At 68.2% G+C, this 56,508-nt stretch carries 53 protein-coding genes, 1 tRNA gene and 1 pseudogene (1 of these 55 only partly in view); 21 read left to right on the top strand and 34 right to left on the bottom strand.

Annotation, left to right across the window (positions count from 1 at the left end; genetic code table 11):
- The 3 genes in view from ACAG20_RS16365 to ACAG20_RS16355 are tightly spaced (at most 5 nt apart) and all read right to left on the bottom strand, a layout consistent with a single transcriptional unit that may run on beyond the window.
- A protein-coding gene (locus tag ACAG20_RS16365) for a LuxR C-terminal-related transcriptional regulator (RefSeq protein ID WP_370493409.1) crosses the window boundary here: on the bottom strand, nt 1-452 show its beginning. Its footprint begins 2,167 nt before the window's first position; 452 of the gene's 2,619 nt are visible here — the first part of the coding sequence; its start codon is at nt 450-452; its stop codon lies off the left edge, out of view.
- A 5-nt stretch (nt 453-457) separates the two neighbouring features.
- A complete protein-coding gene (locus ACAG20_RS16360) occupies nt 458-3,613 on the bottom strand; it encodes an adenylate/guanylate cyclase domain-containing protein (RefSeq protein ID WP_370493317.1) in 3,156 nt (1,051 codons plus the stop codon).
- The gene (locus ACAG20_RS16355) at nt 3,610-6,741 is read right to left on the bottom strand and encodes an adenylate/guanylate cyclase domain-containing protein (protein WP_370493316.1); all 3,132 of its coding nucleotides are present in this window, start codon (nt 6,739-6,741) and stop codon (nt 3,610-3,612) included. Before ACAG20_RS16355 ends, ACAG20_RS16360 begins: the two co-directional genes overlap by 4 nt.
- A gap of 224 nt (nt 6,742-6,965) precedes the next feature.
- On the opposite strand from ACAG20_RS16355, the gene ACAG20_RS16350 reads away from it, so the two are divergent.
- On the top strand, nt 6,966-8,051 hold the full coding sequence (locus tag ACAG20_RS16350; protein WP_370493315.1) for an NAD-dependent epimerase/dehydratase family protein: 1,086 nt from the start codon (nt 6,966-6,968) through the stop codon (nt 8,049-8,051).
- Entirely contained in the window at nt 8,048-9,190 is a 1,143-nt protein-coding gene (locus ACAG20_RS16345) for an AI-2E family transporter (protein WP_370493314.1), read from the top strand. The genes ACAG20_RS16350 and ACAG20_RS16345 overlap by 4 nt, the downstream gene beginning before the upstream one ends.
- On the opposite strand, the gene ACAG20_RS16340 is transcribed toward ACAG20_RS16345, so the two are convergent.
- Nucleotides 9,168-9,968, bottom strand: coding sequence for a dienelactone hydrolase family protein (locus ACAG20_RS16340; RefSeq protein WP_370493313.1), 801 nt, complete (start codon nt 9,966-9,968; stop codon nt 9,168-9,170). The genes ACAG20_RS16345 and ACAG20_RS16340 overlap by 23 nt on opposite strands.
- Entirely contained in the window at nt 9,965-10,630 is a 666-nt protein-coding gene (locus ACAG20_RS16335; protein WP_370493312.1) for a DUF4245 domain-containing protein, read from the bottom strand. The genes ACAG20_RS16340 and ACAG20_RS16335 overlap by 4 nt, the downstream gene beginning before the upstream one ends.
- A gap of 65 nt (nt 10,631-10,695) precedes the next feature.
- Between ACAG20_RS16335 and glpX the strand changes: the two genes are divergently transcribed.
- Genes glpX through ACAG20_RS16320 form a run of 3 tightly spaced genes read left to right on the top strand, consistent with a single transcriptional unit; the run spans nt 10,696 to nt 14,511 of the window.
- Complete coding sequence (gene glpX, locus ACAG20_RS16330; RefSeq protein WP_370493311.1) at nt 10,696-11,727, top strand: class II fructose-bisphosphatase; 1,032 nt, start codon at nt 10,696-10,698, stop codon at nt 11,725-11,727.
- Between the two features lie 25 nt (nt 11,728-11,752).
- Nucleotides 11,753-13,150: a class II fumarate hydratase gene (locus ACAG20_RS16325; RefSeq protein ID WP_370493310.1), complete on the top strand. Its 1,398-nt coding sequence runs from the start codon at nt 11,753-11,755 to the stop codon at nt 13,148-13,150.
- 8 nt (nt 13,151-13,158) lie between these two features.
- On the top strand, nt 13,159-14,511 hold the full coding sequence (locus ACAG20_RS16320) for an MFS transporter (protein ID WP_370493309.1): 1,353 nt from the start codon (nt 13,159-13,161) through the stop codon (nt 14,509-14,511).
- On the opposite strand, the gene ACAG20_RS16315 is transcribed toward ACAG20_RS16320, so the two are convergent.
- Together ACAG20_RS16315 and ACAG20_RS16310 are read right to left on the bottom strand one after the other, a co-directional pair.
- On the bottom strand, nt 14,468-15,055 hold the full coding sequence (locus tag ACAG20_RS16315) for a TetR/AcrR family transcriptional regulator (protein WP_112684970.1): 588 nt from the start codon (nt 15,053-15,055) through the stop codon (nt 14,468-14,470). The two genes, ACAG20_RS16320 and ACAG20_RS16315, sit on opposite strands and share 44 nt — an antisense overlap.
- Nucleotides 15,056-15,068: 13 nt before the next feature.
- Complete coding sequence (locus ACAG20_RS16310) at nt 15,069-16,022, bottom strand: oxygenase MpaB family protein (RefSeq protein WP_112684968.1); 954 nt, start codon at nt 16,020-16,022, stop codon at nt 15,069-15,071.
- Between the two features lie 168 nt (nt 16,023-16,190).
- On the opposite strand from ACAG20_RS16310, the gene ACAG20_RS16305 reads away from it, so the two are divergent.
- Nucleotides 16,191-16,862 carry a hypothetical protein gene (locus ACAG20_RS16305; RefSeq protein WP_370493308.1) on the top strand — a complete coding sequence of 224 codons (672 nt, stop codon included), beginning with the start codon at nt 16,191-16,193 and terminating at the stop codon, nt 16,860-16,862.
- 16 nt (nt 16,863-16,878) lie between these two features.
- Here ACAG20_RS16305 and ACAG20_RS16300 read toward each other — a convergent pair whose 3' ends face one another.
- From ACAG20_RS16300 to ACAG20_RS16280, 5 genes are all read right to left on the bottom strand, one after another.
- Complete coding sequence (locus ACAG20_RS16300) at nt 16,879-17,688, bottom strand: polysaccharide deacetylase family protein (RefSeq protein ID WP_370493408.1); 810 nt, start codon at nt 17,686-17,688, stop codon at nt 16,879-16,881.
- 57 nt (nt 17,689-17,745) lie between these two features.
- A complete protein-coding gene (locus ACAG20_RS16295; protein WP_112684962.1) occupies nt 17,746-19,053 on the bottom strand; it encodes a PhoH family protein in 1,308 nt (435 codons plus the stop codon).
- A 194-nt stretch (nt 19,054-19,247) separates the two neighbouring features.
- Nucleotides 19,248-20,075: an acyl-ACP desaturase gene (locus ACAG20_RS16290; protein WP_370493307.1), complete on the bottom strand. Its 828-nt coding sequence runs from the start codon at nt 20,073-20,075 to the stop codon at nt 19,248-19,250.
- A 75-nt stretch (nt 20,076-20,150) separates the two neighbouring features.
- Nucleotides 20,151-21,425, bottom strand: coding sequence for a serine hydroxymethyltransferase (gene glyA, locus ACAG20_RS16285; RefSeq protein WP_112684958.1), 1,275 nt, complete (start codon nt 21,423-21,425; stop codon nt 20,151-20,153).
- A gap of 46 nt (nt 21,426-21,471) precedes the next feature.
- Nucleotides 21,472-22,680 carry a DUF885 domain-containing protein gene (locus ACAG20_RS16280; RefSeq protein ID WP_370493306.1) on the bottom strand — a complete coding sequence of 403 codons (1,209 nt, stop codon included), beginning with the start codon at nt 22,678-22,680 and terminating at the stop codon, nt 21,472-21,474.
- A 45-nt stretch (nt 22,681-22,725) separates the two neighbouring features.
- Here ACAG20_RS16280 and coaA point away from each other — a divergent pair, with 45 nt between their 5' ends.
- Nucleotides 22,726-23,664 (top strand): type I pantothenate kinase, encoded by a 939-nt coding sequence (coaA, locus tag ACAG20_RS16275; protein ID WP_112684998.1) that lies wholly within the window; start codon nt 22,726-22,728, stop codon nt 23,662-23,664.
- 62 nt (nt 23,665-23,726) lie between these two features.
- Here coaA and ACAG20_RS16270 read toward each other — a convergent pair whose 3' ends face one another.
- From ACAG20_RS16270 to ACAG20_RS16255, 4 genes are all read right to left on the bottom strand, one after another.
- Entirely contained in the window at nt 23,727-24,293 is a 567-nt protein-coding gene (locus tag ACAG20_RS16270; protein WP_370493305.1) for a DUF732 domain-containing protein, read from the bottom strand.
- A 54-nt stretch (nt 24,294-24,347) separates the two neighbouring features.
- Nucleotides 24,348-24,755, bottom strand: coding sequence for a hypothetical protein (locus ACAG20_RS16265; protein WP_112689264.1), 408 nt, complete (start codon nt 24,753-24,755; stop codon nt 24,348-24,350).
- Between the two features lie 119 nt (nt 24,756-24,874).
- A complete protein-coding gene (locus ACAG20_RS16260) occupies nt 24,875-26,242 on the bottom strand; it encodes a hypothetical protein (RefSeq protein ID WP_112689266.1) in 1,368 nt (455 codons plus the stop codon).
- A gap of 5 nt (nt 26,243-26,247) precedes the next feature.
- Nucleotides 26,248-27,066 carry a (2Z,6E)-farnesyl diphosphate synthase gene (locus ACAG20_RS16255; protein ID WP_112689268.1) on the bottom strand — a complete coding sequence of 273 codons (819 nt, stop codon included), beginning with the start codon at nt 27,064-27,066 and terminating at the stop codon, nt 26,248-26,250.
- 72 nt (nt 27,067-27,138) lie between these two features.
- On the opposite strand from ACAG20_RS16255, the gene ACAG20_RS16250 reads away from it, so the two are divergent.
- Nucleotides 27,139-27,852 (top strand): hemolysin III family protein, encoded by a 714-nt coding sequence (locus tag ACAG20_RS16250; protein WP_112689270.1) that lies wholly within the window; start codon nt 27,139-27,141, stop codon nt 27,850-27,852.
- Between the two features lie 8 nt (nt 27,853-27,860).
- Here ACAG20_RS16250 and ACAG20_RS16245 read toward each other — a convergent pair whose 3' ends face one another.
- The 4 genes from ACAG20_RS16245 to mca are packed head-to-tail and all read right to left on the bottom strand — an operon-like array spanning nt 27,861 to nt 31,411.
- Nucleotides 27,861-28,244: a nuclear transport factor 2 family protein gene (locus tag ACAG20_RS16245; protein ID WP_112689272.1), complete on the bottom strand. Its 384-nt coding sequence runs from the start codon at nt 28,242-28,244 to the stop codon at nt 27,861-27,863.
- On the bottom strand, nt 28,241-30,262 hold the full coding sequence (locus ACAG20_RS16240; RefSeq protein WP_370493304.1) for a thioredoxin domain-containing protein: 2,022 nt from the start codon (nt 30,260-30,262) through the stop codon (nt 28,241-28,243). Before ACAG20_RS16240 ends, ACAG20_RS16245 begins: the two co-directional genes overlap by 4 nt.
- A gap of 25 nt (nt 30,263-30,287) precedes the next feature.
- Entirely contained in the window at nt 30,288-30,542 is a 255-nt protein-coding gene (locus ACAG20_RS16235; RefSeq protein WP_013827971.1) for a hypothetical protein, read from the bottom strand.
- Nucleotides 30,542-31,411 (bottom strand): mycothiol conjugate amidase Mca, encoded by an 870-nt coding sequence (gene mca / locus ACAG20_RS16230; protein ID WP_112685993.1) that lies wholly within the window; start codon nt 31,409-31,411, stop codon nt 30,542-30,544. Before mca ends, ACAG20_RS16235 begins: the two co-directional genes overlap by 1 nt.
- A 116-nt stretch (nt 31,412-31,527) precedes the next feature.
- Here mca and ACAG20_RS16225 point away from each other — a divergent pair, with 116 nt between their 5' ends.
- A complete protein-coding gene (locus ACAG20_RS16225; protein WP_112685991.1) occupies nt 31,528-31,950 on the top strand; it encodes a DUF4307 domain-containing protein in 423 nt (140 codons plus the stop codon).
- Between the two features lie 137 nt (nt 31,951-32,087).
- The gene (gene greA / locus ACAG20_RS16220) at nt 32,088-32,582 is read left to right on the top strand and encodes a transcription elongation factor GreA (protein ID WP_112685989.1); all 495 of its coding nucleotides are present in this window, start codon (nt 32,088-32,090) and stop codon (nt 32,580-32,582) included.
- 13 nt (nt 32,583-32,595) lie between these two features.
- Here the strand turns inward: greA and ACAG20_RS16215 are convergent, their stop codons facing one another.
- From ACAG20_RS16215 to ACAG20_RS16200, 4 genes are all read right to left on the bottom strand, one after another.
- Entirely contained in the window at nt 32,596-33,750 is a 1,155-nt protein-coding gene (locus ACAG20_RS16215; RefSeq protein ID WP_112685987.1) for a cystathionine gamma-synthase, read from the bottom strand.
- Nucleotides 33,747-34,469, bottom strand: a complete 723-nt coding sequence (locus ACAG20_RS16210) for an RDD family protein (RefSeq protein ID WP_370493303.1) — start codon at nt 34,467-34,469, stop codon at nt 33,747-33,749. The genes ACAG20_RS16215 and ACAG20_RS16210 overlap by 4 nt, the downstream gene beginning before the upstream one ends.
- 64 nt (nt 34,470-34,533) lie before the next feature.
- Entirely contained in the window at nt 34,534-35,928 is a 1,395-nt protein-coding gene (locus ACAG20_RS16205) for a cystathionine beta-synthase (RefSeq protein WP_112685983.1), read from the bottom strand.
- Between the two features lie 46 nt (nt 35,929-35,974).
- Nucleotides 35,975-37,033, bottom strand: a complete 1,059-nt coding sequence (locus ACAG20_RS16200; RefSeq protein WP_112685999.1) for an alpha/beta hydrolase — start codon at nt 37,031-37,033, stop codon at nt 35,975-35,977.
- A gap of 181 nt (nt 37,034-37,214) precedes the next feature.
- Between ACAG20_RS16200 and ACAG20_RS16195 the strand changes: the two genes are divergently transcribed.
- Together ACAG20_RS16195 and ACAG20_RS16190 are read left to right on the top strand one after the other, a co-directional pair.
- Nucleotides 37,215-38,081 (top strand): SGNH/GDSL hydrolase family protein, encoded by an 867-nt coding sequence (locus ACAG20_RS16195; protein ID WP_112685981.1) that lies wholly within the window; start codon nt 37,215-37,217, stop codon nt 38,079-38,081.
- A gap of 34 nt (nt 38,082-38,115) precedes the next feature.
- Nucleotides 38,116-39,333 carry an acetyl-CoA C-acetyltransferase gene (locus ACAG20_RS16190; protein ID WP_083040355.1) on the top strand — a complete coding sequence of 406 codons (1,218 nt, stop codon included), beginning with the start codon at nt 38,116-38,118 and terminating at the stop codon, nt 39,331-39,333.
- A 179-nt stretch (nt 39,334-39,512) separates the two neighbouring features.
- On the opposite strand, the gene ACAG20_RS16185 is transcribed toward ACAG20_RS16190, so the two are convergent.
- Nucleotides 39,513-40,376 (bottom strand): Bax inhibitor-1/YccA family protein, encoded by an 864-nt coding sequence (locus tag ACAG20_RS16185; RefSeq protein WP_370493302.1) that lies wholly within the window; start codon nt 40,374-40,376, stop codon nt 39,513-39,515.
- Between the two features lie 166 nt (nt 40,377-40,542).
- On the opposite strand from ACAG20_RS16185, the gene ACAG20_RS16180 reads away from it, so the two are divergent.
- From ACAG20_RS16180 to ACAG20_RS16170, 3 genes are read left to right on the top strand one after another with little or no spacing between them, the layout of a single operon-like run.
- The gene (locus ACAG20_RS16180; RefSeq protein WP_370493301.1) at nt 40,543-41,580 is read left to right on the top strand and encodes an enoyl-CoA hydratase/isomerase family protein; all 1,038 of its coding nucleotides are present in this window, start codon (nt 40,543-40,545) and stop codon (nt 41,578-41,580) included.
- 12 nt (nt 41,581-41,592) lie between these two features.
- Complete coding sequence (locus ACAG20_RS16175; protein WP_370493300.1) at nt 41,593-42,366, top strand: enoyl-CoA hydratase; 774 nt, start codon at nt 41,593-41,595, stop codon at nt 42,364-42,366.
- Between the two features lie 4 nt (nt 42,367-42,370).
- Nucleotides 42,371-44,020, top strand: a complete 1,650-nt coding sequence (locus tag ACAG20_RS16170; protein ID WP_370493299.1) for an alpha/beta hydrolase — start codon at nt 42,371-42,373, stop codon at nt 44,018-44,020.
- Here the strand turns inward: ACAG20_RS16170 and ACAG20_RS16165 are convergent.
- The gene (locus tag ACAG20_RS16165; protein ID WP_370493407.1) at nt 43,952-44,383 is read right to left on the bottom strand and encodes a rhodanese-like domain-containing protein; all 432 of its coding nucleotides are present in this window, start codon (nt 44,381-44,383) and stop codon (nt 43,952-43,954) included. The genes ACAG20_RS16170 and ACAG20_RS16165 overlap by 69 nt on opposite strands.
- 32 nt (nt 44,384-44,415) lie before the next feature.
- Nucleotides 44,416-44,946, bottom strand: a complete 531-nt coding sequence (locus tag ACAG20_RS16160; protein WP_112685971.1) for a cysteine dioxygenase family protein — start codon at nt 44,944-44,946, stop codon at nt 44,416-44,418.
- Nucleotides 44,947-45,238: 292 nt separating this feature from the next.
- On the opposite strand from ACAG20_RS16160, the gene ACAG20_RS16155 reads away from it, so the two are divergent.
- Nucleotides 45,239-46,213 carry a patatin-like phospholipase family protein gene (locus ACAG20_RS16155; protein WP_234825644.1) on the top strand — a complete coding sequence of 325 codons (975 nt, stop codon included), beginning with the start codon at nt 45,239-45,241 and terminating at the stop codon, nt 46,211-46,213.
- On the opposite strand, the gene ACAG20_RS16150 is transcribed toward ACAG20_RS16155, so the two are convergent.
- From ACAG20_RS16150 to ACAG20_RS16130, 5 genes are all read right to left on the bottom strand, one after another.
- Nucleotides 46,210-47,073 carry a patatin-like phospholipase family protein gene (locus ACAG20_RS16150; protein WP_370493298.1) on the bottom strand — a complete coding sequence of 288 codons (864 nt, stop codon included), beginning with the start codon at nt 47,071-47,073 and terminating at the stop codon, nt 46,210-46,212. The genes ACAG20_RS16155 and ACAG20_RS16150 overlap by 4 nt on opposite strands.
- 36 nt (nt 47,074-47,109) lie before the next feature.
- On the bottom strand, nt 47,110-48,168 hold the full coding sequence (locus tag ACAG20_RS16145) for a dihydrodipicolinate reductase (protein WP_370493297.1): 1,059 nt from the start codon (nt 48,166-48,168) through the stop codon (nt 47,110-47,112).
- Nucleotides 48,168-49,808: a long-chain fatty acid--CoA ligase gene (locus ACAG20_RS16140; protein WP_370493296.1), complete on the bottom strand. Its 1,641-nt coding sequence runs from the start codon at nt 49,806-49,808 to the stop codon at nt 48,168-48,170. The genes ACAG20_RS16145 and ACAG20_RS16140 overlap by 1 nt, the downstream gene beginning before the upstream one ends.
- Before the next feature lie 42 nt (nt 49,809-49,850).
- The gene (locus tag ACAG20_RS16135) at nt 49,851-50,921 is read right to left on the bottom strand and encodes a YncE family protein (protein WP_370493295.1); all 1,071 of its coding nucleotides are present in this window, start codon (nt 50,919-50,921) and stop codon (nt 49,851-49,853) included.
- Between the two features lie 385 nt (nt 50,922-51,306).
- On the bottom strand, nt 51,307-51,687 hold the full coding sequence (locus ACAG20_RS16130) for a metalloregulator ArsR/SmtB family transcription factor (RefSeq protein ID WP_112685961.1): 381 nt from the start codon (nt 51,685-51,687) through the stop codon (nt 51,307-51,309).
- Nucleotides 51,688-51,775: 88 nt separating this feature from the next.
- Here ACAG20_RS16130 and arsM point away from each other — a divergent pair, with 88 nt between their 5' ends.
- The gene (arsM, locus tag ACAG20_RS16125) at nt 51,776-52,555 is read left to right on the top strand and encodes an arsenite methyltransferase (protein WP_370493294.1); all 780 of its coding nucleotides are present in this window, start codon (nt 51,776-51,778) and stop codon (nt 52,553-52,555) included.
- Between the two features lie 5 nt (nt 52,556-52,560).
- Here arsM and ACAG20_RS16120 read toward each other — a convergent pair.
- Nucleotides 52,561-52,637: transfer RNA gene (locus ACAG20_RS16120), tRNA-Leu, on the bottom strand.
- An 89-nt stretch (nt 52,638-52,726) separates the two neighbouring features.
- Nucleotides 52,727-53,032: a DUF732 domain-containing protein gene (locus ACAG20_RS16115; protein ID WP_370493293.1), complete on the bottom strand. Its 306-nt coding sequence runs from the start codon at nt 53,030-53,032 to the stop codon at nt 52,727-52,729.
- Nucleotides 53,033-53,525: 493 nt separating this feature from the next.
- Between ACAG20_RS16115 and ACAG20_RS16110 the strand changes: the two genes are divergently transcribed.
- From ACAG20_RS16110 to ACAG20_RS16095, 4 genes and pseudogenes are all read left to right on the top strand, one after another.
- Entirely contained in the window at nt 53,526-53,825 is a 300-nt protein-coding gene (locus tag ACAG20_RS16110) for a PE family protein (protein ID WP_112685955.1), read from the top strand.
- Nucleotides 53,826-53,834: 9 nt separating this feature from the next.
- On the top strand, nt 53,835-55,073 hold the full coding sequence (locus ACAG20_RS16105; protein ID WP_370493292.1) for a PPE family protein: 1,239 nt from the start codon (nt 53,835-53,837) through the stop codon (nt 55,071-55,073).
- Nucleotides 55,074-55,079: 6 nt separating this feature from the next.
- The gene (locus ACAG20_RS16100; RefSeq protein ID WP_370493406.1) at nt 55,080-56,360 is read left to right on the top strand and encodes a PPE family protein; all 1,281 of its coding nucleotides are present in this window, start codon (nt 55,080-55,082) and stop codon (nt 56,358-56,360) included.
- A gap of 45 nt (nt 56,361-56,405) precedes the next feature.
- Nucleotides 56,406-56,508 (top strand): annotated as a pseudogene (locus ACAG20_RS16095) (WXG100 family type VII secretion target); the annotation flags it as partial.

The following is a 56,508-nucleotide window of genomic DNA, read 5'->3' as shown; positions in this document are numbered from 1 at the left end:
CAGATCTCTTGCACCGCAGCGGGTATCGCTTCGCCGTCGCGAACGGTGAGAATCACCTTCGCCAGTTCCCGTTGCACGATCTGATGCACCACGAACGCCGACAGGTCGTCGATCAGATGCACATCGTCGATGCCCACCACCGCGGCGCCCGAAGAGTCGGCCGTCAGCGATTCGATCACGGCCCTTGCCAACGGAACCGTGTCGGTGACATCCGACGGCACCCATGCGGCGAACGCGCCCAGCGGGACGCCACGCGCCGCGGATGTGCAGATCGCCCATCGCACTTCGCAGCCCTGGGATGCCGCCACCGACAACAGGTCACGCGAGATCCGGCTCTTGCCCACCCCCGCCGCACCGCACACAATGGCCCCGGATACATCCGAAGCCGAGAGGGTCTCCCGGAGAGTTTGGATCTCCTCCGAGCGGCCGGTCAGCGGCCACGAGAGGCGCAAACCACTCACGTCATCGCCTCCGCTAACGCCATATGGCCTTCATAGCCAACCTCGGTGGCCCGCTTGAGGTACCGGTCGGCGAAATCGCGGTAGCCGACTTCGTCGCCGTTCGCGCGCGCCAGCAACGCCCGCAGCCGGAGCAGCGGAACCTCGAACAGCACGAAGCCCGGGTCGGTCGGCACCGCCGCCAACCGGTCGATGGACGCCTGTGCGTCAGCGACGTCGGCCTCGGCGCCGCGCTGCAGCAGCGATTCCACCAAGACTCTGGTGGCCTCTCCACGGGAGATCATTTCACCGGTGTCGAAGAGGTAGTCGACAACCAAGCGCGCGAGCTGAATAGCGCCGTCGACATCCCCGATCCTGGCTTTCTCCCTCGCGAACTCGGTGTCAACAACCCGCACAACGCTGTGTGCATACCCGTGCCGCAGTTGAGCTTCGCGGTATCGGGCAAGTAGCGCCAAGCCGGCACCACGTTGCGAACCGCCCCGATTGACGAGAATGAGGCCACGACTCAGCAGAGCGAAATCCACCGCGAAGTCGCCGCCGGAATGCTCGGCCATCTCCAGTGCGTCGGCGCTATCCCGCTCAGCCGACGCGCCGGGCAGCAATACTCCGACATGGCCGGCGAAGCCGTACTTGCAGAGCACGGCGAGGACGTAGGACGTCGCGTCGCCGCCGGCAATCGCGATTGCCTGATCAAGGTCTTCCTGCCAGCCTGAAACCCCAAGGCAATACCGGTTGGAGCCACGGTATGCGAACGCGAACGCCAACGGTGATCCGACCAACAGGTTGCCCTTGGTGGAGTCGCCTTCAGCCAGGTCGATGACGAGCTGCGCCAAGCGCAGGCCTTCGGCCACCGCGCCTGCTTGCCACATGGCGTTGCTCGGTGCGCCGCCAACCCCAACGGTCAACACCGGATCGCCGATCGACTCGAGCAGCCGGCTGCAGTCCGATGCAACCCGTGCCGATTCCCGGAACCGGTTGTGTAACAGCAGCACCGACATCAGGCCGGCCATGCCGATGGCCAGCGACACCGTGTCGCCGGCGACGGTGCAGAGTTCGCGCAGTTCGTCGAAGCCCGCGTCGGCGACGCTGCCGCCGACCCAGCTGGCGCTCCCGCATAGCAGCGTCCGCGGGGCGATGCACATCGACACTCGGTCTGGGTAGCCGGTGGGCAACCGGTCTGCGACTTGCCGTGCGCGTGCCCAGTTGACTCGCGCAGCCCTGATGTCGCGGTACTGCGCCCATCCCCCCGCCCGCATGTGCCAGCCGAACGCGGCGGGCAGGTCCTCGGCAGCCTCGACATGCTCAGCGATCAGCGCCGCGTTCTCGTCGAGCGCATCCGGGTCGCGCTGCTCGATGGCCGTCGCCAGCCGCCGATGCAGCTCGGCACGCTGCGACGTGAGCTGGGATTCGTAGGCCACGATCCGGTTCAGTGGGTGACGGAAGACATACTCCGGGCACGGCGTCAGCCGCACCCGATCAACGAATTCGACAGCGATCAAACGGTCAATCTCCGCCTTGTCATCGAGCAACGCCAACTGCTCAGCGCCGAACCGCATCCCGATAACCGCTGCTGCGTTCAGGGTCCGTTTGGCGACGGGGTCGAGCCGGTCGATGCGGGCGGCGATGGTCGCCTGCAAAGTGGCAGGCACCGCGACATCAGCCTCGTCGGTGTAGCAGACATAGTTACCACGGACCCCAATCAGCACGCCACGCTCGGCCAGATCGCGCACCATCTCTTCGGCGAAAAACGGATTTCCTGCCGCTCGCTCGATGACCTGTTCGGAAAGCGTCGTCACCGACGGGTGTGAGCCCATCAGTTCGGTTGTGAGCGTGGCGGATTGCACTGCGTTCAATGGTGCCAAGTTGATCATCTGTATATTCGGTATCCGTGTCAGCACACCTCGATATTCCGGCCGGTAGGTGATTACCACCAACGATGGGGTTTGCGGGATCACGGTCAGAAAATCCGCCAGCAACAACTCGCTGACCTCATCGATCCAATGCGCGTCCTCAACGACGTACACCGCCGGTGTGTGGCGGGCCAGCGAGACGGTATTGACCAACCGCGTCAACCGCCGCCGCCGGGCGTCAGGGTCGATAGCCGGCAGTTCAACCCCGCTATCGCGAATACCGAGCAGGTCGTCGAGCAGCAGCAGATCCTGCGGATCAGCAGCAGGCGCGCGCTCCCGCACCCGCGCGCGTGCCGCTTCGCCATCGAGGCCGTCCACCCCCAGCGCGGTGCGCAGCAACGACGTCACAATGTGAAAAGGGATTTCGCTGGCGTGCGACTCGCAGTAGGCGGCGAATACATCGATACCCCGCTGCTGCGCCACCGCATTGACTTCGCGGACCGTGCGACTCTTGCCAATGCCGGGCGGCCCGACGATACCGACCACACAACCGACACCGCTGACCGTCGCATCGAGCATGCCGGTCAGTGCGCCCAGCTCCCAGCTGCGGCCCACCAACGACGGGTCTCGCCGACCGGCATGTCGATGATCCGACGACACCGCCAACAGCCGACACGTCCGCACCGGCTCGGCGGCGCCCTTGATGCGCACCAACTCCGGCTCACCCAACGCGGCGACATCTTCAACCAGCCGTGCCGTCGACGCACTCAGCATCACCCCACCCGCTGGCGCCACCGACTCCATCCGCTGCGCCAAACCGACCTGCTCGCCGATCGCGGTGTAGCTCACGGGATCGGAGCCAAGTTCACCGGCAACCACCCGCCCGGAGTTCAATCCCACCCGCAGCACCAGGTCGATGCCGTCGATGCGGGCCACCTCGGCCGCCAACTGTCGAGTCTGCTGCTGAATTCCCAAGGCCGCCAAACATCCCCGTAACGCATGGTCCTCCAACGTCACCGGCGCACCGAACACCGCCATGATGGCGTCCCCGATGAACTTGTCCACGGTCCCGCCATAGCGCTGCACCACGGCAGCGCAGCGGCCGAACAAGTCACTCATGATCTCGCGCAACCGTTCGGCACCGACCGCCGAGGCGATGTCCATCGAATGCACCACATCGGCGAAGAGCACGGTCACCTGCTTGTACTCAGCCGGCCGATGAGCCGGCGCGACAGACACACCACACTCGGAACAGAATTTGGCGTTCTCCCGCAACTCGGTGCCACACGCCGCGCAGGCGGTCATGTCATCGCCTCCGCCAGCGCCATGTGCCCCTCGAGGCCAACCTCGGTAGCCCGCTTGAGGTAGCGCCCGGCGAAGGCGCGATAGCCGTTCTCGTCGCCGTTGGCGCGGGCCAGCAGTGCCCGCAGTCGGAGCAGCGGAATCTCGAACAATACAAACCCCGGGTCGGTCGGCACCGCCGCCAACCGGTCGATGGACGCGTGTGCGTCAGCGACGTCGGCCTCGGCACCGCGCTGCAGCAGCGATTCCACCAAGACTCTGGTGGCCTCTCCACGGGAGATCATTTCACCGGTGTCGAAGAGGTAGTCGACAACCGAGCGCGCGAGCTGAATAGCGCCGTCGACATCCCCGATCCTGGCCTTCTCCCTCGCGATCTCGGTGTCAGCCATCCGCACAACGCCCTGTGCATACCCGTGTCGCAGTTGATCTTCACGCCACTGGGAAAGCAACTCCAAGCCCGCGGCACGTTGGGAACCGCCCTGATTGACGAGGATCAGGCCGCGACTCGCCCGGGCGCTGTCCACTACGAAATCGTCACCGGATAGCTCGGCGATCTCCAGCGCTTCGGCGGTGTCCCGGTCAGCTGACCCGTCCGGCAGCAATGCTCCGACATGGACGGCGAAGCCGTACTTCCACAGCAGGGCGCCGAGGTAGGAGGTCGTGTCGACGGTGCGGGCCATCGCGACCGCCTGGTTGAGGTCTTCCTGCCAGTCCGCGAGCCCGAGGCAATATCGGTTGGACCCACGCAATGCGATCGCCAGTGCCAACGGTGATCCGACAACTAGGTTGGCCCTAGTCAGCTCACCGTCGGCCAAATCGACAACGCGTTGCGCCAATCGTAGACTTTCGCCCGCCTCGCCTGTCTGCCACTTGGCATTGCTCAACGCGATAGCAAGCCCAACGATGAGCATCGGATCGCCGATCGACTCCAACAGCTCACTGCAGTCCGACGCGACTCGCGAGGATTCCCGGAACCGGTTGTGAAATAGCAACGCCGTCAGCAGCCCTGTCATGGCGATCGCCAGCGATACCTTGTCGCCGGCTGCCGTGCAAAGCTCACAGAGTTCGTCGAAGCCAGTGTCGGCGATCGTGCCGCTGACCCTCCAGGTGCTGCTGCACAGCAACGTACGCGGAGTGATGCGCTTCGCGGCCCTGTCCGGGTCGTCGACCGGCAACCGGTCGGCGACAGTTCGTGCCCGCTCCCAACTGACTCGTGCGGCTCTGATGTCGCGGTATTGCGCCCATGTTCCCGCGCGCATGTGCCAGTCGAAGGCGCCCTGCAGGTCCCCGGCAGCCTCGAGATGCTCGGCGATCAGCGCCGCGTTCTCATCTAGCGCATTGGGGTGGCACTGCTCGATCGCGGCGGCCAAGTGCCGATGCAACTCGGCGCGACTCGATCTGAGTTGCGACTCGTAGGCGACGGTGCGGACCAGCGGATGGTGGAACGCATATTCGGCATACGGGGTGAACCGCACCTGATCGATGAGCTCGGCAGCGACCAATGGCCCGGTCTGCGCGTGGGCGTCGAGCAAGGCCAATTGCTCGGCACTGAACCGCAACCCGATGACCGCGGCAGCATACAAGGTCTGTTTGGCAGCAGGCTCGAGTCGATCGACACGAGCGGCGATGATGGCCTGCAAGGTGGCAGGCACCGCGACGTCGGCTTGGTCGCTGCGGCAGATATAGCTGCCGCGATTTCCGGACAACACGGTCCGCTCGGCCAGGTCGCGCACCATCTCCTCGGCGAATAACGGGTTCCCGGCCGCCCGCTCAGCGACACGGGCAGCCAAGTGCGCAACCGACGGATGCGAACCGACAAGTTCACCGGCAAGCGCAGACGTCTGTGAAGCATTCAGTGCTGCAAGGGTGATCGTCTGCGAGTTCGATGCCCGGGCCAGCGCGCCACGATATTCGGGCCGGTAGGTGATCACCACCAACGACGGGGTTTGCGGGATCACCGCGAGAAAATCGGCCACCAGCGATTCGCTGACCCCATCGATCCAATGCGCGTCTTCGATGACGAACACCGCAGGGGTTTGGCGGGCCAACGAGATCGTGTTGACCAACCGGGTCAGTCGCCGCCGCCGGGCATCGGGATCGATCACGGGCACTTCGACACCGCTGTCAGCGATGCCGAGCAGGTCATCGAGCAGCACCAGATCCTGCGGGTCGGCATCAAGAACGCGCTCCCTGACCCGTAGGCGTGCCGCTTCGTCTGCGAGCGGGTTCACTCCGAGCGCCGTGCGCAGCAGCGAATTCACCGTGTAGAAAGGGATTTCGCTGGCGTGCGACTCACAGTAGGTGGCAAACACCTCGATACCCCGCTGCTGCGCGAGGGTCGCTACTTCGCGGGCGATACGGCTCTTGCCGATACCAGGCGGCCCGACGACACCCACCACACAACCGCTACCGTCGATCGCTTGATCGAGCATGCCGGCCAGCGCGCCCAACTCCCAGCTGCGGCCCACCAACACCGGATCTTGCCGACCGGCGTGTCGGTGATCCGGTAACACCGCCAACAGCCGACACGCCCGCACCGGTTCAGCGGCACCCTTGATATGAACCAACTCCGGCTCCCCCAACGCGGCGACATCTTCAACCAGCCGTGCCGTCGACGCACTCAGCATCACCCCACCCGCTGGCGCCACCGACTCCATCCGCTGCGCCAAACCGACCTGCTCGCCGATCGCGGTGTAACTTCCCGGCCGGGACCCGATCTCACCGGCGACCACCTCGCCCGAGTTCAGCCCAACCCTCAGCTGCAGCACACCCTTTTCGGACCGCTGAATTTCCAGGCCTGCCAGGCAGGCGCGAAAAGCATGGTCCTCCAACGCCATCGGCGCACCGAACACCGCCATGATCCCGTCGCCGGTGAATTTGTCCACCGTCCCGCCATAACGCCGCACCACCGCCGCGCACTGGTCGAACAACTGCGCCATGAGCTCGCGCAGCCGCTCGGGACCCACTGCCGAGGCGATATCCATCGAATGCACCACGTCGGCGAAAAGAACCGTCACCTGCTTGAATTCCGCCGGTGCTGCGGCAGCAGTGACCGGCGAACCACAGGAGTGGCAGAACCGCGCATTCTCCAGTGGTTCGGCACCGCATACCCGGCATGTGGTTGCGGTCATCCCGACGCCGCCGATCCCTCAAATCAACCGATCGGCCAAGAATATGCTTTTACTCAGCTAGCTGGGCTTTTGTTACGTGATCGTCACAACTGGGAAGGCCACACCGAATAGGCCAAATGCGGTACGCGCCGGTGACTGCCAAACGGGGCACGAGCCGGTTTGTTCCGAACGGTTGTCGCCGGCCGGTTTTTCACGGAAAGATCGCGGGGGTTGAGGAGGTGCCCTTGAATACGGTGCTGGTGACCGGCGCATTCGGTCTGGTCGGTTCGGCGGTGGTGCGGCAGCTGGCTGCCGACGGCCGAGACGTCGTGGCAACTGATCTGGACACGCCTGCTAACCGGGAAGCGGCGGCCAAGCTACCGATGTCAGTCGAGGTGCGCTACGCCGACCTGACCGATCCGGCGGCCGTCGATGACCTCGTCGGCACGGTCAAACCCACCGTGATCATTCACCTGGCCGCGATGATCCCGCCGCTGATCTACCAGCACCGCGAGCTGGCCCGCAAGGTGAACGTCGAAGGCACCGGGAACCTGCTGGCCGCGGCGGCCCAACAGCCCGACCCACGGCGTTCTTACGGCGGTTCCAGCTTCGCTAAAACGCCCCGGTTCGTGCAGGCCTCCAGCATCGCCGTCTACGGCTCCCGCAACCCGCACACCGTCTCCGGCGTGCTGACCGCCGACACCCCGACCAACCCCGCCGACATCTACGGCGACCACAAGGTGCAAGCCGAACGGCTGGTACGCGACTCGCAGTTGGACTGGGTGATTCTGCGGCTCGGCGGCGTGCTCACCGTCGACCCCGGGCCCTACGCCAAACTCGACAACCTCTACTTCGAGCAGTTGCTGCCCGCCGACGGCAGGTTGCAAACCGTCGACGTCCGTGACGTCGCTGCGGCGTTCGTGGCGGCCACCACCGCGCCCGTGGTCGGCGAGACACTGCTGATCGGCGGAGATGACAGCCACCGCCGGCTCCAGCGCGACGTCGCACCGGCGATGGCCGCAGCGATGGGCCTGGTCGACGGGCTGCCCGCCGGCCTGCCCGGCAACCCCGAGCGCGACGAGGACTGGTTCAACACCGACTGGATGGACACCAGTCGCGCCCAGGACGCGCTGGGCTTCCAGCACCACTCCTGGCCGCAGATGCTGGCCGAGACGGCGGCGAACGCCGGCCCCAGGCGATACCTGCTGCGTGTGGTCGCGCCACTGGCCCGTGTCGTATTGGGGTGGCGCAGCCCCTACCACCGCTCCGGCAAGAAGTTTGCCGACCCTTGGCGGGCCATCGCCGACAAGTGGGGCGAGCCGCGACCGTGAACTCCGACTTCAACCCCACCCAGCGACGTGCACTGGCGGTCTTCACCGTCATCGCGCTGGCGTTCGGCGCCTATTTCCTGCGCACCTTTTTCGTGCTGATCGTGGTGGCCGCGGTGGGCGCCTACCTGTTCACTCCGCTGTTCCGGGTGCTGTGCCGACGACTGCCGGTCGGGCTGGCGGCCACCGGAACGCTGCTGGCGGCGTTGGTCGCAGTCATCGTGCCGGTCGGGCTGACGATCTTTTTAGCCGTTGTGCAGATCACCCGCACCGCCAATGACGTCGCGGACTGGGTGCAGGCCACCGACCCGAACGCGCTCGGCGACCAGGCGCTGAAGTTCGTCAACGGGCTGCTGGAGCGGATTCCGTTGGTGCACGTCCAGCTGACCATGGACTCATTGCGTGAGGCGATGGTGAACGTGGCGCAGCGCGGCGGCGAGTTGCTGCTGCAGGTCCTGCAGGGCGCCGTCGGGGGCGTCGTCGGGGCGATCACCGCGGCGATCATCTTCTTGTACGTGTTCCTGGCGTTGCTGACCCACCGCGAGGAACTACAGACCCTGATCCGCCAACTCAACCCGCTCGGCGCCGAGGTCACCGACCTGTACCTGGCCAAGATGGGGTCGATGGTGCGCGGCACCGTAGGCGGGCAGTTCGTGATCGCCTTCTGCCAGGGGGTGGCCGGGGCGGCCTCGATCTACATCGGCGGGTTCCATCAGGCGTTCTTCATCTTCGCGATTCTGCTGACCGCCTTGTCGGTCATCCCGCTCGGCGGGGGCATCGTGACCATGCCCTTCGGTGTCGGCATGGCGCTGTTCGGCAACGTCGTCGGCGGGGTGTTCGTGGTGGCGTTCCACCTGATCGTGGTGACCAACATCGACAATGTGTTGCGCCCGATCCTGGTGCCGCGCGATGCCCGGCTCAATTCGGCGCTGATGCTGCTGGCCGTCTTCGCCGGGATCGGCATGTTCGGCTTCTGGGGCATCGTGATCGGTCCGGTGCTGATGATCATCATCGTCACCACCATCGACGTCTATCTGGCGGTCTACCACGGCGTGGAGATGCAGACCGGCGACGAGGAGCCGAAGAGTCGCCGACGCTGGCGGCTGCGACGCAAGACCGCTACGGAGCCAGCCGCTCGGTGAGGAACTCGACGACCCGCTTGCGGGCCTCGTAAGTCGGGTGCCCCTCGACCTCCCGTACCTGATCGGTGAGCACCGAGTGCGCCAACCGGGAGATACCGTCCGGGTTGCCTGGCGACGAATCGATCTCGATGACTTCGAATGCGTCGCCGAGCCGGGCCTTCAGCGTGCCGAAGCGCTCCCGCGGCGCCATCCAGTCCTCACTGAACCGCAACCCGATCGCACACAGCCCCTCGTTGGCGGCACGGTCGGCCACCACCCCGAGTTCGACGTCGGACAGTCCAGCGTCACGGCGCTGCTTGGGCGTCAGTGGCAACGGCACCGACGGTTGGCTGAGCACCGGCGCCAACACCGCGTCGTCGACGGCGGCGGCCAACGCGAAGCCACCGGTGAAGCACTGCCCGATCACCCCGACGCCTTTGCCGGGGGTGTGCTCGTTGAGGTCGCGGGCCAGCGCCCGCAGGAAGCCGGTCACCGGGCGCTGCGCGTTGGTCGCAAACGCGGTGAACTCCCGGGCCACGCAGACCCGAGCCAGGGTGGCCGCCGCATAGCCGGGGGTGATCGCTTTGCCCGGCGTGCCGAACAGCGAGGGGATCGCCACAGTGAACCCGTTGTCCACCAGGTGGTTGCCCAGCCCCAGCACCGCCGGGTGGATGCCGGGGATCTCGGGGATCAGCACCACGCCCGGCCCCTGCCCCTTGCGGTACACGTCGTGGGTGAATCCGCCGCCGGTGAACGGCGTCGGAGTCCAGCCGGTCAGGTCGGCTTCGGGTGCGGTCACGGACGATCCCTTCGGTGCTCGGGCAATGGCGGCTGCGACTGGGTGGCGCCCGCCAGCACGCGGAACTGCTCAGCTCCCCCCGCGCCGGTGATCGCGAGCTGGGCGGCTCCGGCCTTCCCGGTCAGCCGGGTGGTCCACACCGGGTCGCCGTCACCCTGGTACACCACCCAGCGGGTGCCGTCGACGTCCTCGGTGCCGGTCGGGTGCAGGCCGGGACGGATCGATTCGACCAACGCGGCCTCGTCGGCGTTGCTCTGGGTCAGGCTGATGTACATCCCGGTCGGCCCGACGTAACCGACCCGCGAGGTAACGGCCCGCAGCCGCTGGCCGGCCGGGTCGGTGCGCCCGTCGGTGATGCTGCCGCGGCTGCCGGAGTTGGGTTGCCAGTCTTCCGGCAGCGCCGGCAGCCGGACCGGGAACCCGAGCGTCTGGGCGTCGGCGTTCAGCGCGGCGACGGCGTCGTAGGACGGCACCGGACCGGCCGACATGCCACCGGGGCGAAACGAGCAGGTCCCGGCCAGTCCGGCCAGCAGTACGCAGGCCAGGACCAGCGGGGCGATCGACCAGAACATGTCGCGGCCGTCCTGCAACAGGCGGGGCTTGGCCGGCCTTGGGCCAGGGCGGGGTGCCGGATCGGGCGGCTGCGGGGGCTCAGAGGTCACGTTTGCCAGTATCCCAGCTCAGCGGTGTTGATCCGACTCTGGGAGAATCAACAGCCGTGACTGGCATGACGGGACCATCTCGACGGGAAGCTCCGGACCGCAACCTGGCCTTGGAGCTGGTGCGGGTGACCGAGGCCGGCGCCATGGCCGCCGGCCGATGGGTGGGCCGCGGCGACAAGGAGGGCGGCGACGGCGCGGCCGTCGACGCGATGCGCGAACTGGTGAACTCGGTGTCGATGCGCGGCGTGGTGGTCATCGGCGAGGGCGAGAAAGACCACGCGCCGATGCTCTACAACGGCGAAGAGGTCGGCAACGGCGACGGACCCGACTGCGACTTCGCCGTCGACCCGATCGACGGCACGACCCTGATGAGCAAGGGCATGCCGAACGCCATCTCGGTGCTGGCCGTGGCCGAGCGCGGCGCGATGTTCGACCCGTCGGCGGTGTTCTACATGAACAAGATCGCTGTGGGCCCCGAAGCCGCCGACGTCTTGGACATCACCAAACCGATCGCCGAGAACGTCAAGGCCGTCGCCAAGGTCAAGGGCCTGTCCCCGCGGGATATGACGGTGTGCATCCTGGACCGGCCGCGGCACGCGCAGCTCATCCACGATGTGCGGGCCGCCGGGGCGCGGATCCGGCTGATCACCGACGGCGATGTGGCCGGGGCGATCGCGGCGTGCCGGCCGGAGTCGGGCACCGACATGCTGGCCGGGATCGGCGGCACCCCGGAGGGCATCATCGCCGCCGCGGCGATCCGCTGCATGGGCGGGGAGATCCAAGCCCAGCTGGCACCCACCGACGACGCCGAACGCCAAAAGGCCCTCGACGCGGGCTATGACCTCGACGAGGTGCTGACCACCGAACACCTGGTCTCCGGCGAGAACGTGTTCTTCTGTGCCACCGGCGTGACCGACGGCGACCTGCTCAACGGGGTGCGCTACTACCCCGGCGGCTGCACCACCCAGTCGATCGTGATGCGCTCGAAGTCCGGCACCGTCCGGATGATCGAGGCCTACCACCGGCTGTCGAAGCTCAACGAGTATTCGGCGGTCGATTTCACCGGCGACGCCGACGCCGCCTACCCCCTGCCCTGACCGTCAACCGAGGACTGAAGAACCTATGAGCGACACCGAATACCGCATCGAACACGACACCATGGGCGAGGTCCGGGTGCCGGTGAACGCGCTGTGGCGCGCGCAGACCCAGCGCGCGGTGGAGAACTTCCCGATCTCCGGGCGCGGGCTGGAGCGCACCCAGATCCGGGCGCTCGGCCTGCTCAAGGGCGCGTGCGCGCAGGTGAACGCCGACCTGGGGCTGCTGGCCCGGGAGAAGGCCGACGCGATCAAGGCGGCCGCCGCCGAGATCGCCGACGGCAAACACGACGACCAGTTCCCCATCGACGTGTTCCAGACCGGTTCGGGCACCAGCTCCAACATGAACACCAACGAGGTGATCGCGTCGATCGCGGCCGCCAACGGGGTCACGGTGCACCCCAACGACGACGTGAACATGTCGCAGTCGTCCAATGACACCTTCCCGACCGCCACCCACATCGCGGCCACCGAGGCCGCAGTGCGCCACCTGATCCCGGCACTGCAGGAGCTGCACGACGCGCTGGCCGCCAAGGCCACGCAGTGGCGCACCGTGGTCAAGTCGGGCCGCACCCACCTGATGGACGCCGTCCCGGTGACGCTGGGCCAGGAGTTCTCCGGCTACGCCCGCCAGATCGCCGCCGGAATCGAGCGGGTGCAGTCGACGCTGCCCCGCCTTGGTGAGCTGGCGATCGGCGGCACCGCCGTCGGCACCGGCCTCAACGCCCCGGAGGGCTTCGGCCCCAAGGTCGTCGAGGTGCTGGTCGCCGAGACCGGGATCACCGAGCTGCGCACCGCGGCGAACTCGTTCGAGGCGCAGGCCGCCCGCGACGGCCTGGTCGAGGCGTCTGGGGCGCTGCGCACCATCGCGGTGTCGCTGACCAAGATCGCCAACGACATCCGCTGGATGGGCTCGGGCCCGCTGACCGGCCTGGCCGAGATCCAGCTGCCCGACCTGCAGCCAGGCAGCTCGATCATGCCGGGCAAGGTGAATCCGGTACTGCCCGAGGCGGTCACCCAGGTGGCGGCGCAAGTGATCGGCAACGACGCGGCGATCGCCTGGGGCGGCGGCAACGGCGCCTTCGAGCTCAACGTCTACATCCCGATGATGGCCCGCAACATGCTGGAGTCCTTCACGCTGCTGACCAACGTCTCGCGGCTGTTCGCCGAGCGCTGCATCGTCGGGCTGGTCGCCAATGAGGAGCACCTGCGCGAGCTGGCCGAGTCGAGCCCGTCGATCGTGACGCCGCTGAACTCCGCGATCGGCTACGAGGAGGCCGCCGCGGTGGCCAAGCAGGCCCTCAAGGAGCGCAAGACGATCCGTCAGACCGTGATCGATCGCGGACTGATCGGCGAAAGCCTCTCGGAGGCCGAGCTCGACAAGCGTCTCGATGTGCTGGCGATGGCCAAGGTGAAGGACGCCTAAGCAACCTCATGGCCGGCGAACCGGTCGGGTCCGCTGGGCCCGTGGTGGGCCGGGCGGCGATGGCGAAGGTGACTCGTCGCCTCATCCCTTTTCTGGCGCTGCTCTACTTCATCAATTACCTCGACCGCGTCAACATCGGCTTCGCCGGTCCCAACGGCATGAACGACGACCTCGGCATGACCGCGACGATGTTCGGGTTCGCATCGGGGATCTTCTTCCTGGGCTACCTGTTGCTGGAGGTACCCAGCAACATCGCGCTGCACCGGTTCGGCGGTCGGCGCTGGCTGGCCCGCATCATGCTGACGTGGGGAATCGTGAGCACCGCAATCGCTTTCGTCCCCAACGCGACAACGCTCGTGGTACTGCGGTTCCTGCTCGGGGTGGCCGAGGCCGGCTTCTTCCCGGGGATCATCCTGTATCTCACGTTCTGGTTCCCACAGAAGCAGCGGTCGCGGGCCATCTCGCTCTTCATGGTGGCGGTGCCGGTCTCGACGGCGATTGGCTCAACGTTGTCCTCGCTCGTCATCGACTGGGGGCACGGGGTTTTCGGTCTCGCCGGGTGGCGTTTCATGTTCTTGGCCGAAGGCCTGCCGGCGATCGCTCTTGCATTCGTGTGCTGGTTCTATCTGACCGACCGGCCTGCTCAGGCCGGCTGGCTCGACGCCGACGAGAAGCGGTGGCTGGAAACGACATTGGCGAACGAACGCGCAGCGGCCGAGGCCGGTCAGCACTGGGGGCTCAAGAAGGCACTCAGTCATCCCCGGATGCTGGCGCTGGCATTCGTCTACTTCGGGATCGTCTACGGGCTGTACGCCGTCGGGTTTTTTCTGCCCAGCATTGTCGCCGGGTTCGAGCAGCAGTACGGCAGCCGACTGAGCCTGATCGGGCGCGGTGTCGTGATTGCGATTCCCTGGGCGGTCGCAGCGGTCGTGATGGTGCCGTGGGCCCGGCACGCCGACCGGACGGGCGAACGCGTCTGGCATGTGGCGATCCCGGCGATCATCGGCGGCGTCAGCATCCCCGCAGCGCTCTACCTGGCCAACCCGTATCTGGCGATGGCCGCGATAACGGTGTCGACGTGCGCGATCATGTGCGCCATGCCGGTCTTCTGGGCGCTGCCGTCGACGTTTCTGACCGGGACCGCGGCGGCCGGTGGCATCGCCTTGATCAATTCACTGGGCAATCTGAGCGGCTTCGGCGGCCCGTATGTCACGGGCTGGCTGACGGATCTGACCGGCGACCCCAAGGTGGCGCTGTGGGTGATCGGGGCGATGTCGCTCGCCGCGGCCGGGATGGTGGTTGCGCTCGGCTGCGCCCCTACCAGACCAGCGGTGCCAGAAACTTCGTCGCGTAAGCGCTGACCGCCTTGCCATCCCGCGGATCGAGCACCGAGGTTCGCACCTGGGCGATCGACGCAGCCAGCCGCACATGCAATTCGGCGGCAGCCACCAGGTCGGCGTCGGGCATGGTGGCCCCGGCGGCGCGCAACGCCTTGGCCATCGCGTTCGACGCGCCCGACAGGAATGTCTCCGCCTCCCGGTACATCCCGGCGATCATCGGTACGCCGCCGTCGAGCCGGAGCAGCTTTCGCACCACCGGATCGGTGGTGAGCAGGCGCAACCCGGCGCAGAACGCCGCTACTGCGGCGTCGCGCGGTCCGGAATCCACCGCGACCGTGCGCAGCTGAGTCATCGCATGGTCGAAAGCCCGGCGGCCCAGCTCGGTGATCAGCGCGTCCCGGGTCGGAAAACGCCGGTACAAGGTGCTGCGGCTGACTCCGGCCTGGCGGGCGATGACGTCGAGGCTGGCCCGCCCCACCCCGACCAGGCCGACCTCCTCGGCGGCCGCCTTGAGAATGGCGGCCTCCTGCTCTGCCGGGCTCGCGGTACTTCGTCGCGATGACATCGCTACCAGTGTGTCATCCCATCGGGCAGCCGGATGGCGCGAAAGAGTCCAGCGCGACCGACCGGTGCAGCTTCACCAGCTTCTCGTACTGCAGCCGGTTGTAGGCCAGCGGTACCAGCACGAGTCGATCGGGCAGGATCCGCCAGGCCAGCTGCGCCAAGTGCGTATAGACGGCGAACTCCGCGTTGTGGCGTGGCTGCCACCCGAAGCCGGTCAGCTCGCGGACACCGGGATGCATGATCCCGAACGAGCAGATCTTCACCACGCGGCCGGCTCCGGCGCTGACCACCGACCACAGCGGACCGGCGGCGGCCCGAACCGGGGCCGGCAGCGCCGACGGCAACGGCAACCGGCCCAGACCTGCGGTGACCCGATCCAAAAACGGGTTGGCCTGCAGGTCGGTCCGCACCATCTCCTCGTAGTAGGCGGCGGCCTCGGCGTAGCTGGCCGGGAACTTGGCGGCCTTGCCGGGCAGCTCGATGGCCCGGAACGCTTCCAGCAATTGCAGGTAGGCCGCCTCCCGCTCGGCGTCGGTCCACTCGATCCCGGTGACGGGGGTGAACGAATTGAGGGTCACGAACATGCCGCTGACGGCGATCCAGTTCCACAGCCGCGGGCTCAGCGCGCTGTAGCGCACGTCGGCGAAGTCGCCTTTGCCGTGGCCATGCACGTCGCGATGCATCCGCTTGAGGCGTTCTCCCTCGGCGGCACGGTCCTCGGCGTCGCCCCAGATGGCAAGCAGCGCAGAGAATCCGCTGCGGATGGCGCGGTCGGTGAAGTTGCGCTCGAAGCGCCCTGTCTTGTCCACCGCGGCGGCCACCGGCACCAGCGCCACCTCGTCGAAGGCCGCGGCGCCGAACAGTCCGGTGAGCACGCTGCCGGAATGCCTGCGGAATTGGGCCATCACTTTGGGGCGTACGCGGCTGGCGCGGTCGATGCTGGTGACTTTGCCGGCCACTGCCGTCATGTGGGGCCTCCTCGACTCCGATGACACAAAGACTAGCTTTCTGTGTCAACGTGTCAAGGCTCAGGGCGGGGACGAGGTCGCCGAGATCATGGCGTAAGTAGTCCCGGTCCGGAACTGCAGTAGTGCACCACTGGATCCTTCACGGCTCACACGGGCGACGATTTGCCGATGGACCCGACACATCGCCCGCCTGCCACGACCGGTGTTGCCCTGCTGAGCGCCGGCCTGCTCAGCGCCGGCCTGATTTGCGTCACCCCCACGGCGGCGCCCCGCATGATCCAGCCCACGGTTGAACTCGCCGCCGCCGAGGCGGTCAGCGACCTGGCCGGTCTTGGCGAGACATCTGCCGGCGCGGCGGAGGGCGACTCCCTGATGCTCCTCGACCCCGATTTCTGGCAACTGTTCTGGTATGAACTGAGCAATCCGGATGCCGGCTCGGCCGCGTGGCTGCTGCTCGTGGAAGCTCTTGAGCAACTTCCGATTATCGGCCCGGTAATGATGGGCTTCGGGCTGCTGATATTTCCAGCGACTCTCCTGCTCGCCCAGCTCTGGTATCAGACCGCACAATTTTTCGGTTTCGAACCATATCCCTCCCCAGCCGAGGAATCGGGAACCGGCTTGCAAGAGGTCGACGACGCGGTGTTCGCAGGGGGAACGGATCCGGCTTTGGCTGCCGGAGTCAGCACGGCGCTAGCGGACGTGACTTCGGTCCTGGACCTCAATCCGTCAGCTGATATCGACGCAGCGATTGATCCCACCGGAATGGCCGACATCGGCATGGCCCTGGACCTCACCGAGATCCCGGTTCTGGATGACATTCTGACGAGTCTCATCCCGTGACTCCCTGCGGCGGAGATCACGCCCCGTTGTTCGGCCCACCCGAGTTCGCCCCGGCGATGTCGGTGATCGGGAAGTTCGGCATCGGCGGCGGCGACGGTGTCGCCGGCAGCCCGGGGATGTCGGCGGGCGGAATGTCATGCAGCTCGTTGACCGGCGGGCCGTTCTCCCGGCCCCCGTACACGCTGCCCGGGGCGCGCGGCCCGAGCAGCTCGCCGACCGTAACCATGTGGTAGCCATTGGCTTTGAGCACCGGCAGAAATTGGTAGACCAGATCGACGGTGGACGAATAGGTGTCATGGAACAGCACCACCGACCCGGGCTTGATCTGGGTCATCAGCATGTAACGGGTCGCGGCGGTGTCGGCGTCGTTGATCCAGTCGAACGGGATGACATCCCACAGGATCGCGGCCTGGCCGAATTTGGCGGCCTGCTGATTCACCGCGTCGTCGGTGAGCCCGCCCGGGGGGCGCCACAGCGTCGGCACGGAACCGGTGGCCGACCGGATCGCGTCGTTGGCCTTCGCGAACTGCGCGGGCACATCGTTGGCCGGGATCTCCGTCATGTTCGGGTGCTCCCAGGTGTGGCTGCCGATCTCCATCCCGGCTTCGGCGATCCGCGCAGCGCCTGCCGGGTCGGCCGCCACCTTGTTGCCGATCAGGAAAAAGGTGGCGCGCGCGTCGGCGTCGTTCAAGATCCGCAGTAACCGGTCGGTGTAGGGCGAGGGCCCGTCGTCGAAGGTCAGCGCCACGCACTTGACGGCGGCGCAGTCCACGGGGTTCGCAGCAGCGTGGTGGGCGGGGGCGGCACAGGCTCCTACCACCGCCATGGCGATCAGGGCGGCAAGCACTCGCAAACACGGCACGCGGGCAGCCTACCCGGGGGCTCACCGCAGCTCGGGGCCGTTGATCTCCTCGAGCATCTCGGTGACCAGCGCGGCGATCGGCGAACGCTCACTGCGCAGCAACGTGATGTGGGCGAACAGCGGGTGGCCCTTCAGCTTCTCGATCACCGCGGCGATGCCGTCGTGGCGGCCGACCCGCAGGTTGTCGCGCTGGGCGACGTCGTGGGTGAGCACCACCCGCGACCCGGTGCCCAACCGCGACAGCACCGTCAGCAGCACGTTGCGTTCCAGCGACTGTGCCTCGTCGACGATCACGAACGAGTCGTGCAGTGAGCGGCCCCGGATGTGGGTCAGCGGCAGCACCTCGAGCATGCCGCGCGAGGCCACCTCCTCAAGCACCGCCGGGCTGGCCAGGCCCTCCAGAGTGTCGAACACCGCCTGGGCCCACGGCCCCATCTTCTCGTTCTCGCTGCCCGGCAGGTAACCCAGTTCCTGGCCGCCGACGGCGTAGAGCGGGCGGAATACCACGACCTTGCGCTGGGTCCGCCGCTCCAGGACGGCCTCCAGGCCGGCGCACAGCGCCAGCGCGGATTTGCCGGTGCCCGCCTTGCCGCCGAGCGAGACGATGCCGACCGATTCGTCGAGCAACAGATCCAGCGCAACGCGCTGCTCGGCGGAGCGCCCGCGCAGGCCGAAGGCCTCCCGGTCACCCCGGACCAACTGCACCCGCTTGGCGGCATTGACCCTGCCCAAAGCGTGCGAGCTGCCGCCGAGCAGCCGTACCCCGGTGTGGCAGGGCAGGTCTCGCGCCGCGGCCAGGTCGATCTCGCCCTCGTCGAATAGCGCATCGATGTCGTCGACGGATGCCTCGACCTCGTCCATCCCGGTCCAGCCGGAGACGATGACGTCCTGGGCGTGGTACTCGTCAGCGGCCAGGCCCACCGCAGCGGCCTTGACCCGCAACGGAATGTCCTTGCTCACCAACGTGACTCGCCGTCCCTCGGCGGCGAGGTTGGCGGCGCAGGTCAGAATCCGCGAATCGTTGTCCTCGGTGCGAAACCCCGAGGGCAACACCGCAGGATCGCTGTGGTTGAGTTCGACGTGCAACGTGCCGCCCTGTGTCCCAACCGGGATGGGCTGATCAAGGCGACCGTGCTCCAGTCGCATGTCGTCGAACAGCCGCAGCGCCTGGCGAGCGAACCAGCCGAGCTCATGGTGGTGGCGTTTGGCCTCCAGTTCGCTGATCACCACCAGCGGGACGACGACCTCGTGTTCGGCGAACCGGGTGCAGGCCCAAGGGTCCGACAGCAGCACAGAGGTGTCAAGCACGTACGTCCGGATATCAGGCACTGAGCGCTCCAGCGGTGAGGGCGCGCGCGACCCCGCGCGAGCAGATCGACGGGGAACGCAGCACCAGAACCGGGGCCGGTCCTGTCGTAGTCACGACCGGTGGTGCCGCCTAGACGGCAGAGCGTGTGGCAAGCCATCGCTTGCGACGGTACCCCCGTCGGCGCGTGCGCGCCGCGCAGGCGCGCCGGAGCTCGTCAGCTGCTGGCGAACGCCTTCAAATCGGGGTGCGCGGCCAGGCCCCAGGCGTTGATCCGGTCGGCGATCACCCGGCGCAACTGGTCAGGCCCGAAGATCCCGGCTTCGGCGATTCCGGCCTGCCGGCCGGCGTAGGCGTCGATGTCGGCGCCGATGACCTTCAACTCGCCGGCCCGGGCGGCGATGGCGGCCACCGTCTCGTCGTGCACGTAGTCCAGGCAGTGCGCGACCAGGTTGGCGAAGAACTCCTCGTGGCGTTCCTCGTCACCGGCGATCCGGTTGATCAGGCCCTTGAGTACCGGTTCCTCGATCTGTTCGGCCAGGTTGCGGCAGAACTCGGCGCAGGCGCGCTCATAGAACGCCATGAACACCAGCGTCTCGACCTGGCTGTACTGGTCGGCGCGGTAGCCCTTCTGCACATGCTCCATGCGGACGCGCTCGTTGGCGTCCGGGTCGATCTCCCGGGTGACGATCAGGTATTCGCGCAGCGCGATGGCGTGCAGATGCTCTTCGGCGGTCCACCGGCCGATCCAGCGCCCCCACTTGTCCTCGAGGATGAAGTGCTCGACGAACTCGCGGTGGTAGCCGGCCAGGCTGTCCTTCTCGATGAGCAGGATCTCGCAAGCGTCGGTGATCACCGTGGGCAGGCTGACCTGCGACGGATCCCAGTCCTTGCCGCCGAGGAAGGCGAAGTTTTCGCCCTGCTCGAACGGCACGAAGTCGTGCGCGTACCAGGGGTCCACGGTGTCGATGTGGCGGACCATGTTCGCGGCGACAACCGGCTCCAGCTCACGAATCAGCGCGTTAGCAACGGGACGTTCAGCCATGAAAGTAACTGTAACCCGGATTCACACTATCTTGTCAACTCGGGGCGGCGTGTCCTCCACGGGCGACCCGCCCGGTCAGGCCAGCTTCCAGTCCTCCAGACCGTCATAGAGCGGGAAGTCCTGCGCCAGCTTGCCGACCCGGGCCCGCAGCGCCGACATGTCGACGGCCGAACCGGCCGCCAGCGCAGTGGCGATGATGTCGGCCACCTCGGTGAACTCGGTATCGCCGAAGCCACGGGCGGCCAGCGCCGGGGTACCGATCCGCAGCCCGGAGGTGACCATCGGCGGGCGCGGGTCGTTGGGGACGGCGTTGCGGTTGACGGTGATGCCGACCTCGTGCAGCAGGTCCTCGGCCATCTGCCCGTCCAGCGGCGAATCCCGCAGATCGACCAGTACCAGGTGCACATCGGTGCCACCGCTGACCACCGACACACCGGCCTTGGCAACGTCGTCGGCCAACAACCGCTCGGCAAGGATCTTCGCGCCCGAGAGCACGCGTTGCTGGCGCTCGGCGAACTCGGGTGTGCCGGCGATCTTCAGCGCGACGGCCTTGGCGGCGATCACGTGCATCAGCGGACCGCCTTGCTGACCGGGGAAGACCGCCGAGTTGATCTGCTTGGCGAACTCCTTCTTGCCGACGATCAGCCCGGAGCGCGGCCCGCCGAGGGTCTTGTGCACGGTGGTCGAGACCACCTGGGCGTGCGGCACCGGCGACGGGTGCAGGCCGGCGGCGACCAGCCCGGCGAAGTGCGCCATGTCCACCCACAGCGTGGCGTCCACCTCATCGGCGATCGAGCGGAAGGCTTCGAAATCGAGGATCCGCGGATAAGCCGACCAGCCGGCGATGATCACCTTCGGTTTGAACTCCAGCGCCTGCGCGCGCACCACATCCATGTCGACGCGGTGGGTCACCGGGTCCACGCCGTAGAAGGCGTTCTCGTAGAGCTTGCCGGAGAAGTTCAGCCGCATCCCATGGGTCAGGTGGCCGCCGTTGGCCAGGTCCAGGCCGAGCAGTCGCTCCCCCGGTTCCATCAGCGCCTGCAGCACCGCGGCATTGGCCTGGGCACCCGAGTGGGGCTGGACGTTGGCGAACTCCGCGCCGAACAGTTCCTTGGCGCGGTCGCGGGCGATGTTCTCCACCACGTCGACGTGTTCGCAGCCGCCGTAGTAGCGCCGGCCCGGCAGACCTTCGGCGTATTTGTTGGTCAGCACGCTGCCGTGCGCCTGCAGTACCGCACGCGGCACGAAGTTCTCCGACGCGATCATCTCCAAGGTGTCGCGCTGGCGCCCCAGCTCCTTGCCGAGCAGCTCGGCGATGTCGGGATCGAGTTCGGCCAGCGGGGTCGACATCGTGGACGCGGGGCGGGTATGCGGTGCGGCAGTCACGCCGGTCAGTCTATAGAGCCAGCTCGGCCCGCAGCGTCGACGGGATCAGCGGCTCGTCGAGCAACCGGCCGAACCGCTCGGTGAGGCTCGCCGCCGCGGGCCGGCCGTCCAGCCAGGCGCGCAGCAGCCGGTAGCCCTCCACGTAGGTCGAGGTGTAGGCCCGCCACAGCGGTGACGACAAGAACCGCAGCATCTGGCGGGCCCGATCGTCGGTGACCAGCAGCCAGCGGCGCAGATAGTCGACCACCTCGTCGACGTCGCGACGCTCGTCGTGCAGCATCAGCGCCGCGTCCTGGCGCACCTCGGCGAGCGCCGCGGCTGCCTCCGCCACCGCCTCGGCCCGTTCACCATCGAACCGCAGCCCCAGGTCGGCGTAGATCTCTTCGGCCCAACCGCCCCAGCCTGACCCGACCGCGGCGTACAGCGCCAGGTCGGCCAGGCCCTCGGCCATCAGACACTGCGGGGTGTTGACCAGAAAAATCGTCTGCTCGGCCTGGCCCAGGTGCGAGACCAGCCCGGCCTCTTTGCGGCAGTGCTCGGTGTGATGGCCCGGGTAGGACTCATGGGCGACCAGTCTGGGCAGGTTCGACATCAGCTGTTTGAGGTCGGCGTTGACGGCCACCGTGGAGCGGTAGTCACCGTGGTAGTAGTTGAAACCCGACCACGGCTTGTCGGTGACGACCTCATAGCTGATGACCTCGGTCTCCGGCAGCGGGAACTGGGTGCGTACCCGGTCACGCAGCGCCGATGAGAAGGCATGGATCGCCGCTTCGAGCCGCTCCGGCGGAATCTCCTCGGCGCGGCGGTGTGCGGCCATTCGCTCGGCCAGCGGGCCGGTTCCGCCCAGCGCTTCGTCCAGCCGGGCGTGGGCTTGCCGGTAGCGGTCGGTGTCACCCTTACCGATGCCGGTGAGGTCGAAGTACTCGCGCACCTCGTCGATGAAACCGACCTGCTCCCCGGCGAACTTGCGGCCCGCGCACGCCAGCGCCCGCAGGTGCGCCCGCAGGTAGTCGGCGCGCGCCGCTTCGAGACCACCCGGCAGTTCGGTGAGCAGCTTCTCGGCCTGCTGGGCCAGCACCGCCGGGTCGGGCATCGGCTCGTTCTCGACGAGGCGGCGCAGCGCCGGGTCACCGGTGAAGGCGTCGACATAACCCGGCTCGATCCGGTCGAAGCGCAGACCGAGCAGCAGGTATTCATGGGTCAATGCAGCGGGCTCCATACCCGATCAGGCTAACCGTCGAGCCTGCTGCAAGACTGTATGGTCATGCGGCGGCTTAGCGAGCCGAGTCCCTATGTGGAGTTCGACCGACGTCAATGGCGGACGCTACGTATGTCGACGCCGATGCCGCTCACCGAAGAAGAGGTCGTGGCACTGCGCGGTCTCGGTGAGCAGGTCGACCTGCTCGAGGTCGAAGAGGTCTATCTGCCACTGGCCCGTCTGCTGCACCTGCAGGTCGCCGCCCGCCAGCAGCTGTTCGCCGCCACCGCGGAGTTCCTCGGCGAGAGCGACCAGAGCCCCGACCGCCCGGTGCCGTTCATCATCGGGGTGGCCGGCAGCGTGGCCGTCGGCAAGTCGACGACGGCGCGCGTACTGCAGGCCTTGTTGGCTCGCTGGGACCGCCACCCGAGGGTGGATCTGGTCACCACCGACGGGTTCCTCTACCCCAACCGGGAGTTGGAACGCCGGAACCTGATGCACCGTAAAGGGTTTCCGGAAAGCTATAACCGGCGCGCGCTGATGCGCTTCGTCACCTCGGTGAAATCCGGCGCCGACTACGCGTGCGCGCCGGTGTATTCACACCTGAGCTATGACATCGTCGCGGGCGCCAAACAAGTGGTCCGTCACCCCGACATCTTGATCCTCGAGGGTCTCAATGTGCTGCAGACCGGGCCCACGCTGATGGTCTCGGATCTGTTCGACTTCTCGTTGTATGTCGATGCCCGGGTCGAAGACATCGAGCACTGGTACGTCTCCCGGTTCCTGGCGATGCGTTCCACCTCGTTCGCCGATCCCGAGTCGCACTTCCACCACTACGCGGACCTCAACGACCAACAGGCGGTGGCCGCCGCCCGCGACATCTGGCGCTCCATCAACCGTCCCAACCTGGTCGAGAACATCCTGCCGACCCGGCCCCGGGCGACCCTGGTGCTGCGCAAAGACGCCGATCACTCCATCAACCGGCTGCGGCTGCGCAAGCTCTAGCTCACGGCGATCGCACGCACGGGCGGAGTCGGGCGCTGCGGTCCGCCACCAGCTGCGCGGCGTCAGGGCGGCGTTGCGGTGCCCGGCTGCGGCGGCGGCGGTGGCGGGAAGCCAGCCGGCGGCGGCAACTCCGGAGGCGGCGGCGGTGGCGGGAAGCCAGGCGGCGGCGGGAAGCCCGGAGGCGGCGGCGGTGGCGGGAAGCCAGGCGGCGGCGGGAAGCCCGGAGGCGGCGGCGGTTCGGGGGCACCCGGCGGCGGGGGTTCGGGAGCACCCGGCGGCGGGGGTTCGGGAGCACCCGGCGGCGGCACCGGTGTCGGCTTCGGGGTGGCGGTGGCCAATGTCTCGGGGCACATCTCGTTCTGCGCCGCGTCGATCACGACCTTGGGGATCCCGTCGGCGATCGACTTGCCGAACCGGTCCTTGGCGGGGCGGCCCCGCCGCAGGTTCTGGCAGATGATCTCGCCGAATTTCACCGCGCCGGAGGACGAGTTCAGGCCGGGGGTGTTCTGGTACTTGAAGCCGTGCGACTCAAGGTAGGCGAGGTAGCTCTTCTCGTCGGCCTGGGCCGGCGCAGCGGCGAATATCAGGGTCACGGGGATCAGCGTCATCGCCGCCAGCCGCCACATCATGGGACAGAACTGTAGACGGTGGCGGCCGGGGCGACACGCTCAAGTGGCGGCGAGTCAGCGCAGCCGGCGCAGCCCGCGGTACTGCGCGAGGGCGAACGATGCGGTGTAGACAGCACTGGCCAGCAGCGCCGCGACGCCGTATCCGGTCAACGGCAGCACACCGGTCTCGAGGACCGCGATGGCCGCGACGGTGCACACCACATTGGCCGCCAGCACGCCGATTCCCGCCCGACGCAGATCCGGTAGCGCGGACAGGAAGTACACGGCCACACCGTAGAGCAGGCAGAACGCGGCAACCGCGTATTCCTGGACCGCGGTGAGGCCGGTCAGGGCCGCCATCGGGCGGGCGGCGAACACACCGGCCAGGCCGATGACACCGGTGGTGACGGCATCGGCGCGCAGCGCGAAGCGCAGCAGTGAGTCGGTCGAGTCGGACAGGACCGGGGTGGTGACGGCGGTCATGGTGAACTCCCTTCGTGGCAGGCTGGGACGTCCGGGAGACGTCTGAGAACACCCCCGACATTGCTCGCCGGCCACTGCCACTTCGACCCGGGAAACTGCCAAGCACTGCCACCCGCAGGTCAGAGCCCTGACGACACCGCCATGCGGCCGCGCAGGTCGGCGGCGATCACCCGGGCGCCGGCGTTCTGCCAGTTGTGCAGTGATCGCTGCGGCACTTCGGTGACCAACCACTGCCAGGCCTGCCGGGCGGTCGGATCCAGCCCGGCCGCGGTGGCGTTCTGCGCGTAGGCGCGCACCCCGACCACGTAGGGGAAGTACAAGGCGTTGTAGTAGCGCCACTCTTCGGTGGTGCCGAACTCGCCGCCCTCGCGCGGCTTGAGCGCGGCGATACGGTCGGCCAGCAGTGCCTTGAGTTCATTGGCTCGTTCCAGCGGCGCGTCCGGCGCACCGCGGGCCGCCAATCGTTCGTCGATGGTCGGCAGCGCCGTCAGTGGGCTGGCGACGAGTTTCGACAGGTCGCCGTAGTGGGCCAACGCCCGTCGGGTCAGCCGGACGAAGGTCTCCTCATCGACGTCGTCGAGCGGGCCGGTGGAGCGCAGCGCCAGCGCCGCCTCGGTGTCGCGTAGCGCGGCGCGGTCGGCGCGCAGGGTCGGAGACCGCCAGAACGCCAGCCGGTCCCAGAGCCGGGCAAGCCGGTCGACGAACACCTGAACCTCGATCGCGATCGCGATGGTGGTGAACAGCAGCACCGTCAGCGTGGTCTGGGCGGTGGGCTCGTCGCGCGTCAGCATCAGCCCGATCAGCAGCTGGCCGCCCAGCAACCCGGCCATCGCGGTGGCGGCCAGAAACGAGCGCAGCATGTCCAGCCGCAGCGCCTGGCCCTCGTCGAAGGCGTCCCACAGCGCCACCGCCAGACCGAGCAGCAGGACGTCGACGCCGGTGCTGGCCAGCGCGATCCCGCTGGGGATCACCCCCAGCGGGATGATCAGGATCGCGTTGGCGAGCGCGAAGAACAGCGTCGCCACGATCACCACGCCGAGCACCGAGCCGGGTTGCGAGGGCCGGGTCACCGCTTTGATCATCGCCCCCAGCGTTGACAGCGAGATCACCGCGAACAGCAGCCAGTGGCCGGCGCGCAGCGGGCCGTCGACGCTGCCGGCCCACGCCGCACCGACCAGTGCGGCGGCGGCGACCAGGCCGATGAGCACCATGTCGCGGCCGCGGCCCGACCAGCGGTCGCAGGGGCGGGCCAGTTCCAGCAGCACCGCGAACCACGCCACCCCGGGCAGCACGGCCAGGTAGATCTCCAGCTTGCCCAGCAGCACCGGCTGCCACACTGCGCGCACCGCGTCGGCGGCGACCACGGCCGCGAAACCGCACAACCCGATGGCGGCATGCACCAGCACGGGCTTGCGCGGGTCGCGTGCCAGCAGGTACATCCCGAGCCACCAACTCAGGGTGAACACCAACGCCGACAGCACGATCACGCCGATTACCGCCCGAACCGCCGGTGCCGCACGCTGTAGTCGCGCAACGCGCGCAGGAAATCGACCCGGCGGAACGCCGGCCAGTGCGCCTCGGTGAACCACATCTCCGAGTAGGCGCTCTGCCACAGCAAAAAGCCGGACAGCCGCTGCTCCCCGGAGGTGCGGATCACCAGATCCGGGTCCGGCTGGCCGGAGGTGTACAGATTCTCCGAGATGCCCTCGACGGTCACGGCGTCGACGAGCTCCTCGGCGGTGGCCCCGTTGGCCAGTTCCTTTCCGAGCAGGCCGCGCACGGCGTCGACGATCTCCTGGCGGCCGCCGTAGCCGACGGCGACATTGACATGAAGGCGGTAGGCCCCGCCGTCCGGACTCGCGGTCCTTGCTGTGCTCGCCGTGCTCTCTACGGCCTCACGCAGTCGGCGGGCGGGCTCTTCACCCAGCAGCTCCAGGTCGCCGACGGTTCGCACGCTCCAGCAGTTCGCGGGGGCGCAGATCTCCTCCACCACGTCGGTAATGATCTCGATCAGCGCGGCGAGCTCGGCCGGGTCGCGTTGCAGGTTCTCGGTGGACAGCAGGTAGACGGTGGCCATCTCGATGCCGGCGTCGGCGCACCAACGCAGCATCTCGGCGATCTTGGCCGCGCCCATCCGGTAGCCGTAGCTGACGTCCTCGTAGCCGGCATCGCGAGCCCACCGCCGGTTGCCGTCACAGAGCACGGCGATGTGGCGTGGCAGCGCCGACCGGGAGGCCGCGAGCCCCTGCCGGAGGCGCAGCTCGTAGATCCGGTACAGCGGTTCTTTCAGGCGCGCGGGGATGATCGCCACAAAAACCCAGACTACTGTGATCGGCAGTACTTGCCGCGAATCGCATCCGGGAATCCGCTGGAGGAAAGGTTCATGAGCACACACACCGACACCGTCGCCGAGCCCAACCCCGGCGATCTGCCCGCGGAAGTCCTGGTGGCGCACACCCGGCCGCGGGCACGCGGATGGATTCACCTGGTGTCGGCGGTCGTGGCAGTCATCGCCGGGGCAGCGCTGATCGGGGTGACCTGGCCGCTGGCCGGCCTCGAAGCGGGCCTGGCGACGCTGGCCTACACCATCTCGGTCGTGGGCATGTTCGCCGTCAGCGCCACCTATCACCGGGTGACCTGGAAATCGGTGTCGGCCCGGATCCGGATGAAGCGGCTCGACCACGCGATGATCTTCATCTTCATCGCCGGCACCTACACCCCGTTCGCGCTGCTGGCGATGGACCACGGCGCCCAGGAGCGGCTGGTGATGACCATCGTGTGGGGCGGCGCACTGGCCGGGGTGGTGCTCAAGTTGTGCTGGCCGACGGCCCCGAAGTGGGTGGGGGTGCCGCTTTATCTGCTGTTGGGCTGGGTGTCAGCGTTTTTCATCGCGACGATCCTGCACAACGCCGGGGTGGCAGCAATGGTGCTGCTGACCGTCGGCGGGATGCTCTACAGCGTCGGCGCGATCATGTACGCGCTGAAGTGGCCGGACCCGTGGCCGCAGACGTTCGGCTACCACGAGTTCTTCCACGCCTGCACCGCCGTGGCGGCGATCTGTCAGTACATCGCGATCTGGTTCGCGGCACTGTCGTAGGCCCGCGCCTACAGCTGGGTGATGTTCTCCGCCGACCAGTAGGCCTTCATCCCGGCGATCTTGCCGTCACCGTCGAACACCATCACGTCGATCGGCTCGATGCGCATCCGGTGGTCGCCATTGGTGATGGTCAGCGCGAAGTGGAACGCCGCCTCGTTGCCGGCGACCCGCAGCGTCACCAGTTCGCTCTCGCGTTGCAGGCCGGTGATGGCCGAGTAGAAGTTGCCGATGGCCTGGTGACCGATGTGCACCTCGCCGCCGACCGGGTCCTCAAGGGTGGCATCGGAGGCGTATAGCGCGACCAGATCATCCGCGGTCCCGCCGCCAACCAACTCGATGTAGCGGTGGACGGTTTCGGTGATGGCCTGGGCCCGCTCGGGTGCGCTCGTCATGTGCCGCAGGTTACACCGGAAGCCGGACCCGCGGGCACCTCGAGTGCCGCAGCCAGCTCCGCGGCACTGGTCACCGGCCGGTCGCACACCGGGCCGCGGCAGACGTAGGCGGCGTCGGCGCCGTCGATGCGGTCCCGGCCCTCCAACAGCTCCGACGAGTCAGCCGCACCGCCGACGACGATTGTCCCGCCAGGTGCCAGCCGGCGCGCGTCGGCCAGCAACGCCGAGCCCGCGGCGTCGCAGGCCACCGCGACCTGCAGCGGACCCCGGATGAATGCCTCGGCCACGGCCAGCCAGTGCCCGACCGAGCGCGGCGCGCGGGCCAGCAGCGCGCTGTGCGCGGCCAAGGCGTCGGATGCGGCCTGCCGGTAGGTCTCGCTGCGGTCCGCGCCGGCAAGGTGCGCCGCGGTCAGCAGTGCCTCGGTGACCAGCGCCGCCCCCGACGGCGTGGCCCCGTCCAGCGGATCGCCGGGGCGCAGCACCAGTGCTTCGGCATCGTCGGCGTTGTCGAACCAGCGTCCTGGCCGCGCCGGATCGGCGAAGTGGGTCAGCGCGGTGTCCAGCAGGCCGGTGGCGGCAGCTAGCCACCGCTGTTCACCGCTGAGTTGATACACGCTGAGCAATCCGGTGGCCAGCGCGCCGTAGTCCTCCAGGATGGCCGCACTGTCGCCTACCCGGCCGCCCAGGCTGGCCCGGCGCAGCCGCCCGTCCACCAGGTGTAGCTGCAGCAGTTCGCCGGCGCAGCGCTGCGCCGCGGCAGCCAGCCCCGGATTCTCCAGCGCCACAGCGGCTTCGGCCAAGGCGGTGATCGCCAACCCGTTCCAGGCGGTGACCACCTTGTCGTCGCGGTCGGGCTGCACCCGGGCACGCCGGGCAAACAGCAACCGCTGGCGCACCCGGTCGAACCGTTGGAGATCGTCAGGATTGACGGGCAACTGCAGCACCGACGTACCGGATTCGAACGTCCCGCTCGGGGTCACCCCGAAAACATCTGCCGCCCACTGCCCCTCGGCCTCGCCGAGCACGTCGGCCAGCTGAGCGGGAGTCCACACGTACGTGGAGCCCTCCCCGCCGTCGGCGTCGGCGTCCAGCGAGGAGACGAACATGCCGCCGCACGCGAGCTCGTCCAGCAGAAAGCGGGCCGTCTCCGAGGTCACCCGGACGGCCAGCGGATCGCCGGTGCGCCGGGCCCAGTGCGCGTAGGCCCGCAGCAGCAGCGCGTTGTCGTACAGCATCTTCTCGAAATGCGGTACCACCCAGGCGCTGTCGACGCTGTAGCGGGCAAATCCCCCGGCGAGCTGATCGTAGATTCCGCCGCGTGCCATCGCCGCACCGACGCGGGCCACCGCGTCCAGTGCCGGACGGTTTGCGGTCCGTTCGTAGTGGCGCAGCAGGGTCTCCATCAGCGCCGACGGCGGGAACTTGGGTGCGCCGCCGAATCCCCCGCGTTCGGTGTCCTCATCACGCAGCACCGCCGCCACGGCACCGTCACAGAGCATCGCGTCGACGGGCGGGCCGTTGCCGGGCAGGCCGGCGGCCATCTCCCGCAATTCGGCGGTGATGCGCCCCGAAGCGTCCTCGACCTCGCCGCGGCGCTCGCGCCAGGTGGAGCTGATCGCCGAAAGCAGGTTCAGGAACGTCTCTTTGGGGTAGTAGGTGCCGCAATAGAACGGCCGGCCGTCCGGAGTCAGAAAACATGTCATGGGCCAGCCCCCGCGGCCGGTGAGCGCCATGGTGGCGTTCATGTACACGGCGTCGATGTCCGGGCGTTCCTCCCGGTCGACCTTGATGCACACGAAGCCATCGTTCATCACCTCGGCGACGTGGGCGTCCTCAAACGAGCCGTGCGCCATCACGTGACACCAGTGACATGCCGCATAGCCCACCGACAGCAGGATCGGCACGTCACGCTCGACGGCCTCGGCCAGCGCCTCGGGTGTCCACTCCTGCCAGTGCACCGGATTATCGGCGTGCTGGCGCAGATACGGGCTGGTGGATTCGCCGAGACGATTCGACATCAGCTGACCCTGCCTAACCCTGGTTCTAGCCCGCCGAGTCCGGTCCCGGGTCCAGCGTGCCCTCGTCGGCGGCCTGGTCGGCGGCCGGATCCTCCCGGTCGAAGGATTCCGGCACCCTCTTGAGGTGCCGGTTCATCGACCACACCAGCCCGAACGTGCCGAGCAGCAGGAGCACGACCACCAGCAGGCCGAAGGGACTGGCCTTGCCGAAGTCCGGACCGGTCTCCCGGGGCACATCGTCGGCCAGGAGCCATAGTGTGGTCAGCAGAGCATGATTCATCAGTCGTCCTCGATCCCGGCGAACAGGTCGGTCTCCGGCAGGATGATAGGCACCCTGGACCGGGCCAGCTCGAACTCCTCGGTGGGCCACAGGCGTTGCTGCCACTCGATCGGAGCGGCAAAGAAATCGCCGTTCGGGTCGATCTGGGTGGCGTGTGCGCGCAGCGCGTCGTCGCGCTGGTGGAAGTACTCAGCGCAGTGGATCCGGCTGGTCACCCGGTCGGCGAAGCTGTCGTGGTCGGGTTTCCAGCGCTCCAGCCACTTTGCGAACGGCCCGATCTGCCCGTTCCGGGCGAACTCGTCCTGCAGCAACTGCATCCGCTGCCGCAGGAATCCGTGGTTGTAGTACAGCTTCGAAACGTTCCAGACGTCGCCGGCCTGCGGGTAGCGACGGTAGTCGCCCGCGGCCTCGAAGGCGGCCACCGAGACCTGGTGGCAGCGGATGTGGTCGGGGTGCGGATAGCCGCCGTTCTCGTCGTAGGTCGTCATCACGTGCGGCCGGAAATCGCGAACCACCCGCACCAGGGCTTCGACGGACACCTCCAGCGGCACCAGGGCGAAGCAGTCCTCCGGCAGCGGGGGCAGCGGGTCGCCCTTGGGCAGCCCGGAGTCGACGAAACCCAGCCAGTGATGTTCGACGCCGAGGATCTCGGCGGCCTTGGCCATCTCGTCACGGCGTATCTCGGCGATGTGACCGTGGACGTCGGGCAGGTCCATGGCCGGGTTGAGGATGTCGCCGCGCTCGCCGCCGGTCAGCGTCACCACCATCACCCGGTGACCGGCGGCGGCGTAACGGGCCAGCGTCGCCGCACCCTTGCTGGACTCGTCGTCGGGGTGCGCATGCACCGCCATCAACCGCAGTCCGCTCATGTGCACGTTCCCCTTTTAGCCCCTATAGTTCCCGTTGGTTTCGGCCTCCATCGTTCCACCATGGGCGGCGGGCGCGTTAACCGATCCCGACTCACGACCCTGGGACATACCGCACGATGACCGACTCGAAGCCGGCCCGCTACGGGGACACCCGTAGCCGCGCCCTGCCACGGCGCCTGCTGGCCATCACGCTGGGCGCGCTGGCCATCGCGACGGCCGCGGCCGTCGCCGTGCTGGGCTTTCAACGGCTGACCACCGCCGACGTGAAAGGCGAGCTGTACGGCTACGAGGTGGTCGATGACCAGACGGTGACAGTGAAAATCAGCGTGACGCGATCTGATCCGTCCCGCCCGGCGGTCTGCATCGTGCGGGTCCGGGCCGGTGACGGCAGTGAGACCGGCAGGCGTGAAGTGCTGATTCCACCGTCGGAGTCGTCGACCGTACAGGTGACGACGATCGTCAAATCCTCCCAGCCGCCACTCATGGGCGATATCTACGGTTGCGGCCCCGACGTGCCCGATTACCTGCGGTCGCCCTGATTTTCCGGTGGTACCCTGTATGGATACACGGTTCCGGCTGGGACCGTGTATTGCTGCATTAGAACGACTGCATTACTAAAGACGTCGACCCCGCTGGCTGCTATCGCCGGGTCCGACGACATGAGGAGCACAGTGACATGACGGACACCCAGGTGACCTGGTTGACGCAGGAGTCGCACGACCGGCTCAAGGCCGAGCTCGACCAGCTGATCGCAAACCGTCCGGTGATCGCCGCGGAGATCAATGACCGCCGCGAGGAGGGTGATCTGCGCGAGAACGGCGGCTACCATGCTGCCCGCGAGGAGCAGGGGCAGCAAGAAGCCCGCATCCGCCAACTGCAGGACCTGCTCAACAACGCCAAGGTCGGCGAGGCTCCCACCCAGTCCGGGGTGGCGCTGCCCGGTTCGGTGGTCAAGGTGTTCTACGACGGCGACAAGAGCGACACCGAGACCTTCCTGATCGCCACCCGCCAAGAGGGCATCAGCGAGGAGAACCTTGAGGTGTATTCGCCGAACTCACCGCTGGGTCATGCCCTGCTCGGCGCCAAGGAAGGCGAGGAACGCAGCTACACGGTGCCCAGCGGCAACACCGTCAAGGTGACCCTGGTCAGCGCGGAGCCCTATCGCCCCTGAGGCCTACCGCGGCTCAGCGCAGCGCCTGCTTCAGGTCCTCGAGCAGGTCGTCGATGTCCTCGATGCCGACCGAGAGCCGCACCAGGTCGTCGGGAACCTCCAGTTGCGAACCGGCCGTCGATGCATGGGTCATCGCGCCCGGGTGTTCGATCAGCGACTCCACCCCGCCCAGTGACTCGGCCAGGATGAAGATCTCGGTTGCGGCGCACAGCTTCTCCGCCGCTCCTCGACCGCCGTGCAGCCGCACCGACACCATGCCACCGAACCCGCGCATCTGCCGCGCGGCAATGTCATGCCCCGGGTGGCCGGGCAGGCCCGGATACAGCACGGTGTCGACGGCGGCGTGTGCGGCGAGGAACTCCGCCACCGCGGCCGCGTTCTCGCTGTGCCGTTGCATCCGCAGCGCCAGCGTCTTGAGGCCTCGCAGCGTGAGGTAGGCGTCGAACGGACCGGGGACCGCCCCGGCGCCGTTCTGCAGGAACGCGAAGGCGGCGTCTAGTTCCTCGTCGTCGGTGACCAGCGCGCCACCGACCACATCGGAGTGGCCGCCGATGTATTTCGTGGTGGAGTGCAGCACCACGTCAGCGCCCAGCGTCAGCGGCTGCTGCAGCGCCGGAGAGGCGAAGGTATTGTCCACCAACACCTTTGCGCCCGATTCCCGGCCGATTGCGGCGATGGCTTCGATGTCGCTGATCGACAGCAGCGGGTTGGTGGGCGTCTCCGCGAAGATCAGTCGGGTCTTGTCGGTGAGGGCGGCACGCACCGCGTCCAGGTCAGACAGCGCGACCGGCGTGTAGGACAAACCCCAACCGGTGAACACCTTGTCGATCAGCCGGAAGGTGCCGCCGTAGGCGTCGTCGGGAATGATCAGGTGATCGCCGGGACGCAGCATCGCCCGCAGCGCACAGTCCGTGGCGGCCATCCCGGAGGAGAACGCCCGGCCGTACCCGCCCTGTTCGACAGCGGCCAGCGCGGTCTCCAGCGCGGTCCGGGTCGGGTTGCCGGTACGGGCGTACTCGTAACCGCCCCGCAGGCCACCGACACCGTCCTGGGCGAACGTACTGCTGGCATAGATCGGCGCATTGACCGCCCCGGTGGCCGGGTCGGGCCGGTAACCGGCGTGAATCGCCGTGGTGGAGGGGCCGATCGGGCCGTGCAGGCGGCTCACCGGATCGGCAGGCAGACGGTGGTCATGATCTTGTCGGCCAGCGTCTGGCGTTTGGCGTCCCACAGCGGGAACAGATAGCCGATGAGCAAGATGATGCTGTCGATGATGTGGGCCAGTTGTCGCACGATCGACATCCCGAACCCGATCGGCTGACCGGTGGTTTCGGAGACCACTTTGAACTTCATCAGCGATTTGCCGATGCTCGATCCGGTGGTGCCCTGCCGGTAGCCGTAGTTCCACAGTCCGAAGCCGAAGGCCCCCAGCCAGCCCAGGAACATCAGCAGGGCGCCGACGGCCGACGGCGTGACGGTGCAGGCGAACCCGGCCGACGTGGTGACGCACTCCCGTTGCGCGGTGGACCCGGCGATCATCGAAGGAATCCCGTAGATCACCAGGATCGGCAAGCAGTCGATGAGGTAGGCGCCCACCCGGGTGAGCCACGGCGTGTAGGACTCCTGCGGAAGGTCGCCGACCGGACCTCCGACCGAGGCGTACCCGGGGGCAGGCGGCGGGTAGTTGCCCGGCGGCGGGGGCGGATAGTTGCCCGGCGGGGGCGGCGGATAGTTCCCCGGCGGGGGGTAGCCGCCGCCCGGCGGGGGCGGGTAATTGCCGGCCGCCGGATAATCGCCCGGCCGCGGCGGCGGGTAGTTGCCCGGCGGGGGCGGATAATCACCCGGCGGAGGAGGGTAGGTGCCCGGTGGCGGCGGGAAGTCGGTCATGAGCACCCTTCTCCGAGTAATTCGATGCGGATTTTCACGCTACCGCAATGCGCCCGTGTGATCGCTACCTACGGCGCGGCCCGTCGGAGAGGAACCCCAACAGGTCGTGGCGGGTGATGACGCCGACCGGCTTGCCGTCTTCGACCACCATCACCGCGTCGACGTCGGCCAGGGTGGTGGCGGCGACGCCGACCACCTCGCCGGAGCCGATCAGCGGCAGCGGCGGGCCCATGTGCTTCGAAACCGCGTCCGCGAGCTTGGCCCGGCCCTCGAAGACCGCCGAGAGCAGGTCGCGTTCGGACACGCTGCCGGCCACCTCCCCCGCCATCACCGGCGGCTCGGCGCCGACGACGGGCATCTGCGACACCCCGTACTCCCGCAGGATCCCGATGGCGTCGCGCAGCGTCTCCGACGGGTGGGTGTGCACCAGGTCGGGCAACACCCCGGACTTGGCCCGCAGCACGTCGGCCACGGTGGGCTGCACCGTCGAGCCGTCCAGCCGGGAGCGTAGGAACCCGTAGGACGACATCCAGGAGTCGTTGAAGATCTTCGACATGTAGCCGCGGCCGCCGTCGGGCAGCAGGACGACGACGAGCGCGTCGGGTCCGGCTTTGACGGCCGCCTCCACCGCGGCCACCACGGCCATGCCGCAGGATCCACCGACCAGCAACGCTTCCTCGCGGGCCAGTCGGCGGGTCATGTCGAAGGAGTCCGCGTCGGAGACCGCGATGATCTCGTCAGGCACCTTCGGGTCGTAGGCGGCCGGCCAGAAGTCCTCCCCGACTCCTTCCACCAGATACGGCCGGCCGGTGCCGCCGGAGTACACCGAGCCCTCGGGGTCAGCGCCGATGACCCGGACCCGGCCCCCCGACACCTCCTTGAGGTAGCGGCCGGTGCCGGTGATGGTGCCGCCGGTGCCGATCCCCGCGACGAAGTGGGTGACCTGACCGTCGGTGTCGTTCCAGACCTCCGGACCGGTGGTCTCGTAATGGCTCTCCGGGCCGGCTTGGTTGGAGTACTGGTCGGGTTTCCAGGCGCCGTCGATCTCGGTGACCAGCCGGTTGGACACGCTGTAGTAGCTGGCCGGGTCGTCGGGCGGCACCGCCGTCGGGCAGACCACCACCTCGGCGCCGTAGGCGCGCATCACGTTCTGCTTGTCCTCGCTGACCTTGTCCGGGCAGACGAACACGCACTTGTAACCGCGGCGCTGGGCGACCAGCGCCAGCCCGACACCGGTGTTGCCGGAGGTGGGCTCGACGATGGTGCCACCGGGCCGCAGCGCCCCGCTGGCCTCGGCGGCGTCGATCATCTTCACCGCGATGCGGTCCTTGGAGCTCGCACCCGGGTTGAGGTATTCGATCTTGGCCACCACCCGGCCCGCCCCGTCGGGAACGATCGAATTTAGCTCGACCAGTGGGGTGTTGCCGATGAGGTCACTGATGTGGCGCGCTATCCGCATACCTGCCATCGTCTCAGGCGGTGCCACCCACCGGGGCACGGCCTCGCTAACCGGTGGCCTCGCGGATGTATTCGCCGATCTGGCGCAGCGAGCGGGTGGCCTCCGGCACGAACGGCGCGGCGATCTGGAAGACGTGGATCTGGCCCGGCCACACCCGCAGCTCCACCGGGACGCCGGCCGCGGCCAGCACCTTGGCGCCCAGCCGCGCGTCGTGCAGTAGCACCTCGGAACCGGAGACGTGGATCAGGGTGCGCGGCAGGCCGGGTTTGACGTGGCGCAGCGGTTCGAGGACCTTTCCGGGATGGCTACCGCCGTGAACGCGGTCGTTGCGGGCGGCCGCTTCGACCAGTTCGACGAACGCGTCGAACGCCTTGGGCGGGAACATCGCCCCGGTGTGGATGTTCGGGTGCGCCTTCTTGGCTTCCTTGGCGATCTCCAGCAGCGGCGACATTGCGACGATCGCCGCGGGGTCCTCGCCCTCCTCCAGCAGGCGCTGGGCCAGCGCCAGCGACAGGTAGCCGCCGGCGGAGTCGCCGGCGAGCACGATCTGCTCCGGTTGGTAGCCCTGGCGGCGCAGCCACCGGTAGCCGTCGTAACAGTCGTCGATGGCGTCGTCGATGGAGTTCTTCGGGACCATCCGGTACTCCACCACCAGGATCGGGCTGTCGGCGTACTTGGACAACTTGGTGACGAGCCGGCCGTGGGTATTGGCCCCGCAGGTCACAAACGCGCCGCCGTGCATGTAGAGCACCACCCGGCGGGTGCCGTCGGCGGGCAGCACACCGGCGGCCCGCACCAGTTGAGCTTTGCACCGCGGCAACCGGATGGTGGCGCGGATGGTGCCCGGCGGCGGCAGCATCGCCTTGGCGGCGAAGTCGAGCAAGCCGAACGGCCACGGCATCCGCGGGAAGTAGCTGCCGACCGACAGCACCGGTCTGATGGTGGCCCTGGCGGCCAGCCACGCCAGCCTGCCTTCAACGCTGGGTGAGTCCTCGACGACCTCGACGGGCAGCCCGTCGTGGCGGCCGTGTCGGCGGGGCCGCGAAACGGGATATAGCCGGGCGGCAGAGCGCGACGAGCTGGGAATTCTGCTGGGTGCGGTCATGGCGGACACTCCCTCCAGCCGGCCCCGGCCGGCACAGCCAACGCGGTTCCACGTATCGTCACACGAAGAAGTATGTGAAGAAATCTTAGGGTTCGTTCCGATACGGCATCGGGTCCGCATCGTGATCTGTTTTGTTTGCTGCGCGCGGGCGTCGTGCGGTTTCGCTCCTTAGACTTACCCCATGGGGATCCAGGTGGCGCGGCGGTCGGCGGTCACGCTGGCGGCCGCCGGGGCGCTCGCCTCCAGCGGCACCCTCTACTTGGGGCTGCGCAATCTGTTGGCCGGCCAGGCCGACGTCGCGCGCCAGACCATTCCGAGAGCCTGCGACGTTCCGCCGCGCGCCGACGGCATCTACGTTGCCGGTGAGCTTCCCGGCGAAGTCGCCGTGCAGCGCTTTCAGCGTGGCATGAGCGTCGACCTGCACCTGATGGTCTTCGGCGACTCGACCGGGACCGGCTACGGCTGCTGCTCACCCGAGGAGGTGCCAGGCGCGCTGATCGCCCGGGCACTGGCCGAGCGCACCGGCAAGCGGATTCGCCTGAGCACCAAGGCAATCGTCGGCGCCACCTCCAAGGGCCTCGCCGGCCAGGTCGACGCGATGTTTGTCGCGGGGCCGCCGCCCGACGCGGCGGTGATCATGATCGGGGCGAACGACGTCACCGCGCTCAACAGCATCGCCGGCTCCGCGCAGCGACTGCACGCAGCGGTGAAGCGCCTGCACCGCAGCGGCGCGGTGGTGGTCGTCGGCACCTGCCCGGATTTCGGGGCGGTCAGTGCGATCCCCCAGCCGCTGCGGTTGGTCGCGCAGATCCGCGCCCGGCAGTTGGCGCGGGCCCAGACCCGGGCGGTCAAGGCCGCCGGCGGAATCCCCGTGCCGTTCGCCGACTTCAGCGCGCCGGCGTTCCGCGATACACCCGGGCTGCTGTTCGCCCGGGACCAGTACCACCCCTCGGCCGCAGGTTATGCGCTGGCGGCGAGCCAATTGATCCCGCCGCTGTGCGCCGCGATGGCCCAGGCCGATTTACGTGCGACGGTGCCGCCGGACTAGATTCGGCTGCAATACCCGATCGCAAGGAGTCATCGTGCCCGAAGCCGTCATCGTCTCAACTGCTCGCTCACCGATCGGCCGGGCCGGTAAGGGTTCGCTGGTCACCATGCGGCCCGACGACCTGGCCGCGCAGATGGTTCGCGCCGCCCTGGACAAGGTGCCCGAACTCAACCCGCACCAGATCGACGACCTGATGATGGGCTGCGGCCAGCCCGGCGGCGCCGCCGGCTACAACATCGCGCGCGTGGTGTCGGTGCTGCTCGGCTACGACTTCCTGCCGGGCACCACGGTCAACCGCTACTGCTCGTCGTCACTGCAGACCACCCGGATGGCGTTCCACGCGATCAAGGCCGGCGAGGGCGACGCGTTCATCTCCGCCGGGGTGGAGACCGTCTCGCAGTTCGGCATCGGTGCCGCTGACGGCGCCCCGGACAGCAAGAACCCGCTGTTCAACGATGCCATGGCCCGCACCGAGGCGGCTGCTGCCGGTGCCGAGGAGTGGCATGACCCGCGCGCCGACGGCAACCTGCCCGACATCTACATCGCGATGGGCCAGACTGCCGAGAACGTGGTGCTGCACACCGGGATCAGCCGCGAGGACCAGGACCACTGGGGTGTGCGCAGCCAGAACCGCGCCGAGGAAGCCATCAAGAGCGGCTTCTTCGCCCGGGAGATCTCCCCGGTGACGCTGCCGGACGGCACCGTGGTCAGCACCGACGACGGGCCGCGCGCCGGCACCACCTACGAGAAGATCAGCCAGCTCAAGCCGGTGTTCCGTCCCAACGGCACGGTGACCGCCGGTAACGCCTGCCCGCTCAATGACGGCGCGGCCGCCGTGGTCATCACCAGCGACACCAAGGCAAAGCAGCTCGGCCTCAAGCCGCTCGCCCGGATTGTGGCCACCGGAGTGTCGGGCCTGTCGCCGGAGATCATGGGCCTGGGGCCGATCGAGGCGGTCAAGAAGGCGCTGACGAACGCGAAGATGTCGGTCTCGGACATCGACCTGTTCGAGATCAACGAGGCCTTCGCGGTGCAGGTGCTCGGCTCGGCCCGTGAGCTGGGCATCGACGAGGACAAGCTGAACGTGTCCGGCGGGGCGATCGCGCTGGGCCACCCGTTCGGCATGACCGGCGCCCGCATCACCGCCACCCTGCTGAACAACCTGGCCACCCACGACAAGACCTTCGGTGTGGAGACGATGTGTGTCGGCGGCGGCCAGGGCATGGCGATGGTCGTGGAGCGCCTCTCCTAGTTCTTCTTCCCGTTGACGCTGCGCTGAGGGCTGCCGCCACTCGCATTTTTGCGCCCCTAGCGCAGTGTCAACGCCGTCTCAACGCGCATCCGCGGCGGTATAAAAATGACTCTGCGCTGGGGGCTGGTGCTACGCGCACCTTTGCGCCCCAGCGCAGAGTCAACGGGGAAAGCGGAAGGCTATTCGCTCTGGAAGTAGCTGAGCAGACGCAGGATCTCCAGGTACAGCCAGACCAGCGTCACCGTCAGACCCAGGGCGATACCCCAGGCGGCCTTCTCCGGCGCCCCGGCCCGGATCAGTTGGTCTGCCGCGTCGAAGTCGATCAGGAAGCTGAACGCGGCGATCCCGATGCAGACCAGCGAGAAGATGATCGCCAGCGTGCCGCCGCTGCGCAGACCCAGTCCCTCACCACCGCCGACACCGAACAGCGACAGCACCAGGTTGCCGATCATCAGGGCCAGCACACCAAACAGGGCGCCGACGACCATTCGGGTGAACTTCGGGGTGACGCGGATGGCGCCGGTCTTGTAGACCACGAGCATGCCGCCGAACACCCCCAAAGTGCCCATCACCGCCTGGCCGATCATCGAACCGGCGTTACTGGTTCCGACAGTGACCGCGGTCAGCACGAACGAGATGGCGCCGAGGAACAGCCCCTCCAGCACCGCGTAGCTGAGCACCAGCGTCTTACTGTCCTGCCGGCGGGTGAACATGGCCACCATGACCAGCGCCAGGCCGCCGAACGCGCCGATGAAGGTCAGCGGGGCCGCCAGTGCCTGATTGGCCGAGACCAGGAAGAACGACACCACGGCGGCGATGCTGAGCACCCCCAGCGTCATGCCGGTCTTGGTGACGACGTCGTCGATGGTGAGCGGGCGGCTGACCTCCCGCTGGTAGTCGGTCTGAGGGCTCTGCAGACCGGGGTAACCCTGGCTCACCTGCTGGGTTGCGCCGGCGGTGGCTTGTCCTAAGCCAGTGCCGAACTGTGCATAACCGCCCTGCTTGGGCAACGAACGAAATACCGGGTTGCTGGTCTCCCGCACCTTCCCGATCCTCTCTAATGCTGTCTTGTGCTCCGACACGAAATGTGCGAGCAACTTGATCAACGATCCACGACCCGCCGGGGTTCCCAACAGACTGCGGGCCGTTCCTCCGCCAAACCTTACCCGCGGACCGGCGACCGCGGGAAGGGATCTACATTGCGAAGGCGTGACGAGTGAATCTGACGAGGTACTGGCCCGCGTCGAGAACGGGATCGGTCTGCTGACGCTGAACCGCCCGCAGGCGATCAACTCCCTCAACCTGCCGATGGTGACCGCGATGACCGCGGCGCTTTCTACCTGGGCAGACGACCCGGCGGTTACCGCGGTGGTGCTGTCCGGCGCCGGCGAGCGCGGACTGTGCGCCGGCGGCGACGTGGTCGCGATCTATCACAGCGCCAAGGCCGACGGCGCCGACGCGCGGCGGTTCTGGCACGACGAATATCTCCTCAACGCTCAGATCGGCGGCTACAGCAAGCCGTACGTGTCGCTGATGGACGGCATCGTGATGGGCGGTGGGGTGGGAGTCGGCGCGCACGCCAACACCCGGGTGGTCACCGACACGACGAAGATGGCGATGCCGGAGGTGGGCATCGGCTTCATCCCCGATGTCGGCGGCACCTACCTGCTCTCCCGCGCGCCGGGCCACCTCGGCCTGCACGCGGCACTGACCGGTGCGCCGTTCTCCGGCGCGGACGCCATCGAGCTGGGTTTCGCCGACCACTATGTGCCGCACGCCGCGCTGGGCGACTTCACCGCGACGATCCGCTCCGACGGGGTCACCGAGGCACTGCAGCGCCACGCCGTCGACGCGCCACCGAGTGCGCTTGCCGCACACCGTGACTGGATCGACGAGTGCTACGCCCACGACACCGTCGCCGAGATCGTGGCCGCGCTGGCCGGACATGCCGACGCCGAGGCCAACGCCGCCGCCGAACTCATCGGCACCCGCTCACCGATCGCCTGCTCGGTGACACTGGAATCGGTGCGCCGGGCGGGTGAGCTGGCCACGCTGGAAGACGTTCTGATCCAAGAGTTCCGGGTGTCGAATGCATCGCTGCGCTCCCATGACCTGGTGGAGGGGATCCGCGCCCAGTTGGTGGACAAAGACCGCAACCCGCAGTGGTCGCCTGCGACACTGGCCGAGGTGAGCTCCGCAGACGTCGAATCGTATTTCGCCCCCGCTGAACCCGATCTAGTGTTTTAAGGAGTCCTTCAAATGAGTTACGAAACGATCCTCGTCGACCGCGACGGACGCGTCGGCACCATCACCTTGAACCGGCCGCAGGCCCTCAATGCACTCAACAGCCAGGTGATGAACGAAGTCACCACCGCCGCGGCGGAATTCGACGCCGACCCGGGCATCGGCGCGATCATCATCACCGGAAGCGCCAAGGCGTTCGCCGCCGGCGCCGACATCAAAGAGATGGCCGACCTGAGCTTCGCCGAGGTGTTCGCGGCGGACTTCTTCGCCGCCTGGTCCAAGCTGGCGGCGGTGCGCACCCCGACGATCGCCGCGGTCGCCGGCCACGCCCTCGGCGGCGGCTGCGAACTGGCGATGATGTGTGATCTGCTGATCGCCGCCGACACCGCCAAATTCGGCCAGCCGGAGATCAAACTCGGTGTGCTGCCGGGCATGGGCGGCTCCCAGCGACTGACCCGGGCCATCGGCAAGGCCAAGGCCATGGATCTGATCCTGACCGGCCGCACCATCGATGCCGCCGAGGCCGAACGCAGCGGCCTGGTCTCCCGCGTGGTGCCGGCCGACGACCTGTTGACCGAAGCCGGAAAGGTCGCGGCCACCATCGCCGGAATGTCCCTGTCCGCCGCGCGGATGGCCAAGGAAGCGGTCAACCGCGCGTTCGAATCCACCCTGGCCGAGGGGCTACTCTACGAGCGCCGGCTGTTCCACTCGGCGTTCGCCACCGAGGACCAGACCGAGGGTATGGCGGCGTTCACCGAGAAGCGCGCGCCGAACTTCAGCCACCGCTAGCACGATGGCCGAGTCGGCCGAACGGCCTTGGTGGATACGGCATTACACCTACACCGGCACCGCGATGGGCCTGGTTTTCATCTGGTTGTCGATGACGCCGTCGCTGCTGCCCCGCGGGCCACTGTTCCAAGGCCTGGTCAGCGGCGCATCCGGCGCCGCCGGTTACGGCCTCGGGGTGCTCATCGTGTGGCTGGTGCGCTACATGCGATCCGCGGACAGCAGCCCGTCGGCGCCGGGCTGGGCCTGGGCCGTGCTGATCCCGACCGCCGTCGTCATCCACCTGGTGATGATCGTCCGCGTCTACCACTGGCAGCGGCAGCTGCGCTCGCTGATGGATGTTCCGCAGCTGGCCTGGTACTGCTTCCCGATGGCGGGCGGGCTGGCGGTACTGACGTTGTTCGTGCTGGTGGAGATCGGGCAGGTGGTCCGCATGGCGGGCCGCGCACTGGCACGTCAGCTCAACCGCGTTGCGCCGCGGCGCGTTTCGCTGGTGGTGACGGTAGCCCTGCTGCTGGGCCTGACCGTCGCCTTGCTCAACGGCGTGGTGGTGAAGTTCAGCATGCGCACGTTGAACAACACCTTCGCAGCAGTCAACAACGAGATGGATCCCGACCGGGCGGCCCCGACCAGCCAACTACGGTCGGGCGGTCCGGACTCGCTGGCGTCCTGGGAGTCACTGGGCCATCAGGGCCGCATTTTCACGGCCGGCGGACCGACCGTCGCGCAGCTCACCGCATTCAACGGCACACCGGCCGTCGAGCCCATCCGGGCCTACGCCGGCCTGAATTCCGCCGACGGGATCAAGGCGACCGCCGAACTGGCCGCGGCGGAACTGGCCCGCACCGGCGGACTGAACCGCGCCGTGGTCGCGGTGGCCACCACGACGGGCACCGGCTGGATCAACGAGGCAGAGGCCAGCGCGCTGGAGTACATGTTCAACGGCGACACCGCCATCGTGAGCATGCAGTATTCGTTCCTGCCGAGCTGGCTGTCATTTCTGGTCGACAAGGAGAACGCCCGTCAGGCCGGGCAGGCGCTGTTCGAGGCGGTCGACGGGCAGGTGCGGGCCATGCCGGAGTCCCGACGCCCCAAGCTGGTGGTGTTCGGCGAGAGCCTCGGATCGTTCGGTGGCGAGGCGCCGTTCATGAACCTCAACAATGTGCTGGCGCGCACCGACGGCGCGCTGTTCTCCGGGCCGACGTTTCAGAACACCATCTGGAAAGACCTGACCGTCAACCGCGAGCCCGGCTCCCCGCAATGGCTGCCGGTCTACGACGGCGGCCGGCATGCGCGGTTCGCCGCCCGCCCGGACGACCTGGCCCGGCCGGACGCCCCGTGGGCCACGCCGCGGGTGGTGTATCTGCAGCACGCCTCGGACCCGATCGCCTGGTGGAACCCGGACCTGTTGTTCCGCAAGCCGGACTGGCTGGCCGAACCGCGCGGCTACGACGTACTGCCGCGGGTGCAGTGGAAACCGATCGTGACGTTCTTGCAGGTCTCGGCCGACATGGCGGTGGCGGTCGACGTGCCGGAAGGCCACGGTCACCACTATGCCGCCGATGCCGCCGATGCGTGGGCGGCGATATTACATCCAGCGGGGTGGACCCCAGGCAAAACCGAGCGGCTCCGACCGCTGCTGCACTCGAACGCGTGATGCTTTCGGCTCCACCAGCACCCCAGCGGCCGCCAGGGCGTGGTAGCCGCCGATGACATCGGTGGCGCGATGCAGGCCCAGATCCACCAGCGCGGCGGCGGCCAGGCTCGAGGTGTAGCCCTCCGAGCACAGGATCACCCACTGCACGTCGTCGTCGACCGCCTGCGGCAACCGGGCGTCGCTGGTGGGGTCGCAGCGCCACTCCAGCACATTGCGTTCGATGACCAGCGCGGCGGGCACCTGCCCCTCCCGCACGCGCTGGGCTTCCGGTCGGATGTCGACCAGCAGGGCGCCGTCACGCAGCGCCGCGGGCACCTCCGCGGCGGTCATCCGGTGCAGTCGTGCCCGCGCCGCGGCGAGCATCCCGTCGATCCGACTGGTCAGCTGCGTCGTGGTCACGATGCCTCCGGGTGTTCGGTGAGTTCGGTGCGCTGCCGGCGCAGCGTGTTATCGGGTGCGACGTCGTAGTAGGACATCTCGACCAGTGGCGGTGAGTAGGCGTGCACGCTCAGCGTCGGGCCCGAGAGTGACGGCGCCCAGACCACGTCATGCACCCAGCCTCGCGAGAACGAGGCTTGGTCGCCGGCGTCGAGCCGCCGCTGCGCCAACTGCGTGCCATCCCAATGGAATTCATCCAGCGCCCCGGACAGCACGGTTAACGCGCCCAGCGAATCGCCGTGGTCGTGCAGTTCGGTGGCGTGCCCCGGCACCCAGCTGATCAGCCAGATGTCGAGCCGCTCGTCGCCGTGGATCCGGGTGAACCAGCGGTTGTCGGTCGGCAGGCCGGACGGGGGCAGCAGGTGCTGGTAGCGGCCGTCCAGCACCGCATCGGCGGCCAGGTCGGTGGTCTGCAGCAGGTCGGGCAGGCGCAGCGAGCGGGGCCGGGGGGCCGAACGCCGCAACGCGACAGGGTCAGCAATAACCATGGTGAAAACTCCAGAACGGATGGGGTGGATTCAAGACAGGGGTCGGCGGCAGCACTCAGCTGCGGCAACAACAACCCTGGAATCCGACGTGCTCCATCACAGCAGCCATGCTAGGTGGCTGCGGCGCGCCGGGTGGCGTCCCGCTGCCCGGCGCGGATCGAGGCGCCGCGGTCGGCGCACCGGCTGTGACCTGCATCGTTGCCCCGAAACCGGGTTTGTAATCACGGTGACCGAAAACCCGGCGGCCGTGGCCCGCAAAATGGGAGGCATGGCCTCTACAACTGCGCCGAGAGTGTCGCTGGTGCTGGGCAGTGGCGGTGCGCGCGGCTACGCCCATATCGGCGTGATCGTCGAGCTGATCGAGCGCGGTTACGACATCGTCGGGATCTCCGGATCCTCGATGGGTGCCCTGGTTGGCGGTCTGCAGGCGGCCGGCCGCCTCGACGACTTCGCCGAGTGGGCCGAGTCGCTGACCCAGGGGGCGGTGTTGCGGCTGTTGGACCCGTCGTTTACCGCCGCCGGGGTGCTGCGGGCCGGGAAGATCCTCGACGTCGTCCGGGACATCCTCGGCGACATCGACATCGAACAGCTGCCGATTCCCTACACCGCGGTGGCGACCGATCTGATCGCCGGCAAGTCAGTGTGGCTGCAGCGCGGCCCGGTTGACACTGCGATCCGTGCCTCGATCGCCATTCCCGGTGTGATCGCTCCGCATGTGGTGGACGGGCGCCTGCTCGCCGACGGCGGCATTCTCGATCCGCTGCCGATGGCTCCGCTGTGCGCCGTCAACGCCGACCTGACGCTGGCGGTGAGTCTCAGCGGCGGCGACCCGGCGACCGCCGGGCCGGCCTCGGAGGATGCCGAGCGGAGCGCGCCCGGGCGACTGAACCGGATGATGCGCAGCACATCAGCGCTGCTGGACACCAGCGGGGCGCGGTCGCTGCTGGATCGGCCCACGGCACGGGCGATCCTGGACCGGTTCAGCAGCGGCGACACCGAAGATGATCCCGTCGACGATGACACCGCGGAGGCCACGTCCGGTGCGGCCGGGGTGCCCAAACTCGGCAGCTTCGAGGTGATGAACCGCACCATCGACATCGCCCAGGCGGCCCTGACCCGCCATCAGCTGGCGTCGCACCCCCCGGATCTGCTCATCGAAGTGCCGCGTATTGCCTGCCGCAGCCTGGACTTCCACCGCGCCGCGGAATTGATCGAGGTGGGCCGCGAACTCACCGGGCGCGCCCTCGACGCCACGAAATCCGGTTAGTCCACGGCGAGGAACTCGGCGATGGCGGCGGCGTGCCGACGGCCTTGCTCGCGGCCCGCCCGCGCCGAGGGCACCCGGCACGCGGGGTCCAGCGGGTTGCTGCCGAAGGCCCGCAGCGCCGTACCGTCGGCGAACACCGCGTACGCCCGCCCGTCGAACGCCGCGACCTCGGCGGCCGCACCGGCACTGAACGGCGATGGCGCCGATTCCCCGGCAGGCACCAGTACGACGACCACGTCACAGTCGTCGGCGACGTCGAGGTTGATTGCGCTGCGCATCCCGCCGTCCATGTAGCGCCGTCCGCCGATCACCACCGGTGGCCAGACGCCGGGCACGGCACAACTGGCCGCCACCGCGTCGACGAGGTCGACTCCCGAGTCCCGGTCGAACACCGTCAGCTCGCCGGTGTCGATGTCTATCGCGGTGATCCGCAGGCAGCGCTGCGGCCACCGATGCGAGGGAAGCCGGTGCTCGATCACCTGCCGGCGCACCGCGGCCGGAACCGTCTCGGTGGCCAGCGCCACCGCGCCGATGCGCTGCATCTGCTGGGCGGCCGTGGTGTTCGGCTCGGTCATGGCCGCCAGGAACAGCTCGGCGATCCCCTCGACGCCCACCCCGGGGTCGAGTTCGGACGAGGTCTCGGCCACCTGCCGGGCGAACAGCTCGTCGAGACCGGCTCCGCTGCTGATCTGGCCGCTGACCGCCGACCCGGCCGAGGTCCCGACCAGCACATCGGATTCCAGCAGCGCTGCCGCGGTGGCTGGGGACTCGTCAGCGATGCCGCACAGCACGCCGGTCTCCCAGGCGATGCCCGCCACTCCCCCACCGGCGAGCACCAGGGCCCGTTTACCTGTCGCCATCGCCGGGTCAGCGCGCCAACACTGCGGCCAGCTCGTTCACCGCGCCAGAGCGGGTGCGGCCCGGCCGGTGATGAGCGGCAGATCGAAGAATCCGACGACGCCGGCCGGGGCCGCGCAGGTCGCCGGGACGGCGTTGACGCAGTGCGCGGCGGTCGCTACGACGCCCGGGTTGCTCTTCAGCCCCTCCTCGACGGTCTCGGGCTGCCAGCCCTTGACGGTGACGAACGTGTTCGGATTGCCCTGCACCTCCATCTCGTAGCGCTCCTTCGCCGGGCCGAAATTCCAGGGCGGATCGAGGTTCTCCTCACCCATCAGCCAGTTGACCGTCACCCGTACCACCACCTCGTCACCGACCGTCGCCTCCCAGTGGAACCGGCGGGCGGCGACCTGACCGGGTTCGATGACACCGATCGGAGAGTCGATCGGCGCGGTGGCCACCGCCACCTCCTGCGATGAGCGGATCCGGTCGTCGGCGGCGAAACCCAGCCGGTCCACGCACAGTCGCACCGATTGCACGAAGCCGCTGTCGAGTATTTTCTGCATCGGTCCGGTCAACGCACTGTCGGGCGTGCCACCGAACCCCATCACGTGGCGCAGCACGTCCGGGGCACCGTAGGTCCGCAGATCGGAAAACTCTTCGCACCGAACAAAAGTCACCCCGGTGGACATCACCGACAGCAGCAGCGGGAACAGCTCGCTGGCAGCACCGGGGGCGATACCGACACCATGCAGCGAAGCATTGCCGGCCTGCGCAGCCGCTTCCAGCGGCGCAGCCGACCGCGCGGTGGGATAGACCCAACCCACCGGCGTGACAACGTTCTTGCCGGAACGCAGCAGTGCGGCGACCTCCTCCACATTGGCCACCAGCGGCGCGTAGATGACGGCGTCGGCGTCCAAAGCCAGCACCTCGTCGATGTCGCTGGTCGTGGTCACGCCCAGCGGTGCGGTCCCGATGATCTCCCCGACGTCCTTGCCGCTCTTGGATTTCGAGTGCACCCAACAGCCGACCAGCTCGAGATCGGGGTGTTCGAGCACACCTTTGATCGCGGCGACGCCGACCCCACCGGTTGCCCACTGGATCACGCGCAGAGTCATCAGTCACGCACCTCGCTTACCTGATATTCGTTGTCGGAGTAGCGGGCCCGGATGGTCTTCTTGTCGTACTTGCCGACGCTGGTGCGCGGAATGGTGTCGATGAATGTCCAGCGCTCCGGTAGCCACCACCGGGCAACCTTGTCGGACAAGAAGCTTCGCAGTTCGGCGGGGGTGACGGCGGCACCCGCCCGGGCCACCACCACGGCCAGCGGCCGTTCCTGCCAGCGTTCGTCGGGGACCCCGACCACCGCGGCCTCGATCACGTCGGGGTGGGCGATCAGCTCGTTCTCCAGCTCCACCGAGGAGATCCACTCTCCGCCGGACTTGATCACGTCCTTGGCGCGGTCGGTCAAGGTGATGAAACCCTGCGCGTCGATGCGGCCCACGTCGCCGGTGCGCAGCCAGCCGGAGGCGAATTTCGACTCGTCCTGGCCGCGGTAGTAGGAGCCGGTGATCCACGGGCCGCGGACCTCCAGTTCGCCCACCGCAACGCCGTCGTTGGGCAGCGGTCGCCCGTCGTCGTCGACGATCCGCGCCTCGACCCCGCAGATCGGCCGGCCCTGGGTGCCACGCAGTGCCCAGTGCCGGTCTTCGCCGGTGCCCGGCGGCGGCCACGCCAAGGTGGCCAGCGGTGATGTCTCGGTCATCCCCCACAGCTGGCGGACCTGCACCCCGTGCTTGTGCTCGAAGGCGCGCATCAGCGAGACCGGCACCGCGGAACCACCGCAGACCACTTGGCGCAGAGACGAGATGTCATGGCCCGGTTCACGATCCAGGTAGTGCAGGACGTCGTTCCAGATCGTCGGCACCGCACCGGCCACGGTGGGCCGCAGTTTCTCGATGAGGGCGACCAGCGACGGGGCGTCCAGATGCCGGTCGGGCAGCGTCAGATCCGCCCCGGCCATCAGCGCCGCATACGGCAGGCCCCAGGCGTTGGCGTGAAACATCGGCACGATCGGCAGCACTGAGTCATCCGTCCCGATCCCGACACCGTTGGCGGCGCAGGCCGCCATGGCGTGCAGGTAGCTGGACCGGTGGCTGTACACCACGCCCTTGGGATTGCCGGTGGTGCCGCTGGTGTAGCACATGGCGGCCGCCGAGTTCTCGTCGATGACCGGCCAGTCGAACTCGCCCGCTTCGGCCGCCAGCACGTCGGCGTAGCGCAGCACGGACTTGCCGGCGGATCCCAGTGCCTTCAAAGCGCTCGTGTCGCCGTCGCCGACCACGATCACGGTGTGCACGGTGTGCAGCTGTGCCAGCACCGGCGCCAACTGTGGCGCCAGCGAGATGTCGACCAGGATCACCCGGTCCTCGGCCTCGTTGGCGACGAACACGATCTGCTCGGCGAATAACCGGATGTTGGGGGTGTGCAGCACCGCACCCATGGCCGGCACCGCCAGGTAGGCGGCCAGGTGTTCGGTGTTGTTCCACATGAATGTGGCGACCCGCTCGTCACCGTTGATGCCAAGTCGCCGCAGGGCATTCGCCAGGCGGGCGACCTGGCCGCCCAACTCGCGGTAGCTGGTGGTGTGGAACCCGTCGCCGGTCATGGTCGTCACGGTGCGGTCGCCGTGGATGCTGGTGGCGTGCCGCAAGATGGCGCCGATGGTCAACGGCCAGTCCTGCATGGTGCTGCGCATCGACCTATTCGACCATGCGCGGCACCGGCCGTGGGGCTGGGGCTACAGCGCGGGTTCGAGTTGCAGCATCCGGCTGACGGCGTCGTCGAGTGCGAGCTGCTCGTGCAGCGACGCCGACGGCGCCGGCAGGTCGGTCAGCGAGGCGACGGCCACCGTACCGTCGAAGCCGGCGATGTACAGGCGGCTGCCGTCCGGGCTCTCCGCCACGCACGACGGCGCCGTGGTCAGGGTCAGCGCACCGAGGGCCTCGTCGGTGCGGGCGCACATCACCAGGATGCCGGCCGCGGTGACGAGGTAGACGCGGTCGCCGTTGCGGCTCACGATCAGCTGGATGAGCTGGGTGTCGACGACGAACCCGGCGCTGACGGCGTGGGTGCGGGAGTCGACGACCTTCACGGCCCCGCGGCCGTCGGGACCGCTGGTGGCGACGAACAGCCGGGCGCCATCGGCGCTGACGGCGACATCGACGACGGTCGAGGCGACCTTGATGACGTCGACGACGTTGAGTTGCCGGTCCAGGACGGTAACGGTGTCGCCGGTAGGCTGCCGGACCGCCACGTAGAGCCGCCGACCGTCGGGGCTGATCCGCAGGCAGGCGGCGGCCGCTGCCGGATCGCCGGCCACCCGGACGGCCCCGGCGGGACGCATGGTCGCATCGAGCGCCAGCACCTCGATGCCGGTGGAACCGGTGCGGGTGGCATAGACCCGGCTGCCCATCGGGTCGGCGACCAGGTCTCCGATGCCCATGGCGACCGGGTAGCACCCGGTGACCTCGGCAGCGTCGACGTCGATCGCCAGGACGGCGTCGAGCGCCATGGAGCCGGCGGTGACGTAGGCCCGCGCGGTTCCGGCGGGGCCGACGGCGATCGAGAACGGCTCGTCGGCCTGGAACACGGTGGCCACGACGGTGCAGCTGGCGGTGTCGATGACCGAGACGGTGTCATCGCCGTAGTTGGTGGCCAGCAGCCGGGTGCCGTCGGCGGTGACGGCGACGCCGCCGATCGGGCCGCGGTCGATCCGCACGCGGTCGACGATGCGAGCTCCAGGGCCGGTCAATCCGTAAGCCACCACGTCGTCCACATCGCTCCCATCGATCACATTTCGTATCGCCATTGCGCACTCCCCGCGTAGCTGCCGCAGTGGCGCGGTCAGTACGACCGGGGTTGCCAGGACGGGGTGTTCGGTCGATCGTAGCGGTGAATTCGGGGTAAAAGGAAAATGTCGTAGCTATTGTGATCGAGGTCGCAGGTTAATCCCACAGACCCCAGTCGGCGGCGGCCGACACAGCGTAGGGCGGGGGCTACCAGCAAGCTCTGCTGCCCGTATTGACCAGTGCTGTTGCCGGTTCAGGCTAACTTGTGATCTGCATCCCAATTAGTTTTGATTAAGAAACTAAGAAATCTGGCCGAATGAATTCGGTCGTTCTGATCACTGGCCCTTGCAAAAGCTCGGACGGCGGGGTATGGGCGAGCCGTCCGGCAGGATGGCGACGGGATGGTTAGCCGGTCGGGACCGGGGCGAAGACGCCGGCCAGCGCCGTCAGCGCGCCGGGCACGATCCGGTAGTAAGCCCACTTGCCCCGCTGCGACCGTTCCAGCAGCCCGGCGTCCACCAGCGTCTTCAGGTGATGCGAGACCGTCGGCTGGGTCAGCCCCACCGGCGCGGTCAGGTCGCAGACGCACGCCTCGGCGCCGTCGTGGCCGGCGATCAACGACACCAGCCGCAACCGGGTGGGCTCCGCGAGCGCCTTGAGCACAGCGGCCAGCCGCTCGGCCGCGGCCGCATCCAGCGCGGCGCCGGTGATCGGCGCACAGCACAGCGCGAGGTCGTCGGCCAGCGGCGAGTCGGCGGGTGGCGCCGAGCCGGTTTCGCCTGCCATGACAGCAGTATGCCACGAACGCATTGACAATCATCTATTCATTGGAGGATGCTTTCGCATAGACGACCGTCGATGAAAGGAGTGCGAGATGACCGAGGATGCCGGACCCGAGTTGCGGGAGCAGGTTCGAGCCCGCTACGGCGAGGCCGCCACCGCGATCGGTAGCGGGGCCACCAACAGTGAAGTGCTCACCGCCGCGAGTTGTTGCGGCTCCAGCGACTCCGTCGACGTCGGCACCATCTTCGGGGCCGGCCTCTACGACGCCGGGGCGCACTCCCAACTGCCCATCGAGGCCGTCACGGCAAGTCTGGGTTGCGGGGACCCGACCGCAATCGCCGATCTCCGGGCGGGCGAACGCGTGCTGGATCTGGGTTCGGGCGGCGGCATCGACGTCCTGCTCTCGGCGCGTCGGGTGGGCCCGGAGGGGTTCGCCTACGGCGTCGACATGACCGACGAGATGCTCGCGCTGGCCGAGGCGAACAAGGCGAAGGCCGGCCTGGACAACGTCGAGTTCCGCAAGGGCACCATCGAGAACATTCCGCTGCCCGACGCCGCCGTCGACGTGGTGATCTCCAATTGCGTGATCAACCTGTCCGTCGACAAACCCGGCGTACTCGCCGAGATGTTCCGGGTCCTGGTCCCGGGCGGGCGCATCGGCATCTCCGACGTGGTGGCCGAGAACCACCTCAGCCCGGCCCAACGAGCAGAACGGGGCTCGCACGTGGGCTGCATCGCCGGGGCGCTGTCGCAGCAGGAGTACTTAGACGGTCTGGCCGCAGCCGGGTTCACCGGCGCCTCGGTGAGCTTCACTCACGCGGTGGCCGACGGGATGCACGCCGCGATCATCCGGGCGGACAAGCCGGCCTGATCGACTGGTGCCCCCACTGGGACTCGAACCCAGACTGGGCGGATTTTAAGTCCGCTGCCTCTGCCAATTGGGCTATGGGGGCCCGTGGCGAATCTAACGCGGCAACGGTAATGGTTTCCCACCGGCACTCGGGTGCGCGGCAAAGGGACGGCGGCAGGGATGCCGGCAGTCTCAGGCGTGCTCGGGGCAGTAGTTCACCGCGGCGATGCGGGCGAACTCGGCGGCGCGCTGCAGGGTGAAACCCGGATTGGTGGTCTGCACCGCGACAACGGTGTCCATCGGGCTCAGGCCGGCGTCCATCAACTGGCACACCGAGTGACCGGCGGAGATCGCCACCTGGTCAGACCCCCGGTGGCTCAGGCCTGCTCCCGACAGCGCGGTCAGGAAGGCGGTGTCGCTGCCGACCGGTTCGGCGTGGACGGGCGCCGCAAGGCTCATCATGGCGGTAACCCCTGCTAGCAGCAGAAACCGTTTCATGGCCCGTAGTCTCCCTAGGGTTGGTTAAAGGCGTGTTACGGACCATTTACTCCCCCGGATCCGCGTGTTAAATCCGCGTTACCAGGGCCTCACACTGACGGCGGCTCCGGCGGTGGGCACTTCGACGAAGTCACCGATATCGACGGTAACCTGTTGCGCAGCAGCTACTTTGGTGATCCATGACTACCGCCAGGAATGCCGTCGCGGACACAGTGCGGGCTCGTCGTCGCAGAGTCGTCGCACGGTGGCCTCGAAACCCGGTGGAGGTCATCGAATGCCGTTCTTGCACTGCTTTTGGCTCGGCGACGCCCACCTGCGCCAGCACTCGCCCGTGGTGACGGCCGCTGTCGCCCGTCGCCGTCAGGCTGCCCACCCTCGTAAAAAGTTCGCGCAACGGGTTAAGAAGCGGTTAACCAGCTTTCACAATCGGCCGGTGATACGGGACCGTGGTCGCAAGAACCGACAAGCATCCGTTCCGTGAGGAGAAGTCCAGATGTCTTTCGTGACTACGCAGCCAGAGGCGCTGGCGGCCGCCGCCGGCAACCTGCAGGCGATCGGTTCGGCGCTCAACGCCCAGAACGCCGCCGCGTCCGCACCAACCACCGGTGTGGTTCCCGCCGCCGCCGACGAGGTGTCGGCGCTGACCGCCGCGCAGTTCGCCACGCACGCCAGCCTTTACCAATCGGTCGCCGCGCAGGCCGCCGCCATCCACGAGATGTTCGTGGCAACGTTGAACAGCAGTGCCGAGTCGTACGCGGCCACCGAAGCCGCCAACGCCATCGCGGCCGGCTAGGCGGCACCGATGCTCGATTACGGCGCGCTGCCCCCCGAGGTCAACTCCGGGCGCATGTACACCGGCCCGGGGTCGGCACCGATGATGTCGGCCGCCTCGGCCTGGCGCACCCTGGCCGCCGAACTGGCCGCCGCCGCTCACTCCTACGACACGGTGATCACGCAACTGGCCGGCGAGGAATGGCTCGGTCCCGGTTCGGCCTCGATGTCCGCGGCGGCCACGCCCTACATCGCCTGGATGGACACCACCGCCACGCTCGCCGAGCAGGCCGCCAGCCAGGCCACTGCCGCCGCGATGGCATTCGAGACGGCCCGGGCGGCCACGGTGCCGCCGGCGGTGGTGTCGACCAACCGGGTGCAGCAGTCCGCGCTGGTCGCGACCAACATCCTGGGTATCAACACGCCGGCGATCGCGGCCCTCGATGCGCTCTACGCCGAGATGTGGGCCCAGGACGCCGCCGCGATGTACGGCTACGCCGGCGGATCGGCCACCGCGTCGCAAGTCACCCCGTTCAGTGCGCCCGCCCAGGCCACCAATCCGGCCGGCCAGGGCGGCCAGGCCGCCGCGGTTGCCCATGCTGCTGGAACCGCAGCGGGGCACAACGCTCAAGTGTCACAGCTGATTTCGTCGTTGCCGAATGCGCTGCAGAGCATGGCGTCGCCGCCTACCGGAGTCGCGGCGTCGACCGATTGGATCGAGTCCGCCATCGAGTTTCTGTACAACGATCCGTTGAACGGTGTCGGATACTTCCTGGGCACCCCGCTGTACAGCTTGTTCAACACCATGGGCACCGGCGCGGCCTTCATCCCGTCCAGCCTGCTGCCCAGCCTCATCGGTTACATGACCGGCGGCGGATTGAGCACCGCGGGCGGCAGCGCGCTCGGAAGCGGACTGGGAGCGGCGCTGAGTCCCGGAGGCGCACTCGGTGCCCTCGGTGCGCTCGGCGGAGGGATCAGCAGCGCCGTCGGGGTGAGCTCGGTGACCCCGAGCGTCGCCGCCACCATGGGGCAGGCGTCCCTGGTCGGGACCTCGTTCTCGGCGCCCGCGAGCTGGTCGGCGGCCACTCCGGCCGGTGCCGCATCCCTTGCCTCGCAGCCCGCCGGCTGGGCGGTCCCCGCCGAGACCCACAACAACATGGCCTCCGTGCCCCCGCCGGTTCCGACCGGGGCCGGGCGGCCCGGAATGAACTACGGCACTCCACGTTACGGATTCAGGCCCAAATTCATGCCGAAGCCGATGGTGGTGTGACCCATGATCGACTACGCGATCCTGCCACCGGAGGTCAACTCCGGACGGCTCTACGCCGGCCCCGGCTCGACACCGATGATGGCCGTCGCCTCCGCCTGGCGCGGGCTTGCCGCGGAGATCTCCTCGGCGTTGACCTCCTATGAGACGACGCTGACGCAGCTTGTCGACGAAGCGTGGATGGGACCGGCATCGGTGTCGATGACTGCCGCCACCAAGCCCTATCTGGCGTGGATGACCGACACCTTGGCGAAGGCGGAGGACACCGCCTCTCGGGCCACAGCTGCAGCGGCCGCGTTCGAGGCGGCTCATGGGGCCACTCCTCCCCCGGCCGTGATCGCGGCCAACCGCGCCCAACAGAAGCAACTGGTGGCCACCAACGTCGTCGGCCAGAACTCCGCCGCGATCATGGCCAGCGACGCCCAGTATCTCGAGATGTGGGCACAGGCCGCCAACGTCATGTACAGCTACGCGGCGTCCTCGGCGACGGCGACTCAGGTGACACCGTTCAGCGAGCCCAACCAGACCACCAACCCCGACGGAACGGCCAACCAGGCCGCAGCCGTCGGCCAGGCCAACGCGACCGCAGCAGCCAGCACCGCTCAGACCGCGCAGAACGCACAGACCGCACAGCTGATCTCGTCGCTGCCCAATGCGCTACAGACACTGACCTCGCCGGCGCCGACCGACCTGCCACCGCCCACGCTCGCCGGGCTCGTGGAAGCCTTCTTCAGGAATGCGTCCATCAACGGTGTCGTCTCGCTGCTGACCTACCCGCTCAACGGCGGGATGAGCTTCGTGGGGACATCGGCGGCGTTCACGCCGGCGAGCTTGATCCCGACCATGACCACCTTCTTCTCCGGCAGCGGTTTCAACGCCCTGGGTGGTGGGTCGGCGGGCGCCGGCATCGGTGCCCTGCTGGCACCCGGTGGGCCACTGAGCAGCCTGGGCGCACTGGGCGGTGGCACCGCGGGCGCGGCATCGGCGGCAGCCGGCGCGTTCACCGCGAGTGCCACCACGCCGGCGATATCGGCGGGCGTGGGCCAGGCGACCCTGGTTGGTGAGTTGTCCGCGCCGCCGGCGTGGGCCGCGGCCGCCCCGGCGGGCACCGCCGCCACCGGCGACGCGTTGCAGGCCAGCAGCTGGTCGGCCGCCCCGGAGGAGATCGAATCGATGGCGGCCATGCCCGGCGGGATGCCGCTGGGCGCCGACCGGGGCGGCTTCGGCCTCGGTACCCCCCGCTACGGTTTCAAGCCGACGGTGATGGCCCGGCCGGTCGTCGCCGGATAACGGAAATCCACGCTACGACAATCAAGTTCAGACAAGGAGAGACAAGTGGCAGCACGTTTTATGACCGACCCGGATGCGATGCGGGCGATGGCGGGGCGTTTCGACGTTCACGCGCAGACGGTGGAGGATGAGGCTCGCCGGATGTGGG

Origin of the sequence: Mycobacterium sp. pW045, assembly GCF_041287085.1 — a bacterium.
Lineage (GTDB): Bacteria > Actinomycetota > Actinomycetes > Mycobacteriales > Mycobacteriaceae > Mycobacterium > Mycobacterium algericum_A.
The sequence above is the reverse complement of the archived record's forward strand: the minus strand, read 5'-3'. Positions and strand labels throughout refer to the sequence as shown.

Bases quoted from the DNA above. Each gene is read 5' to 3' on its own strand.
- ACAG20_RS16205 (WP_112685983.1), bottom strand. From the start codon at position 35,928: ATGCGGATAGCGCGCCACATCAGTGACCTCATCGGCAACACCCCACTG.
- arsM (WP_370493294.1), top strand. From the start codon at position 51,776: ATGACCGAGGATGCCGGACCCGAGTTGCGGGAGCAGGTTCGAGCCCGC.
- ACAG20_RS16195 (WP_112685981.1), top strand. From the start codon at position 37,215: ATGGGGATCCAGGTGGCGCGGCGGTCGGCGGTCACGCTGGCGGCCGCC.
- ACAG20_RS16225 (WP_112685991.1), top strand. From the start codon at position 31,528: ATGACCGACTCGAAGCCGGCCCGCTACGGGGACACCCGTAGCCGCGCC.
- ACAG20_RS16235 (WP_013827971.1), bottom strand. From the start codon at position 30,542: ATGAATCATGCTCTGCTGACCACACTATGGCTCCTGGCCGACGATGTG.
- ACAG20_RS16325 (WP_370493310.1), top strand. From the start codon at position 11,753: ATGAGCGACACCGAATACCGCATCGAACACGACACCATGGGCGAGGTC.
- ACAG20_RS16320 (WP_370493309.1), top strand. From the start codon at position 13,159: ATGGCCGGCGAACCGGTCGGGTCCGCTGGGCCCGTGGTGGGCCGGGCG.
- ACAG20_RS16310 (WP_112684968.1), bottom strand. From the start codon at position 16,022: ATGACGGCAGTGGCCGGCAAAGTCACCAGCATCGACCGCGCCAGCCGC.
- ACAG20_RS16270 (WP_370493305.1), bottom strand. From the start codon at position 24,293: ATGATGTGGCGGCTGGCGGCGATGACGCTGATCCCCGTGACCCTGATA.
- coaA (WP_112684998.1), top strand. From the start codon at position 22,726: ATGCGGCGGCTTAGCGAGCCGAGTCCCTATGTGGAGTTCGACCGACGT.
- ACAG20_RS16130 (WP_112685961.1), bottom strand. From the start codon at position 51,687: ATGGCAGGCGAAACCGGCTCGGCGCCACCCGCCGACTCGCCGCTGGCC.
- ACAG20_RS16315 (WP_112684970.1), bottom strand. From the start codon at position 15,055: ATGTCATCGCGACGAAGTACCGCGAGCCCGGCAGAGCAGGAGGCCGCC.
- greA (WP_112685989.1), top strand. From the start codon at position 32,088: ATGACGGACACCCAGGTGACCTGGTTGACGCAGGAGTCGCACGACCGG.
- ACAG20_RS16250 (WP_112689270.1), top strand. From the start codon at position 27,139: ATGAGCACACACACCGACACCGTCGCCGAGCCCAACCCCGGCGATCTG.
- ACAG20_RS16290 (WP_370493307.1), bottom strand. From the start codon at position 20,075: ATGGCTGAACGTCCCGTTGCTAACGCGCTGATTCGTGAGCTGGAGCCG.
- glyA (WP_112684958.1), bottom strand. From the start codon at position 21,425: ATGTCGACCCCGCTGGCCGAACTCGATCCCGACATCGCCGAGCTGCTC.
- ACAG20_RS16175 (WP_370493300.1), top strand. From the start codon at position 41,593: ATGAGTTACGAAACGATCCTCGTCGACCGCGACGGACGCGTCGGCACC.
- ACAG20_RS16245 (WP_112689272.1), bottom strand. From the start codon at position 28,244: ATGACGAGCGCACCCGAGCGGGCCCAGGCCATCACCGAAACCGTCCAC.
- ACAG20_RS16210 (WP_370493303.1), bottom strand. From the start codon at position 34,469: ATGACCGACTTCCCGCCGCCACCGGGCACCTACCCTCCTCCGCCGGGT.
- ACAG20_RS16240 (WP_370493304.1), bottom strand. From the start codon at position 30,262: ATGTCGAATCGTCTCGGCGAATCCACCAGCCCGTATCTGCGCCAGCAC.
- mca (WP_112685993.1), bottom strand. From the start codon at position 31,411: ATGAGCGGACTGCGGTTGATGGCGGTGCATGCGCACCCCGACGACGAG.
- ACAG20_RS16200 (WP_112685999.1), bottom strand. From the start codon at position 37,033: ATGACCGCACCCAGCAGAATTCCCAGCTCGTCGCGCTCTGCCGCCCGG.
- glpX (WP_370493311.1), top strand. From the start codon at position 10,696: ATGACGGGACCATCTCGACGGGAAGCTCCGGACCGCAACCTGGCCTTG.
- ACAG20_RS16140 (WP_370493296.1), bottom strand. From the start codon at position 49,808: ATGCGCAGCACCATGCAGGACTGGCCGTTGACCATCGGCGCCATCTTG.
- ACAG20_RS16160 (WP_112685971.1), bottom strand. From the start codon at position 44,946: ATGGTTATTGCTGACCCTGTCGCGTTGCGGCGTTCGGCCCCCCGGCCC.
- ACAG20_RS16280 (WP_370493306.1), bottom strand. From the start codon at position 22,680: ATGGAGCCCGCTGCATTGACCCATGAATACCTGCTGCTCGGTCTGCGC.
- ACAG20_RS16300 (WP_370493408.1), bottom strand. From the start codon at position 17,688: ATGGCGGTGGTAGGAGCCTGTGCCGCCCCCGCCCACCACGCTGCTGCG.
- ACAG20_RS16105 (WP_370493292.1), top strand. From the start codon at position 53,835: ATGCTCGATTACGGCGCGCTGCCCCCCGAGGTCAACTCCGGGCGCATG.
- ACAG20_RS16145 (WP_370493297.1), bottom strand. From the start codon at position 48,168: ATGACTCTGCGCGTGATCCAGTGGGCAACCGGTGGGGTCGGCGTCGCC.
- ACAG20_RS16165 (WP_370493407.1), bottom strand. From the start codon at position 44,383: ATGCTCGCCGCGGCGCGGGCACGACTGCACCGGATGACCGCCGCGGAG.
- ACAG20_RS16265 (WP_112689264.1), bottom strand. From the start codon at position 24,755: ATGACCGCCGTCACCACCCCGGTCCTGTCCGACTCGACCGACTCACTG.
- ACAG20_RS16170 (WP_370493299.1), top strand. From the start codon at position 42,371: ATGGCCGAGTCGGCCGAACGGCCTTGGTGGATACGGCATTACACCTAC.
- ACAG20_RS16355 (WP_370493316.1), bottom strand. From the start codon at position 6,741: ATGACCGCAACCACATGCCGGGTATGCGGTGCCGAACCACTGGAGAAT.
- ACAG20_RS16115 (WP_370493293.1), bottom strand. From the start codon at position 53,032: ATGAAACGGTTTCTGCTGCTAGCAGGGGTTACCGCCATGATGAGCCTT.
- ACAG20_RS16305 (WP_370493308.1), top strand. From the start codon at position 16,191: ATGGACCCGACACATCGCCCGCCTGCCACGACCGGTGTTGCCCTGCTG.
- ACAG20_RS16135 (WP_370493295.1), bottom strand. From the start codon at position 50,921: ATGGCGATACGAAATGTGATCGATGGGAGCGATGTGGACGACGTGGTG.
- ACAG20_RS16360 (WP_370493317.1), bottom strand. From the start codon at position 3,613: ATGACCGCCTGCGCGGCGTGTGGCACCGAGTTGCGGGAGAACGCCAAA.
- ACAG20_RS16110 (WP_112685955.1), top strand. From the start codon at position 53,526: ATGTCTTTCGTGACTACGCAGCCAGAGGCGCTGGCGGCCGCCGCCGGC.
- ACAG20_RS16150 (WP_370493298.1), bottom strand. From the start codon at position 47,073: ATGGCGACAGGTAAACGGGCCCTGGTGCTCGCCGGTGGGGGAGTGGCG.